We start from the raw sequence: 56467 nt of genomic DNA on the forward strand, positions 1-56467 counted from the left end.
TGAAGGACAATACCCTTGCCCAAGATTATTTTCGATCCAGAAAAATTGCCCGTCGAAGCCCTCGGTGGCGAAGCGGCGCTCGCTGCCGAGCGCCTCACGCCCGACTGGCTGCGCCAGCGTTTTGCCAGTCCCGCCGACTGGCAGCCGGAGCCGCCGGGCGAATCCTGGGCCGAACGCACGGTGATGACGCCGGCCTCGGTGCTGCTGCCGCTGGTGCAGCGCGAGGGTGGCCTGACCATGCTGCTGACGGTGCGCACCGCGCATCTGTCGGCGCACGCGGGGCAGATCAGTTTTCCGGGCGGGCGCGCCGAAAGCTACGACGCGTCGGCCATCGACACGGCGCTGCGCGAGAGCGAGGAAGAAATCGGCCTGCAGCGCCGCCACGTGGACGTGATCGGCACGCTGCCGGATTACATTACCGGCACCGGCTTTCGGGTCACGCCGGTGGTGGGCCTGATCGCGCCGCCGTTCGAGTTGGCCGCCGACGCCAATGAAGTGGCCGAAATTTTTGAAGTGCCGCTGCAGTTCCTGATGGACGGCATGAACCACCAGCGCCTCTCGCTGGAACTGCCCGAGGGAGCGGGGCAGCGCAGCTTCTACGCCATGCCGTATGATCGCTTCTTTATCTGGGGCGCCACCGCCGGCATGCTGCGCAACCTGTTTCACTTCCTGCGTGCCTGAACAGGGCGGGCGTGCCTGGCTGGCCGGCTCGCCAATATGTTTGATTGAATCGGTGCTCTGCGCTATCGTAGCGGGCATTGATGAATTGCTCTGCTGCTTCATTTCAAAAAGTACAAAGGACGTTCGATGACATTTCTCTCCATTCTCTGTGCGCTGCTGATCGAACAGCTCAAGCCGCTGCGGGCGGACAATCTGATTTATGCGGAGATCAAGAGTTTTGCGATGCGCATGGAGGGGTGGTTCAACGCGGGCGACGCCAGCAACGGGCGCATGGGCTGGGTGCTGGTCATGCTGCTGCTGGTGGGGCCGACGGCCCTGATTTCCTGGCTGCTGTACCACTACCAGCTGGTGTTCATCGCGTTTGCGTGGAATGTGCTGATTGTCTATCTGACGCTGGGCTTTCGTCATTACAGCCACTATTTCAGTTCGATCCAGGCGGCGCTGAGCGCCGGCGACGAGGCTGGCGCGCGCGCGCTGCTGTCGGAGTGGGCGCGCATCGACACGGTCGGCATGGAAGCGTCGGAAGTGGCCCGCATCGCCGTGGAAAAGTCGCTGGTGACCACGCACCGCAATGTGTTCGGGGTGTTTTTCTGGTTTTTGATCGTGGGGCCGGCCGGCGCGGTACTGTACCGCGTGTCGGAATACCTGGCGCGGGCCTGGAACGAGCCGGATCACATGCGTAACGAAGCCTTCGGCCAGTTCGCCGCGCGCGCGTTTTACTGGATCGACTGGCTGCCGGTGCGCCTGACGGCGGTGGCGTTCGCGGTGGTGGGCAATTTTGAAGATGCCATTTATGCATGGCGTAACTTCGCCCATCGCTGGAACGACGAAGCGCGCGGGATTATTCTGTCCGCCGGCGGCGGGGCGATGGGCGTGCGTCTGGGCACGCCGAATGAGAACGCATCGAAGGTGTTGCCGCCGGACGCGGCCACCGTCGACAGTACTTACAGCGAAGTGGAAGTGATGCCGGGCGAAGAGCCGAACGCCCGCGCCCTGCAAAGCACGGTCGGATTGGTGTGGCGGGCGTTGCTTTTATGGATGCTGCTGCTGTTGCTGTTGTCGGGCGCGGTTGGTTTGGCTAATATTGGGCAGGCGGCGTAAGCGCAGGGCCGACTTGCTGCGGCACGAAATTGGGGTCCCGCCGAGGGCCGCCTTGGCGCGGGAACGACGAAGCTGGTGGCCGGAACGACGAGGGTGGTGACACGAACGGCGGCGGTGTCACGACACAGGTGCCCGGCGACAGGGTAGTGGCTACGCCCCTTCTAACCACGCTGCATCATTCTGCAAGCTCAACTCTTCTATAAGATATAATACTCACGTTCCACGGCAGCACCTGATTCACCGGCCCGGCGCTTGCGCCATCGTCTCCACGCATCTTCTTGTTCCTACGACCCGCCCTATGGCCGAGTTATCCGAAAGCAAGAAAAAACTCGCCGACGAGTTTTTCATTCTTGGCATCACCAGCGATGGCAGGCAGTTCCGTCCCAGCGACTGGGCTGAGCGGCTGTGCGGCGTCATGTCCTGCTTCCGTCCCGAAGGCTCGGGCGGGCGCAACGCGCACCTGCAGTTTTCGCCCTACGTGCGCCCGACCATGCTCGACGGCGTCAAGGCCGTGGTGGTCAACAACGACCTGCAGAAACTCGAACCGCTGGCCTACCACTTCGTCCTTAATTTCGCCAAGGACAACGACTTGCAGGTTCTCAATGCCTGTTTCCTGCCTTTGCCCGGCGACCCTAAAATTTAAATACGCGTCACCACTGCTTTGAGCAGGATCAAACCGACATCAGAAAGCCCGCGTAAGTTTAAGCCTGTCGCGCGCAACCCTGCGCGCGCGCACATCACAAGCGCTGAGCCGCTCGGGAGGAAACAATGCGCATAGGCGAAATCTGTACTGTCCAAACCATCTACTGCAAGGGCGACGAAACCGTCCAGGCCGCCGCCTTGCTGATGCGTAAGCATCACGTCGGCGACCTGGTCGTCATCGATCAAGCGGAAAACGAACGCATACCGGTCGGCATCATCACCGACCGCGATATCGTCGTCTCCGTCATCGCGCTCGGCCTCGACCCGTCCAGCCTGCTGGTCGGCGACATCATGAGCGCCGACCTGTTGACTGCGTCGGAAGACGACGACGTCTACGAAACGATCGAACGCATGCGTTTTCGCGGCATCCGGCGTGTGCCCGTGGTCAATAACGCGGGCGGCCTGGCCGGCATTGTCAGCGTCGACGACCTGCTCGAATTCCTGGCCGAGGAAATGGGCGAACTTTCACGCATCAGCTCGCACCAGCAATCGCACGAGAAACGCGCGCGCCAGTAGCCAGCCAGCGCGATGGCTGCCCTCTGGTATGATGGCTCGCGCCGGGGTCCGCGTGGGCACGGCAAACCGTGTCCACCCTACCAGAAGACCTCATGAACCAAATTCGCTGGATCTGCGCTGCCGCCTACCTTGTCACGGGCGCCGCGCTCGCCCTGCCGATGCCCAAAGGCGTCGTGCAGGGACCTTCCGTCGAAGGCATCACCGAATACCGCCTGCCGAACGGCCTGAAGGTGCTGCTGTTTCCCGACTCGTCCAAGCCCACCGTCACCGTCAACGTCACTTACCTGGTCGGCTCGCGCCATGAAAACTATGGCGAGACCGGCATGGCCCACCTGCTCGAACACCTGATGTTCAAGGGCGCGCCCAACAACCGCAACATCGCCCAGCAATTCTCGCAGCGCGGCATGCAGTTCAACGGCACCACGGGGCTGGACCGCACCAACTATTACGAAGTGTTCCAGGCCGGCGACGACAACCTGAAATGGGCGCTGCAGATGGAAGCGGACCGCATGGTCCATTCCTACATCGCCAAGAAGGATCTCGACTCCGAAATGACGGTGGTGCGCAACGAGTATGAAAGCGGCGAGAATTCGCCCGGCGAAGTGCTGATGAAGCGCATGCAGAGCCTCGGCTACGACTGGCACAGCTACGGCCGTTCCACCATCGGCAACCGTAGCGACATCGAAAACGTCAGGATCGAGAACCTGCAAGCGTTCTACCGCACCTGGTATCAGCCCGATAACGCGGTGCTGCTGGTGGCCGGCAAATTCGATCCGTCCCGCACGCTCGGCTGGATCGCGCAAAGTTTCGGCGCCATCCCCAAGCCCAAGCGCGCCTTGCCGCAGTTCTGGACCGTGGAGCCCACCCAGGACGGCGAGCGCAGTTTCACCGTGCGGCGCCAGGGCGACGTGCAGATGATCGCGGTCGGCTACAAGGTGCCGCCCGCCCTGCACGACGACAGCGACACCCTCAGCTTCGCCTCCGAAGTGCTGGGCGCGGCCACCACCGGGCGCCTGCACAAGCTGCTGGTCGAAAGCGGCAAGGCCAGCGACGTCTTCGCCTACGCCGAAACCGGCTATGCGCCGGGCATGCTGTACTTCGGCGCCGTGGTGCGCAAGGGCGACCCGATCGAACCGGTGCGCGAGGCCCTCACGGCCGCCGTCGAGGACTTCGCCAAGACAGCGCCGACCGACGCCGAAATCGAGCGCGTGCGCCGCAACTACACCAACAGCATCGAGAAAAGCCTGAACGACCCGCAGCAGGTCGGCGTGGCCTTGTCCGAAGTGATCGCGCTGGGCGACTGGCGCCTGTTTTTTGTCGGGCGCGAACGCATCGCCACCATCACCGCGGCCGACGTGGCCGAGGCGGCGGGGCGCTATCTGCGCCGCGACAACCGGGTGACTGGCCACTTTCTGCCGGACGATGCGCCGCGCCGCGCCGAGATCCCGCCCGCGCCGAGCCTGGCGAGCGTGATGAAGGACTTCAAGCCCAAGGCCGCCAGCCAGAAGTCGGAAGACTTCGATCCGAGCCAGGCCAACATCATGAAGCGCACCACCCTGGCCACCGCGGGCGGTATCAAGCTTGCCCTGCTGCCCAAGAAGAACCGCGGCGAAGCCGTTTTCGTGGACCTGAACCTGCGTTGGGGCGACGAGAAAAATCTGTTCGGCAAGGGCATGCTGCCGGCAATGACGGGTGCCATGCTCACGCGCGGCACCACCAAATATACGCGCGAGCAGCTCTCGGACGCCTTCGACAAACTCAAGATCAGCGGTGGCCTCATGGAGTTCGAGACCACTCGTTCCAATCTGGCCGAGGCGCTGCGCCTGGTCGCGCACGTGCTCAAGGAACCCACCTTTCCCGAAGCCGAATTCGAGCAACTGCGCCAGCAATTTCTGGTCAGCCTGGAGTCTTCCCGCAGCGAGCCGCAATCGGTGGCTGCGCGCGTGCTGAGCGAACACTTCGACCATTATCCGAAGGGCGACATCCGCGCCAGCCGCACGCTCGACGAGCAGATCGCCGACGTCAAGGCGGTGCGCCTGGAAGATGTGAAGGCTTACTACCGCGACTTCTACGGCGCGTCGCACGGCGAACTGGCCATTGTCGGCGACTTCGACGCCGCGCCCGTGGCCCCGCTCGTCGACGAGCTGTTCGGCAAGTGGCACAGTCGCGCCAGCTATGCGCCAGTGCTGCGCACGCACGCGGCCATTGCGCCGATGAACAAGACCGTCAACCTGGCCGATAAGGAAAATGGCGTCGTCATGGCGCGCCTGAACCTCGATCTGCACGTCGACGATCCGGACTATCCGGCGCTGATGCTGGCCAATTACATCTTCGGCGACGGCGGCCTCGAATCGCGCCTGATGAACCGCATCCGCCAGAAGGATGGCTTGTCCTACGGCGGCGGCTCGCAGCTGGGGGCAGGGGACCTTGACCGCGCCGGCAGCCTGACGATCAGCGCCATCGCCGCGCCGCACAACCTGGCCAGGCTCGATGCCGCCATGCGCGAGGAACTGGTGCGCGCCGTCATCAAGGGCTTTACTCCGGGCGAACTGGCGGCGGCCAAATCGGGCCTGCTGCAGCAGCGCGCGCAAAACCGCGCCGACGACAGCATTCTCGCCGGCGGCTGGACTTCATTGCTGTATCAGGGAAAAACCTTCGAATGGAGCGAGCGTTTCGAGCAAAAACTGGCGGCTGTGTCGTTAGAACAACTAAATGCCGCCTTCCGCAAGGCGATCGATCCGGCCAAGCTCAGTGTCGTCATAGCGGGAGATCAAGAGAAAGCCAAGCTCAAGCGGTAAAAGCGGCAATACTTGCTGGCGGGATAGCAACGTTTACGGTATTCTGTTGCTTCGAGGAAGTATTTGCTTCCTCTGTAGAACATACGGAGATGTTGGAACATGGCCAGGGAGAAGCAAAAGGAGTCCTCGTTCGAGGGTAAGGTTGTCCTCGTGACCGGTGCGGCAGGCGGCATCGGCCGCGCGGCCGCAGTGGCGTTCGGACGCGCTGGTGCGTGCGTGGTGGTGGCCGATACGTCGGTCGATGGCGGCCATGCGACGGCGGCGATGATCGTCGAAAACGGCGGCAAGGCGTTGTTCGTGCAGTGTAACGTCACGCGCGCGGCGGAAGTCGAAGCGCTGATCGACAAGACAGTGGCGTATTACGGACGGCTCGATTGCGCGTTCAATAATGCGGGCATCGAGGAAGAGCACCTGCCGCTGGCCGACGCCGACGAAGCGCTGTTCGACCGCATCATGAATGTCAATGTCAAAGGCACGTGGCTGTGCATGAAGTACGAGATTCGCCAGATGCTCAAGCAGGGCAGCGGGTCGATCGTGAACACGGCGTCGGTGGCTGGTCTGGTCGGCGCGCCGACGCAGCCGATCTACGCCGCCAGCAAGCACGCGGTGGTGGGCATGACCAAGACCGCGGCGGCCGAGTATGCGCGCGAGGGGATTCGTATTAATAGTGTGTGCCCGGGTGTGGTCAATACGCCGATGATGGGCCGCGCGCTGGAACGCGAACCGCTGCGCGAGAAAAAGCTGCGCAATGTGCATCCGATGGGCCGCTTCGCCGAGCCGGTGGAGATTGCCAATGCGGCGATGTGGCTGTGTTCGGACCAGAGCTCGTTCGTGACCGGGCACCAGCTTGCTGTCGATGGCGGCTTGACGGCGATTTAAATTCGACGCATGCGCGGCCCGACGTTTGGGGCTGCGCGCTCGCCCATATACCGTCGCATGCCGGCATTGTTCCTTGCAACTGTCGTGCCCCGGGTGCTGCGCCGGCTCCCCCGCTGTCGCCACCGTCGTTTCGCCGCAGGCGGGAGCCAATCCGTGCCCTGGTCGCCAACCAGCAACGCAGTCCGGTCTTCACATACACGCCCACGCCGACTTCTGGCCCCCATGCGGCGCCGCGACGCCACTTTCCGTGCTTTATGATCTTTTGGCGGGCTCGCCAGGCGTTGCCGCCCCGGCTACCGCTTTCCCAAAAACGGACAACGCCGTCCGTCGAGCATTGCCCATTCCTGCACGAGCTTGTTCTTGCGGCCAACCCCCGCTGTAGGCGGGCGCAGCCGTATTTGAAAGCGGCGGCAGGCGAGGAACTTTCGGGTGGTCTGGGCTGTCTATAGCTTAAAGCAGGGGGAAGCGTGAAGGAAAAACCTCAGGTCGAGCCGATGGTGAAACACCATGCCGGGAAAATACTGTCGGACGTGATTGATCACATCAGCGATTATGCGATGTTCATCATGGATCCCGACGGCGTTATCGTCTATTGGAACAAGGCGGCTGAAGTGATGAAGCAATACCGGGCGGACGAAGCCATCGGCAACTTCTTCGGCTTCCTGTACACGGACGAGGGGCGCTCGGCGGGCGAGCCCCTCGCCAATCTTGCATGTGCCGCCGAAGCGGGGACCTTTCAGGAAGAAGGATGGCGCAGAAAAAAGGATGGAAGCCTTTTTTGGGCTCTGGTGGAAATCATTGCCGTCAAAGGCGACGATGGGCATCTCGCCCATTTTTGCAAGGTCACACGCGACCTGACAGGCCAAAAAGAGCTGCAGCAGCAGCTGTCGCACGAAAAGGAAAGGGCCCAAGTGACGCTGGGCGCGATCGCCGAGGCTGTCATTTCAGTCGATGCCGAAGGGAACATCGACTACCTGAACCGTCAAGCCGAACACCTGACCGGCTGGACCGACCCCGATGCCCGTGGCCGCGCGCTGGGCGAGGTATTTCGTGTTTCGGATGAGGAGACGCTGGAGCCCCAGGAACATCGTTTGCTCGCCTTGATCAAGAATGACCGTGTGCTTGCGCCCAACACGCCGGCGGTGCTCACGACCAAAGACGGACGCCGCGTCGCCATCGAGGATACCGCGGCGCCGATTCATCTGCCCAAGGGCGGCATCATTGGCGGCGTCATTGTGTTTCGCGATGTGACCGCATCGCGTCAACTTCTCAAGACAGTGACCTACCAGGCCACGCACGATCCCCTGACGGGCCTGGCCAACCGGCGCCAGTTCGAGAAATGCTTGCAGCGCTCTCTTGACCGAAGCCGGCGGTCTCGGGTGGGCGGTGCTGTCCTGTTCATGGATCTCGACCAGTTCAAGATCGTAAACGATACATGCGGGCATGAGGCGGGCGACGAGCTGCTTCGGCAAATCGCTTCGCTGTATCGCAAGGAAATCCGCGATCGTGACGCCTTGGGCAGGTTGGGCGGCGACGAATTTGCCCTGATCGTCGACCACTGTTCGCGGGACGAAGGGCTGGCCATTGCCAATAAACTACTGGAATCGACCCGTGCTTTTGAATTCGTGCGGGACGAACGTGTGTTCAAGGTCGGCGTCAGTATTGGCCTGGCGACCTTTGACGCGAGCATCAGTGCAACGCAGGAGGTCCTGGCGCTGGCCGACCGTGCCTGCTATGCCGCAAAGGCCAATGGAAAAAACCAGATTTGCATCGACCATCAGGCACAGGCCGACAAAGCGGAGCGCAGCAGCGAAATCGAATGGGTCGCGCGGCTGACGGCAGCGATGAAATCGAACCGGCTTACCCTTCATTGCCAGCCGATAGCGCTGGCCACTGGCAATCGTCCAGGGCTGCGCTATGAGGTGTTGTTGCGCATGCGCGATCCCCACGAAGGCCTGATCCTTCCGGATTGCTTTCTTCCTTCCGCCGAACGATACAAACTCATGCCGGCAGTCGACCGCTGGGTGATTGAGCACGTTCTTCAGTGGCTGGCCGCTCACCTGGAGCACGCCCGGCAGCTTGAGCTGTGCTCGATAAACCTTGCGGCCGACACCTTGTCGGATGAGTCCTTCCTGCCCGACCTGTCAGCGCTCATTGCCCTGTATGGGGCCCGGTCCGGCACCCTTTGTTTCGAAGTCAGCGGCGGCGCGGCCATCGTCGACCTGCAAAAGAGCTTGGCGGCGATGCATGGCTTGCATGCGCTCGGCTGCAAGGTTTCGCTGACCGGCTTCGGCAACGGGGTGGCGTCGTTCAAACACTTGAAGCAATTGCCGTCCGACTTCGTCAAGATCGATGCCTCGATTGTCGGGGCCATCACAACGAGTGTCATCGACGAAAAAATGGTTCAGTCGGTGAACGAAATCGCTCACCTGCTGGGCAAGAAAACCATCGCCGAATGTGTCGAGGACCAAGCTACCATGGAGCTGCTGGCGAGTATAGGCACCGATTACCTGCAGGGTCATTGGATCGCCTGTCCGCAAGAATTCGAGAACCTATATCAGGGCAGGCATTGAGGCCAGCAATCGTGGTGCGGCGTGGCCTTTCCCGTGCCCCTCCTTGCTCGCCAAACCCAGTGCTGTGATGCCTCAGCCAGCCTGACCAACGCTAACGCCTCGATATGCCGGCAGGCACCGCCCTGCCTGCCCGTGCTTCTGACCGGGATGACGTTCGTCGTGACGCGCGAGCGCCGATCGCCTTCGTCCCGCACTCGTCAACTACGCCGTACTCAACTCCGCTACAAAATCATACATATCGCCCCTGAAGTACGACCGGCAAAACTCCACCGCCCGGCCATCGCGCAGGAACGCCAGCCGTTCCACGCACAAGCCCGCATCGCCTTCCTTCGACTGCAGCAGCTTGGCCTGTTCCGCATTGAGCAGCAGCGCCGATAATCGCTGCAGCGCGCGCGTGGGCCGGTTGCCGGCCGCTTCCAGCGCCTCGTACATCGACACCCCCACCACATCGAGCGATGGCAGGCAACTGGCCACAATGGTCGCGTACTCCAGGCACATCGGCAATTCGTCCGCATAGCGGATCCGGTTGAAGCGGTACACCGGCGCACCGGGCGAGAGCCGCAGGCGCAAGGCTTCCTCCGGCGTCACCGTCCCCTCCGACCGCTTGAGCCACACGCTGCGCGGCGTGCGCCCGCGTGCCCGCATGTCTTCCGAAAACGAGGTCAGCTTGGCGAAGTTTTTCTCGATCCGCGTGTTGATGAAGTTGCCCGAGCCGGGCCGCTTGACCAGCAAGCCCTCGCTCACCAGCCCGTCGATCGCCTTGCGCACCGTGATGCGCGAGATCGACAGGTCGAGCGCCAGTTGCCGTTCCGCCGGCAGGGCTTCGTCCGGGCCGAAGATGCGCTGGTCGATCGCTTCGCGCAGGGCGCGCTGCAATTGCTGGTACAAGGGCTGCGAGCTGGTCTGGGCCAGCGTCTGCATGATGTGGACAAGGGAAGTCATACCAATCTGCTTTCTTTCATGAGGGTGGGACCACTTTTCCCGTCGCCTGGCGCAAATTCGCCACATCATGCAGTTGTCGCATTTGCATATAACGATAATACCAAAAAAAGACCGCAGGAATAGCCCTCCCTCTTGCAACAACGTCAAATTCGCCCCGAATGACCAGACCACTTGGCCAAAATCCCAGTCCACCCGTGTGTTATCGAAACAACATATGAAAAAATTCACTTAACTGGTAGTGTTCTGGTATTAAAGAGGAGTATATTGGCGTTAGATTGGTTTTAGACGTGGTGGTACCCGTAGCACATAAAAAGTCGTTGTTAAAAATGAACTGGCTTACTCACGGAGCCAACATCAAGGGGGAAGTAATGAAGCGCAATCAGTCAGTAGTGAATAAGAACGCAGAGCGTCCTGTATCGACCAGCCTGACGCCGGTAGCGTCGGCCGCAGCTATTCTGGTGTTGAGCATCGCGATGTCGGCCCAGGCCCAGGCCCAGGCGCCCGCCACGGCACCAAGCGTGGACCCGGACGTCAAGGGTGAAGTGGTGATCGTCACCGGTATCCGTGCGGCCATGCAGCAGTCGCTGAACCAGAAGCGCAATTCGGACACGATGGTCGAAGTCATTACTGCTGAAGACGTGGGCAAGATGCCCGACAAGAATGTCGCCGATTCCCTGCAGCGCCTGCCGGGCGTGAGCGTGGCCGCCGCCGGCGGCTCGGAAGGCAGCTTCGGCGAGAACGACCGCGTGGCCCTGCGCGGCACCCCGTTCGGCCTGACCCTGACCACCCTGAACAGCCACACCGTCTCGAGCGGCGACTGGTTTGCCGATAACATCATCGGCGGTGGCCGCAGCGTCAGCTTCTCCCTGTTCCCGTCCGAACTGATCGGCCGCGTGACGGTGCATAAAGGTTCGCAGGCCAACCTGCTCGAAGGCGGCGCCGTCGGCGTGGTGGACATCGAAACGCGCAAGCCGCTGGACTTCAAGAAGGGCCTGAGCGCGCAGATGAGTCTGGGCGCCGTGAATTCGCAAAACTCGGGCAAGAACGATGGCCAGTTCAACGGCCTGGTGAACTGGAAAAACCAAGCCGGCAACCTGGCCGTGATGGTCCAGGGCTTCCATGAAAAACGCACCCTGAGCCGCGTCGGCCAGGAAAATGGCATCTGGTACGATCCGGTCGATGCCGGCTCGTCCGTGGACAAGGGCGTGCCCGGTGCGTCGACCGCCATCAAGACCGATCCGGTCAAGGGCGCCAAGGCCAACTACCTGGGCGGTACCGCCTGGTTCGAACAGGAACGCACGCGCAAGGGCGGCCTGATCGACATCCAGTTCAAGCCGACCAGCGACATCACGCTCGACCTGACCGCATTCCGTTCGCACCTGGACGCCCCGAACATCAACCACAACTTCATGCAGTCGCTGGGCCGCTTCCTGGCGCCGAACTGGACGGCCAAGGATTTCCCTGCTGGTAACACCAGCGGCACCGTCAGTAACGGCGTGCTGACCCAGCTGACCGGTACCGTGCCGGCCAACTGCGGCGCGGTCTGCGGCACAATGTCGAGCGCGGTGCAGGAAGAATTCAGCCGCCCGATCGCCGAGAGCCAATCCAAGTTCGTCAACCTGGACGGCAAATGGCGCGTCAACGACAAGCTGACCCTGGCCGGCAAGGTCGGCTCGACCAAAGGCCTGGGCAATACCCAAAGCGGTGCGCTGGGCGTCTGGATGCCGTACACCGGCGGCAGCTACACCATGAACGGGCTCGACAAGGCGGTCACCTACGTGATCCCGGGCGCAGACAAGTTCTCGATCGGCGGCGGTCCTGACGGGACCGGCAATGTGCCTTATACCTACGGTTCGCACGTGACCGCGATCGACAAGGAAGTCTACGGTCAGATCGACGGCACCTACAAACTGGACCTGGCCAGCGTGCAGTCGATCCAGTTCGGCGTGCGCGCTGCGGAGCACAAGCGCGACCTGACCGCCATCGGCATCAACGCCTTGCCAAGCCTGTCCCTGGTCAGCAACCTGCCGATGGGCGGCCTGACCTCGTTCCCGACCGAGTTCAACGACCTCGACGCCAACGGCGCCGGCTGGTGGACGTTCTCGCGCGAAGCGGTCAACAGCTGGCTGAGCACCCATGCCAAGTACGAAGGCCACTTGAAGCAAAACGAATTCAAGATCAAGGAGCCGACCCGTTCGGGCTACGTGATGGCGAACTTCGGCGCCGACGGCTTTTCGGGCAATATCGGCGTGCGCGTGGTGCACACCAAGGAATCGGTCGAGCGCAACGAGATCGCGCCGTCCGGCACGTTCGAGCCGCGCCTGTACACCAACACCTACCTCGACTTCCTGCCAAGTGCGAACTTCCGCATGGACCTGTCGAAGAACCTGGTGGCGCGCTTTTCGACCAGCCGCACCATGGCGCGTCCGGAGCTGGGCCAGATGGCCGGCACCGACCTGCGCGACGTGCAGGGCACCGGCAGCGCCGGCAATCCGAACCTGCGTCCGATCCGCGCCAACAATTTCGACCTTGGCGTGGAATGGTATTTCGCCGAGAAGTCGCTGCTGGCCGCTGGCGCGTTCTACTCGGCGCTGGACGGTTACGTGACCTACGGTTCGGGTACCGCGACCTTCTACAACCAGCTGCAGAAGAAGAACACCGTGTACCAGATCGACACCCCGCTCAACACCACGGCGGAAGTGAAGGGCATGGAGTTCTCGTATCAGCAGGCGCTGCCGGCGGGTTTCGGCGTGAATGCCAACTACACCTACACCCTGGGTAAGGAAACCGGCAAGGCGCCGGGTTCGATGTGCGGCGCGCTGACCTATGCCGACTGCACCCTGATCGGTACCTCGAAGAACGCCTACAACGTCGGCGCCTTCTATGAGCAGAACAAGATCTCGGCGCGCCTGACCTACAGCTGGCGCTCGGGTTTCCTGAACGGCACCAGCCGCAATTCGGCCTCGTACCAGGCGTCGGTCGGTTCGCTGTCGGCGTCGCTGGCTTACCAGATCAACGAGAACTTCAGCGTTACCCTCGATGGCAAGGACTTGAACAATCCGATGGTGCGGTCGGTGATCCACACCGCGGGTGCAATGGATGTGCCAGGTTCGCTGTACAAGAACGGCCGCCAGATCTATCTGGCGCTGCACGGCAAATACTGAGGCTAAGATGGAGGGACTTCGGTCCCGCCGGAAAAGACGGGACGCTTGCGCGTCCCGTTGTTTTTGGTCCGCCCGGCACGACCGCACTGACCGCATGCGGCAATGAAACGATGACGCCGGGGTGATTTATAGCCGGAATCCCGCTTCGCGCTGATGTCTGATCGATAAAACCAGAATGGCGTCCTGGTGCGCATCGTAGGCGTACAGCGCAATGTAGCCACTTTTCCCTTTTGAAATTACCAGCGCATGCAAGCCCACTTCGGCCGGCCTGCCGACGAACGGATGCCGAGCAAGAATATTGATGGCTTCCTCAATCAAATCGAGCGTCTCGGAAGCATTCAGATTGCTCGCGACAAGGAAGTTACTGATACGTTCAAGGTCGGCAATTGCCCCGCTCGAGTAACTTATTTTCGCCACGGCTTGGCCTCTGGTCTGACTGCCTCACTATTGCTAAGGCGCTCGCGCAGATACGTGCGCACATCGTCAGCGTCGTACCCCAGTCCGCTTTCCCGCATCTCGGCCAAGGCTGTCTGCGCATGCGCAACAAACTCCGCTCGCAGCTCAGCCGCATCCGCGGCTTGACTGATTGCCCCAACCATGAACGCATGCGTGCTGATGCCCAATTCCTCGGCTGCCGCGACCGCTCGTTCCTTGAGTTCGGGTGAAAGTTTGAGTGATGTAGTTGGCATGATGAAGACGCTCCAAAAAGAGGGTGTTACTAGGGTAGCACCTTTCTGTGAACGGGGAGGCAACGTGCTGCAGAAACCTCCATAGCCGGAACAGGTACCCAGCTCAGAGTTCGGCAGCATGCGATTAGTTCAACATCAATTGATCCTGTTTCAATTCGGTCAATCCCTGGACGCGTTAACGAAAAAAGGCGGGCCCGGCTTGCGCCGGAACCCGCCCGATCAGACGGCAATGCCGTGAATTACTTCGCTGCCGGAGCCGCTGCCACTGGCGCTGCCGTATCGGCCGGGCGCTTGAGCCACATCGTCCAGTAACGCGCCAGGTCGCCGATGCCATCGTTACCCTTGATGGTTTCGAACGTCTTGATCGCATCGTCCTTGCGGCCAGCCTTGACGTACGCCATGCCCAGCTTGAGCTTGGCTTCTTCCGGACGCTTCAGGCCGCCCTTGGCGATGCCTTTTTCGATGCGCTCGATGCCCTTGTCGAATTCGTCCATGGTCACGTAGGCGTAACCCAGATTCACCAGGCCGGTGCCGTCTTTCATCTTGGCAGCGCTGGCTTCGCCGGTGGCGATGTTCTTCGCGTCGTCGGCCGCGGCCTTGCTGACGCGGTCGCGCAGCGACTTGTGCTTGGCGGCATCGGCGCCGGTGCCCAGGACGTTGGCGGCGAAACCGGCGTCAACCGCCTTCTTCGCTTCGACCGGGAAGCCCGAGCGTACCGCTTCTTCGGCCATGTTGACGTAGGTCTCGGCTTCCAGCTGCTTCAGCACGGTCGATTCCAGACGGTACGCGTCGAGCAGCAGGCGCGAGTTGAAGCTGGTCTTGCCGTACATGCGGTGCAGCAAGTCCGACCACAGGTCCTGGCTCGGATAGGCGGCAATCAGCTTCTCCAGCGCGACCGTGTAGGCCGGCCAGTCTTTTTGCTTGCCGGCGATGGCCACCAGCAGGCGCAGGTCGCCTTCTGCCGGAGGGGTGCCAGCCTTTTCCAGTTCGGCCAGGTGGGTCTGCGCTTCGGTCTTGGCCGTGGCCAGATCGTTATTCAGGTAGTAGGCACGCGACATCGAGGCACGCACGCGCGACGGCGAACCGCCCTCGGCGATGTAGCGCTTCATCCATTCAATCGCCTTCGTATAATTCTTGGCGTTGTTTTGCAGATTGCCCATCGCCAGGATGAATTCCGGCTTGTCGACCGCTGGCGTGCTTGGCGAGTTGATGATCGCTTCGAGCGAGCTCATTGTCATCGCTTCGTTGCCGCTGGCCGAACCGAGCGAGAATTTCATGCGCTCGATGACGTAGTTTTCGTACGGGGTGCGGTTGGCGTAGGCTTCCGCGGCAGTCAGTCTTTCCTGGACTTCAGGGAATTTTTTACCGTCGATCAAGACCTTGACGGCGGCCGGATCCAGCAGCTTGTACAGCTCCGGACGGACGGTTTCAGGTTTGGTCGGAGCGGCACTGGTCGCAGGCGTGGCAGGAGCGGATTGCGCGGTGGCGCTGGTCATCAGGGCGGGTGCGGCGTTCAGGCCGATGGCGGCCAAGATCAGACTGATACGAGCAAGACGAAACTGGGACATGGAAAATCCTTCAATCAAAGACATAAAGACAGCCTGACGCTATAACGCATCAGCCCGCCGAACCGTGGACACGTAGCCTACATGGGCGTCGTCCGGTTGGTGCGAATTTCGGACGAAGCGCATATTGTTACATAAACTTCATTTTTGCACGCTGATTTCCGTGCGGACCGGTTCAGGCGCGCAAAAACGCGCGTCCGCGCGCGTCGAACAGATGGCAGTGCGCGCTCGGCAAATGCACCGCGATACGCTCGCCTGCGCGCAGCATGGCGCCGCCCTGCGGCTGGCGCAGCGCGATCAGGGCCGGGTCGCCTTCCATGCTGGCGTAGACGATGGTCTGGTCGCCCAGGTATTCGACATGGCCGACCACGGCGGCAATCATATTGACTTGCTGCGAACCGGCCGGCAGCACCGTCATGTGTTCGGCGCGGATGCCGAGCGTGACCTTGTCGTCGATCATGGCGTCGCCGCCATCGGCGTCGGCGTCGACCAGCGTGCCGTCGGCCAGGCGCACGCGCACGCCGAGGGCGCCGATATGCGCCACCCCGGCGGCGATGAAGTTCATTTTTGGCGCGCCCAGGAAGCCCGCGACGAACAGGTTGCCCGGATTGTTATACAGCTCGTACGGCGTGCCCACCTGTTCGATGTGCCCGCCGTTGATGACGACGATGCGCTCGCCCAAGGTCATCGCCTCGACCTGGTCGTGGGTCACGTAGATCATGGTGGTCTTGAGTTCCTTGTGCAGGCGGCTCAGCTCCACCCGCATCTGCACGCGCAGGCTGGCGTCCAGGTTCGAGAGCGGTTCATCGAACAAAAACACCTCGGGTTTGCGCACGATGGCGCGCCCGATCGCCACGCGCTGGCGCTGGCCGCCCGAGAGCTCCTTGGGCCGGCGCTGCAGCAGATGGGTGATCTGCAAGATCCCGGCGGCGCGCCCGACCTGCGCTTTCAGTTCTTCGCCCTTGTGGCCGGCCAGCTTGAGCGCGAACGCCATGTTCTCGAACACCGTCATGTGCGGATACAGCGCATACGACTGGAATACCATGGCCAGTCCGCGCTTGGCCGGGGCGATATCGTTGGCCAGCAGGGCGCCGATATGGAGCTCGCCGCCGCTGATTTCCTCCAGCCCGGCGATCATGCGCAGCAAGGTCGACTTGCCGCAGCCGGACGGCCCCACGAAGACCACGAATTCGCCGTCGGCGACGTCGAGGTCGATGCCGTGGATGATGGTCTGCTTGTCGTCGTAGCGCTTGACGACGCCCTTGAGGGTGACGGCGGCCATGCTTAGAGCGCCGTCGACGGCTTGGCGGCCGCAAGTTCGGCCTGCTGGCGTTCGCTGGCACTCATCGGAATGATTTGCGACAGTATCGCCACCGGCACCGCGGCCGCCAGCACCCACAGGAAGAAGTTCTGGTACCCGAGCGCGATCTGGATGTCGCCGCTGACCCATTTGAACAGCGAAAAGCCCAGCTGCATGATCCCGGTCGCGAACGCGTAGTGCGCGGTCTGGTATTTGCCCGGCGCGACCACCTGCATCATGTACAGAATCAGGCCGACGAAGCCGAAGCCGTAGCCAAACATCTCCACGCTGAGCGCCGCGCCGATCAGGGTCAGGTCGGTCGGCCGGGCGGTCGCCAGGAAGTAGAACACCAGGTTGGGCAGGTTCACCGCCAGGATCAGCGCCAGGATGGCGCGCTTGAGGCCGAGCCACGAGGTGAAGTAGCCGCCCGCGATACTGCCGATGACGAAGGCGACGGTGCCCGCGGTGCCGTACACGGCCCCCACTTCGGTGGTGCTCAGTCCCAGCCCGCCCAGCTCGCGCGCCTCGCGCAGGAACAGCGGGCCGATGGTCTGCACCTGCGCTTCGCCCGCGCGGAACAGGATGATGAACAGGACCGATACCCAGATGCCCGGCTTCTTGAAAAAGTCGATGATCACTTCCTTGAGCGTACGTGCAATCGCCTGCGCCGTGATGTCGGCGCTGGCCGGGTTCTTCGCCAGCGGAAGCGCCCAGCCGTTGTACAGGCCGAGCGTGATCATCATCGCCGCCAGGATGCAGAACACGATGGTCCAGGCCGAGGCCACGCCCATGGTTTTTTCGAAGTACCCGGCCAGCAGCAGCAGGCCGCCGGCCGAAATGAAGCGGCCGGCATTGAAGAAGGTGCCGGTCCAGCCGGCGTAGGCCGCCTGTTCCTTCTGCGTCAGGCTGGAGATGTACAAGCCGTCGCAGGCCACGTCGTGGGTGGCCGAGGAGACGGCGACCAGCGTGAGCATGACGACGCAGGCGGCAAACCAGAACGGCATGTGCAGCGCCACCGCCACCAGGCCAAGGCAGACGCCCCCGATCAGCTGGAAGCTGACCACGATGATCTTTTTGCTGCTCGCCAGTTCGAGGAAAGGACTCCACAGCGGCTTGAAGATCCACGCCGACATGATGGCCGCGGTCCAGTGGGCGATGTCGTCGTTGGCCACGCCCATGCTCTTGAACATCTGGCCGGCCACCAGTGCGACCGCGAAGAAGGGCAGGCCCTGCGCGAAGTACAGGCTGGGCACCCAGGTCAGCGGGCTGCGTTCTTTTTTAGTTGTTTTAGTGAGTTCCATCGACATCCTTGGGTGGGTTTTCTTGACAGCGTTACTTGACTGCGCCATCCATGCCGCGCATGAAGAAGCGCTGCGTGAACAGGAAGGCGGCCAGCGTGGGCAGGATCGTCAGCACGGTGCCGGCGGCGATCACGCGGGTACTGCTGCCGAAGGTGCCGCGCAAATACAGCACACCCACCGACAGCGGAAATTCATCGGGCTTGCTCATTACGATCGAGGGCCAGATGTACTCGTTCCAGGCTTCCACCGCAGTCAGGATGCCGACCGTGGCCAGCCACGGCGCAATCAGCGGCAGCATGATCTTGCTGAAGATGATCCACTCCGAGGCGCCATCGACACGGGCGGCATCGATCAGGTCTTGCGGCACTTCTTCAAAAGCCTGCTTGAGCAGCAAAATGGCCACTGCCGTGACCACGTTGGGCAGAATCACGCCGGTGTAGGTGTCCACCAGCGACAGCTTGGTGACGGTGATGAAGTTCACCAGAAAGTTCACTTCCGACGGCAGCACCAGGGTCGCAAGGATCACGCCGAACACCAGTTTGCGGCCGCGAAAGTGCATGCGCGCCAGCGGATAGGCTGCCATCGAACACAGTGCCAGCTTCCAGAACACGGTGCACACGGCGATCAGGACCGAGTTCTTGAAAAAGGCGAGAATCGGAATCGCGCGAAACACCTCCGCGAAGTTTTCCAGCGACGGCGCGCGTGGCCAGAACGTCGGCGGAAAGGCGAACACATTGCCTTCGGTCGAAATCGCCGTGACCAGCGTCCACCAGAACGGGAACACGCACACCACAGCCAGCACGCACAGGATCAGGTAATGGCCGAACGTGGCCAGCGAACGCGCGCGCATCAGCGGTGCTTCGGCTTGAGGTAGCGCAGGCACACCAGCGCGATACCGATACAGATGCTCGACACCACCAGGCTGGCGGCGAGCGCGCGCGGCAGCTTGAGGTGCTTGAGGCCCTGGTCGTAGGCGTAGTACAGGGCGGTAAAGGTCGAATTCATCGGCCCGCCCTGGGTCAGTACGTCCACTTCCTGATAGGCCTTCAGTGCGGCCAGCACCGACAGGATCGTGCACACGGCAATGGTTGGGCGCAGCATCGGCACGGTGATCTTCCAGAACTGCTGCCAGCGGTTGGCGCCGTCGAGCATGGCCGCTTCCTGCATGTCGGCGGGGATGGCCTGCAGCGCCGCCAGGTACATCACCATGTACCAGCCAAGGCCGCGCCACAGGGTGACGAACATGACGGCGAACAGCGCCAGGGTGTCGTCGGTCAGCCAGCCGATGGGCGCGTTCGCCAGGCGCAGCTGCATGAAGACGTAATTGAGCGTGCCCTGTTCGTGGAACATGAAGCCCCACATGATGCCGACCACCGACACCGTGGTCACCACCGGTACGTAGAAGGCGGCGCGGAACCAGCGGATGCCGGGCAGCTGGTTATTGACCAGCACCGCCAGCGCGATCGCGCCGATCTGCACGAACGGCACCATCACCAGAAACAGCAGCGAGTTTTTCAGGCCCGTGACGAACATCTCGTTATCGAAAATGTAGCGGAAGTTGTCCAGGCCGACGAACGACGTCGGCCGGATCAGGGAATAGTCGGTGAACGCGAGGAAGGAGCCGTAGGCCACCGGCCAGAACGAAAACACGGCCAGCAGCACCAGTGCCGGTGCCAGGAACATCCATGCCTGCAGGGTGTGGCGCCGTGTACTCATTAGTGCAGCCTCTGTTTGGACAGCTTCTTGTTCCAGATCGCCACGGCCTGGTCGAGCGCCTGCTGCACGTCCTGCTTGCCGGTGACGCCCGCTTCGACGGCCTTGACCAGCGAGCGCCGGAGTTCGTCGTAATCGTCGATACCGGCCACGTACAAGGTGTGCGAATGCGCCATCGAGCGCGCGCCGGCTTCCACGGCTTTTTCGGCCGCGCCGGCGTTGGCCGGCAGCGCCAGGAAGTAAGGATCGGCGGCCGCCCTGACGGTGGCGGGGAACACGCTGGCCTGTTTGGCAAAGGCCAGCTGGTTGGCGTCGCCGGTCAGGTACAGCGCGAACTTGCCCACCGCTGGAAGCAGCTTCGCGTCCACGCCCTTGGGTATCGCGAAATGAATCAGCCAGCCGCCATCGGCAATGCCGGTGGGGCCGAGCGGGGCCGGTGCCACGCTGGTGATGGCGTAGATATCCTTCGCGTCGTTCTGGATGCGTTTGAGTGCCGTCGGTGGCGCCAGCAGCATGCCCAGGCGCCCGCCCTTGTAGGCGTCGACCACGGCGGGGAAGTTATCTTCGGCGAACAGGTTTTCCTTGAGCAGGCCGCCGGCCTTGTAGGTCGCGGCGAGTTTCTGCACCAGCGCCACGTGCTGCGCCGAATTGAACACCGCCTTGCCATCCTTGATGACGGCCAGGCCCTGCCACATGAACAGGCCATCGATTTTCGACAGCGCCGGGGCGATGCCGGCCTTGCCGGTGCGCGCGGCGATCTGGCGCGCGAAGGCGAGCTGCTCGTCGAAGCTGCGCGGGCCGCGCGTCAGGCCCGCATTTTTGAAGATAGTCTGGTTGTAGGCGATCACGGCGACGTTGCTGTACATCGGGAAGCCGTAGGTCTTGCCCTTGAAGCGCAGGTCTTCCAGGGTACTCGGGATGTAGCTGGCTCTGGATGCGCCGAGCAGGGCGTCGACGGGCGTGAGCAGTTCGTCGCGCGCGTATTCGTCGGCCCAGGGCACGTTCAGGTTGACCAGCGCCGGCGGCGTGCCAGCCACGATGCGCGTGACCAGCTTGGTCTGGATGACATCCCACGGAAAGTCGATCCATTCGATCTTCACGCCCGGATTGGCGGCCTCGTAATTGCGCGCCACCGATTCGAAAAACGGCGTGAACTTGGGCTTCATGCTGAAGGTCCAGAACTCGATTTTGGTCTCGGCGGCGGCCGCCGAAGCCGCCAGCCCCAGTGCCATCAATGCCGTCAGTAGTATCGTTTTCATTGATGGCGCAGTCGCGTCAGTTGGTCTTGGTGACTTTGCTAAGGTGGCGCGGACGGTCCGGGTCCATGCCGCGCGCTTTCGACAATTGCGCCGCCATCACATAGAACGCCTGCACGGCGACGATCGGGTCGAGGTCCGGGGTGGCGGCGGTCGGCAAGGTCAGGTCGCGCTCGGGCACGTCGCCTGGCGCGGCCAGCAGCACGCGCGCGCCGCGGGTGCGCATTTCGGCCGCCAGCGCAATCAGGCCGGCCTGGGTCGGTCCGCGCGTTGCGAAAATGAGCAGCGGATAGCCGTCTTCGATCAAGGCCATCGGGCCATGCTTGATTTCGGCGCCGCTGAACGCTTCCGCCTGCAGGGCCGAGGTTTCCTTGAACTTGAGCGCCGATTCGAGCGCGATCGGAAAACTGATGCCGCGTCCGACCACCATGATGTTGCGGGCCGGCGTGAGCACTTCCAGCGCCGGCGACCAGTCCACCTCGGTGGCGCGGCGCAATGCCTCGGGCAGGGCGGCCAGGCCTTCGGTCAGTTCGGGGTCGTTCTGCCACTGCGCGACAAGGCGCGCACCGGCCACGAGGCTGGTGATGAAGCTCTTGGTGGCGGCCACGCTTTGCTCTTTGCCTGCGCGCAGCGGCATTGCCCATTCGGCGGCGGCGGCCAGGGGCGAATCGATATCGTTGACCAGCGCGATGGTGGTGGCGCCGCCGTCGCGGAAGTAGCGGATCGGTTCGACCACGTCCGGGCTCTGGCCCGATTGCGAAATGGCGATGGTGAGCGTGTCGCGCGTGACCAGCGGCGACTTGTACAAGGTCACCAGCGACATCGGCAGGGAAGCGACGATGCGGCCCATGCGCGCCATGATCAGATAGGCGCAGTAATTGGCGGCGTGGTCGGAACTGCCACGCGCCACCGTCAGCGCGGTGTTGAAGGTGGTGGTCCTCAGCTTGCGGCCCAGTTCCGCGTAGCGTTCGACGTCGTTTTCCAGTTGCAGGGCGACGCAGTCGGCGGCGGACATGGCTTCTTTAAGCATCAGTGAGGTCACACTTTTCTCCTTCGATATAGACAGCTTTGATTTTCAGGTCGCGGTCCAGGACCACCATGTCGGCAAACGTGCCCGGCGCCAGGCGTCCGCGTTCGGTTTCGCCGAGGTAGTCGGCGGCGTAGGTCGAGACCCGGTGCGAGGCGTCTTCCAGCGACAGGCCCAGGCTCACCAGGTTGCGCAGCGCCTGGTCCATGGTCAGGGTGCTGCCGGCCAGGGTGCCGTCGGGCAGGCGCACGCCGCCCATGCATTTCTGCACGCTGTGGCGGCCAAGCTTGTAGTCGCCGTCGGGCATGCCGGTGGCGGCGGTGGAATCGGTAACGCAGTACAGGTGCGGGATCGAACGCAGCGCCACCTTGATCGCGCCCGGGTGCACGTGCAGCAGGTCGGGAATCAGTTCGGCGTACTGCGCATGCGCCAGCGCCGCGCCGACCATGCCCGGCTCGCGGTGATGCAGGCCGCTCATGGCGTTGAACAGGTGCGTGAAACCGGCCGCGCCGTGCTCCAGCGCGGCCACGCCATCTTCGTACGAACCGAGCGTGTGCCCGATCTGTACCCGGATGCCGGCGTTACTGAGTTCCCGCACCAGGTTCAGGTGGCCAGCGATTTCCGGTGCCACGGTAATGAGGCGCATCGGCGCATAGCTGCCCAGCTGCTGCACTTCGGCCAGGGTGGCGGCGCGCGCGTAGTTCGGTTGCGCTCCCAGCTTGCCGGAGTTGATGTACGGGCCTTCCAGGTGCACGCCGAGGATGCGCGCCGCGCCTTGGCGGCGCGCGGCACAGGCGGCGCCGATGGCTTTCAGCGCGGCCGTGATCTCGTGCGGCGGGGCGGTCATGGTGGTGGCCAAGAGGCACGTGGTGCCGTGCTTTGCATGCATGGCGGCGATCACGTGGGGCGCGTCGCCGGCCTCCATGATGTCCTTGCCGCCACCGCCGTGCACGTGCAGGTCGATGAAGCCGGGGATGACGTAGTCGTCGCCGTTGACGGATGGATCGACCGCGCCCCCGCTGATGCTGGTCACGCGTTCGCCGAAGCTGATCGCGCCGTTGATCCAGCCGCTGGTGGTCAGGATATTGCCATTGATTGCATCGCTCATCGGCGCGACTCCGCTACGAATTCATAATAGTCACTGCGGCAGAACGAGTGGGTCAGTTCCACCGCCGCGCCGCTGTCCAGGTAACTCACACGGGTAATGTGCAGCATTGCCGCACCCGGGGCCAGGCCGGCCAGGCGCGCCTGCTCCGCATTGGCGTTGACGGCGCGGATATGCTGCAGCGCGCGCATCGGAATGGCGCCGCGTGCCTCGAGGTAGCCGTACAGCGAATCGGTCACGCCGTGCGGGTCGGGCATGTGGATGGCCGGGATGGTGGTCGTTTCGATCGCCATCACCACGTCGTCGGCGGTGCGCAGGCGGCGCAGGCGCGCCACCGGCATGTTCGGCGACAGGCCAAGCGAGAGCAGTTCCAGCGGGGCGGCCACGCCGATTTCGCGTTCGAGCCAGCGCGAGCCGGCGGTAAAACCGCGCTGGCTCAGTTCTTCCGAAAAGCTGGTCAGGCGCGACAGCGGCTGCTCCAGTTTCGGCGTGATGTAGGTACCGGAGCCGCGCCGGCGCGTCAGCATGCCGCGGTCGCACAGCATGTCGATGGCCTTGCGCGCGGTGACGCGCGAGATGTCGAGCATGTCCGAGAGCATGCGCTCGGACGGCAGCGCTTCGTTGGCGCGCCAGTCGCCGCTGGTGATGCCGGCCGATAGTTTGTTCGCCAGCTGCATGTACAGCGGGGTGACGCTGTCGGCGTCGGGCTTGAAATCGCTAAGCTGCGCAAGCATGGTTAGTGTCCTCTCACATGGAGTTCGATCATGCGCAGCGCGCCGCTGGCGGAGTCGCCCAGGGGAGCGACGCTGCGTGCCAGCAGGTCTGGCGGCAGGTAAGCGCGCAGCGGCGCGCCAAGGCCGCCGCACAGGGCCAGCGGCAGTTGTCCGGATGGGTCGAGCGCGTGCGCCATCAATGCCACTTCGCGCCCGGCGTCGGCCAGGATGGTGCGCGCGGTGTCGTTGTTGTCGGCATGGGCCAGCACCAGCGGGGCGAGCGAGGCAAAGACGGTCTGGGTGGCGCCGCCGATCCAGACCTGGATCGCGTTGCGTTCGCCGCCGCAGGCGTCGATCACCGCTTGCGCGAAGGCGCTGTGCGGCGCGCGGCCGTCGATGACTTTTTCGATGTGGGCGATGGCGCGCAGGCCCATCCAGCCGCCGCCGGCTTCGTCGCCGGTGGGGAAGCCCCAGCCGCCAACTTCGCGCAGGCTGCCGTCGGCCAGCAAAGCCTGGCCCACGCTGCCGGTGCCGATGGCGACGATGGTGCCCGGTTTGCCGCCGTGCGCGCCCATCAGCGTGGTGAAGCCGTCGTTCTCGAGGCGCAGGGCGCCGAAGCCCGGATCGGCTGCCACGAATTGTTCTGCCCACTGCGGATTGTGCACGCCGGCCAGGCCCAGGCCAACAGCGATGCTGGTGTTGGCCGGTGGCGCGATGCCGGCCGCGCCGAAGGCGGAGGCAATCGCCTCGGCGACCGAGTTCCACGCCTGCGCGATGCCCAGCGAGAGGCCCGACGGCCCGCCCTGGCCTTGTGCCAACTGGCTGCCGTCGGCGCGCGCCAGGCGCACCCTGGTACCGGTTCCACCGCCATCGACGCCGATGAGATATTCGATCATGTGTGTTGTTGTCCGGGTTCTGAAATGGGGAAGGTGTGGGCACTATATGATCGCCCAACCACCTTGTCAACAGGTATTTAAGTGGTATTATAAAATACCGAATTGGCATTGGGCGGAGAGCGTCAAAAAATTCGCCAAGTCGCTGTTTTATAAGGACTTTTAAAATGAATCGAATGGTATTAATGCGGTTGTAAATTAGTGCCAATTTGGTATGGCCGCGCAGGCACGTGGACGTAAACGCAACGTGGGCACCATCGGTGCCCACTGCGCTGCAAAACCGTGCCGGCGGCGTCTAGTGGTTCGACGTGCTCGCGCCTTTGCGGTCATAGTGCATCAGTTGCGCGGCGGCGCTGGCGTTCGGCTTGACCCGCACTTCGGCACTGCCCGATCCGCGCACGCTCACGCTGGCCTGTTGCGCCACCAGGTTTTCGCCGTCGACGCTGCCCGAGCCGCTCAGGTCCGCGGTGAGTGCGCCGACGGTACCTTCGATGTCGATCTCGCCGGAACCGGCCACCACCAGGCGTGCCTTGTCGGCGCGCAGCTGCTTGACCGTCAGCTCGCCCGAGCCGTGGACTTCACCGAGGAATTGACCGGTGCCGCCCGGAACGCAGGCTTCGCCCGAGCCGCGCAGCACGGCGCTGCTGCGTTCGACCGTCAGGCCGCACGCTTCGATGTCGCCCGAGCCGTGCGCGTCGACCTGCAAGGCGCGCGCGGCGCCAGCGAGTTTGACGTCGCCCGAGCCTTTCATGGTCAGGTTCAGCTTGCCGGTTTTGAGCTGGTACACATCCACGTCGCCCGAGCCGCTCAGGTGCATTGCGAACTGCTCGCCTTCGACCTGGCTGAGCGACACGTCGGCGCTGCCCGAATTGGCCAGGCTGCGCAGGCCGGGCACCACGATGGTGATGATGGCGCGCTCGTCGTCGTTGAAGCTGATGTTGATGCCGCTGCGCGAACGCGGGCGCACGATCAGGGTGTCGCCCTTGACGATGGTTTCGATACGGTCCAGTTCCTTGCGTTGGCCCGACAGTTCGAGCGCTTGCGTACCCTGGCCGGTAATCACCACTTTATAAGGGCCGGACAGTTCGACCGCATGGAAGGGGGCGACCTTGCGCACGTCGGAGACGGTCTCGGCATGGCTGGCCGCGGCGGCGCAGAGCAGGGTGGCGAAGGTGGCTTGCTTGAGTATGGTTGTCATGGCGTGTCTGCCGCTGGGCGGCGTTGAGTTCGGAACATGAACAATACGGCCAGGTGCGCGGGCGCGCGAGCGAAAATCGACAGATGGTCGAATCGGCGGCTTGAACGGTCGGGATGAGGGAATGGCAGGAAACGGCGAGGCGGGGAGGTCGGAAAACCCGAGGGGGCGTCAGGTTTTCCGGTTTGACAGGTACTGCGCAGGTTACTACGGCGCACGGTCGGGGGCGGACCGTGCGATTGGGGCTCGTACTGTATTAGTTCTTGTACTGTTCCAGCTGGACGGCGAAGGCGGTCTTGTAGTTCTTGACGAACTGGACGGCTTCAGCGCTGACATCGCTGCTGCTGCGCGACTGGTTGATGGTCACGGCTGGCACGCTCAGGCTCGATGCGGCGGCTGCGGAAACCGCGGTGCTGGCGGCAGGTGCGTCGGCGGCAAAGGCGGAACCGGTCAGGACCAGGGCTGCTACGGCGGTAAACAATGTCGATGCGTTCATAATATTTCTCCAGTATTAGGTCAACGTCGCGATTGTCTGCGGCGGTAAGAGCGGTGCTCTTTGAATAAGGTCAGTGTATTGCGTCTGATTGATCCGAAAAAGGTCGATTGACGCAATGCACAATTGCGGAATTCGCAATAATCAAGCTCAGTTCTTGGACATGTCCAACTGATTGGACAGCGTCGGGCGCGCATTCTTGGCCGCTTCCACGGCTTCGGCGCGCACTTCGGCGCGGGTGCGGCTCGATGGGGCCGACAGTTCAGGCACATTCAGGCGGGTGGCGCTGATGCTGCTTGCAGCAGCGCTCACACTCGCATTGGCCACCGGTGCGTCGGCAGCAACAGCGGAACCAGCAACGAACACAGCAACAGCAGCAACGAAAGACAATGATTTCATGGTGTTTCTCCAGTAATTGAGTGAACGTCGCTCGGTTGCGGCGTTGACGAGTTGCCTGTTTGCGTTTGCTCGTCCATGTGAAGCAGTCTATACGTTGCGCTATCCGCAAAAAAGGCGAATAATCGCAATGCAACGTTGCGCTATCGGGGATAATCCACAATCGGGAGGCGGGATGGACAGGCTTCAATCAATGCGCGTGTTCGCCAAAGTCGTGGAGCAGGGCAGCTTTGCCCGCGCGGCGCAGGCGCTCGATATGTCCAATACCGTTGTCACGCGCAATGTCGCCGACCTCGAAGCCCATCTTGGCACGCGCTTGCTCAACCGTACCACGCGCAAACTCTCGCTCACCGAAACCGGCAAGCAGTACCTGGAGCGCGTGCGCCAGATCCTGGCCGATATCGACGACGCCGACGCGGTCGCATCCTCCTCGGCGCGCAAGGCCAGCGGCACGCTGCGCATCTACTGCCATCCCGGCTTCGGCCAGTACCAGCTGGCCCGGCTGCTGCCCCTGTACGCGGCCACCGTGCCGGACGTGGTGCTCGACGTCAGCCTGGCCGATCATTCGGTCGATATCGTCGAGGAGGGATTCGACGTCGGCATTTACATGGGCTTGCAAAAATTCGATTCGAGCCTGATCGCGCGCCGCCTGGCCACCTCCAACGTGGTGCTGTGCGCCTCGCCCGAGTACATTGCCCGGCGAGGCGAGCCGCTCACGCCGGTCGACGTGTCCTCGCACGATTGCCTCAATTTCGCCTTCGAGCAGCTGCGCCACAGCTGGCCCGTGAAATGGGAAAACAAGCAGGTCGACGTGCCGATCACGGCGCGCGTGGTGTCGAATAATATTTCGGTGCTGCGCCAGGCGGCCATTGCCGGCATGGGAATCATGGTGCGCTCCTCGCTCACGCTGGAGGATGACCTGAGCAGCGGGCGCCTGGTGCAACTGCTCAAGGGCCACCACCTGGGCCAGATGTCGCTCTCGCTGGTGTATCCGAGCCGGCGCCTGCTCTCGTACAAGGTGCGCAGTTTCGTCGATTTCATGACGGCCCAGTTTCCGCGTCCGGAAAGCGATCCCTGGCTCGCGCATATGTAAGCACCTTGAGCCGTTTCTTTCTTGCCACACCCGCTGACAATTTGTTCATTGATGTCAATTCCCTGTGCTATATTTCTAGTCGGAATTTAGTGATTCCAGAGTGGCATCTGTAATATGCTTTCTGGCAAATTTTACAAAAACAAGATGTTTTACGGGCACTCGCTGTCCATCTCGAAAGCCCGCTCCGTGCGGGCTTTTTTTCGTCGGCAAACTTTGCTCCGGGTAGCGAAATCGCGCCGGGCAGTGTCATAATGCGACGATGTGAGAACAACCGAGGTTTATTCGCTCCGCTCACGGAACAAAAGGAGGAATAATGATCCGCTATATGGGCACGCGACAGAACGACGACGGTGCCATCGTATATGTGTTTATTATCAACGGTTTGCAGAAGGAAATTCGCGAGCACGCGCTCAAGCAGTATCCCGGCTGTTACGAGATGCTGCCCGCTGCTGCCAAGCAAAAAATCGCTGCGAACCGCAACTGGCTGTCCAAGCTATAGAATCGTTATCAGGAGATTGCAATGAGTAAAGCGCAAGACAGTAAAAAAGAATCGAAAAAAGAGCCGGCCAAGTCGGTAAAAGAGAAAAAGGAACAAAAGAAGGTCAAGAAGGAAGAGCGCGCGCGTCAGTAAGCACGCGGGCCTCGGAGGTCGGATGCGCCTGGCGATCGGTTCGGAACAGGTTTCCCCGGCAGCGGAGCGCTTGCGGGCACTGCTGGCGCGAAGCTGCGCCCTGGCGTTGCTGGCCGCTCCCGCCGCCGCCCAGGCCGCGCCATCGACCTTCGGTCCCGTCATCGGCAGCGCCATCCTGTGCCGCAGCCAGCTCGACAATGCCTACTTCCACGATTATCTGGTGAGTGCCTTCGGCCCGTCGTACAAGCACGAGGGCGGCGCCTACTGGTTCAAGGCCGACGGCACCTTGTGGGGCGCGCCGGTGACCGACATCATGATCAGCGACGATACCAGCGAAGTGGTGTTCGTTGCCGCCGTGGCCGACACCACGCCCGACAAGCTCGAAGAGTCGATCCGCAATGCCGTGGGCGTGCGCCATGTGTCGATGGACAACTCGCAGTATCCCGTGCGCGCGTCCAATCCTGGCAGCAAGATCGTCTACTTCAAGACCAAGTCCAAGATTTACTGCGCCAAATACAAGCCGCTACCCGTCGGCAGCCAGCGGTGATGCACTTCCAGGGAATCCATGTATAAGCAATTCTTCAGCCTGAAGCAATCACCGTTTTCGATCGCCCCCGACCCGCGCTACCTGTACATGAGCGAACGCCACCGCGAAGCGCTGGCGCACCTGCTCTATGGAGTTGGCAGCGGCGGCGGCTTCGTGCTGCTGACCGGCGAGATCGGCGCCGGCAAGACCACCGTGTGCCGCTGCTTCATCGAGCAGATTCCGGCCGATTGCCGCCTGGCTTACATCTTCAATCCCAAGCTGACGGTGGAAGAATTGCTGCTGTCGATCTGCGACGAGTTCCGCATCGACCTGCCGCCAGCGCCGGCCGGGGCCGTGAGCGTGAAGAGCTATGTGGACGCCATCAACCGCTACCTGCTGGCCAGCCACGCGCAGGGCAAGAACAATGTGCTGATCATCGACGAGGCCCAGAACCTGTCGGCCGACGTGCTCGAACAGCTGCGCCTGCTGACCAATCTGGAAACGAGCGAGCGCAAGCTGCTGCAGATCATCCTGATCGGCCAGCCCGAGCTGCGCGCGATGCTGGCCCGGCCCGAACTCGAACAGCTGGCCCAGCGCGTGATCGCGCGCTATCACCTCGGTTCCCTTACCGAAGCGGAGACCGCCAGCTATATCGCGCACCGCCTGGCGGTGGCCGGCGGCGGCTCGTCGCGGCCATTTCCGCGTTCGGTGATGCCGCAGGTATTCCAGCTATCCCAGGGCGTGCCGCGCCGCATCAACCTGCTGTGCGACCGCGCGCTGCTCGGCGCGTACGTCGAAAACAGCCGCGAAGTGACGCGCACTATCCTGCGCCGCGCCGGCAGCGAAGTGTTTTCCGGTGGTGCCAATCCGCCCGCGCCGAAAAAGCGCTGGCCGGCCATCGGGGCCGGGGTGGCCGCCGCAGCCGTGATCAGCGCTGCCGCCGCGTGGCAGATGCGCCCGTCCGCGCCGGCGCTGCAGGCTGCCGCCCCCGTGGCGGTGGCGGCCACCGTGCTCGCGGCGGCGCCGCAGTCGAGGGCGGCGCCGGCGGCAAGCGCGCCACCAGTGGCGAGCACGCCACGGGTCGCGGTCACGCCGCTGGCGCACGCGAGCGAGCAGGAGGCGCTGCGCCCCCTGGCGGCTCTGTGGGGCGTGGCCCTGCCGGCCGGCGCGACGTGCGACGATGTGCTCAAGCTGAACCTGCGCTGCCATCAGAGCAAGGGCGGACTGTACGAATTGCGCCTGCTGGACCGTCCGGCCATCCTCACCCTGCGCGACGGCGCGCAGGTGAGCTATGCGCTGCTGACCGGCATGGACGACACCCACGCGCGCCTGAGCGTCGATGGCAAGGAGCAGAAGATCGACATCGGCGCGCTCGCCACGCGCTCGGACGGCAGCTTCGTGACCCTGTGGACGATGCCGCGCTACTACCGCGACCAGGTCAGCGCCGGGGAGCAGGGCGCCGATGTCGACTGGATCGCCTCGCGCCTGGCCAAGATCAACGGCCTGGTGCCGCCCGCTGCGGACCGGCCGCTGAGCGGCCAGACGGTGGAATTGCTGCGCACCTTCCAGACCCGGCAGAATCTCAAGGCGGACGGCGTGGCCGGTCCGCGCACCTACATGCGCCTGAACCAGCTGACCGGCGTGGCCGAGCCGCGCCTCCTGGCCGCCAGCGCAACGGGGAAACCATAAGATGTCGTATATTCTCGAAGCCCTCAAGAAAGCCCAGGCCGAACGCCAGATCGGCAGCGCGCCGACCATTCACGCCGTGCCGCTCCATGGTGGTGAGCCGGAACGTGACGGCGCCGGCGCCAGGCCGCTCGTGATCGGGCTGGCGCTGCTCGCGCTTGGCGCCGCCGGGGCGGCCGTGTATGCCTGGCGGCAGCCGGCTGCGCCGGCGCCCGTGGTGCAGGCTGCCGCGCCGGCTGCCGCCCCGGTCGCTGCCATTCCGGCTCCCGCACCCGCACCCGTGCCCGCGCCAGCACCCGACGCGGTTGTCATGCCCATGGCGGAAGCGCCACCGCGCAAGAGCGAACCGGTCAAGGTCGCCGTGGCCGAGCCTGTCGCCAAACCCGAGCGGGTCAAGAAGGCTGAACCAGTCAAGCCTGCGCCGACGAAAGATGACGTGGCCAAGGCCGACATAGCACCTCCCGCGCCGGAAGAGAAGCTGCGCACCCTGCGCGAGTTGCCAGAAGCGCTGCAGCACGAGATTCCGCCGATCGCGGTTGGCGGCTACATTTACTCCAAGAATCCGGCTGACCGTCTGTTGCTCATCGATAAGGTGCTGCGCCGCGAAGGCGATGAAGTGGCGCCCGGCTTGGTGCTTGAAAAATTATTGCCCAAGGCGGCCGTCATGAAATACAAGGGCGAACGCTACCGCCATCCGTATTGACGCCTTTGTAGTTTGTATAATGGCGCACTTACTTGTCTCACTCTACGGCGGAAAGGCCGCGCATGCACAATCTACTGGGTGTGATCGGCTGGTCCGGCAGCGGTAAGACGACCTTGCTTGAAGTACTGGTCGGCCAGCTGGCGGCCGATGGCCTGCGCATCAATGTCGTCAAGCACAGCCACCATGACGTGATGCTCGAACCGCCCCACAAGGATAGCGCGCGCCTGCGTCTGGCCGGGGCGGCGCAGGTGATGATCGCCTCGCCGTTTCGCGTGGCGGTCATCCGCGAACTGCGCGGCGAGCCCGAACCGACCCTGGCCGATCAGCTGGCGCTGCTGGGCCCGGCCGACCTGACCCTGGTCGAAGGCTATAAATGGGAAGCCATTCCCAAGCTGGAAGTGCAGCGCCCGTCGCTGGGCCATCCGGCGCTGTATCCGAACGATCCGCATATTGTCGCCGTGGCATCGGATGAGCCCCGGCCGGATGATCTGCCCGGCAACCTTGCCTGGCTCGACCTGAATGCGCCGGCCACGGTACTGGCCTGGCTCAAGCAAAGAATTAATTCGCCGCAAGCCTAAAGTATGGGAGCAGGCTGCCGTTACCATCCGTGATAGCCATCAAAACGGGAGAACTCTCATGGATGTTTCAGGAATCGCCTCACTGGCAACCAGCATGGCCCAGACAGGTATCAAGCAGGAAGTCGGCTATGCCGTCTTGAAAAAAGCGCAACAGATGGAAGGCCAGGTCGCTGCCCAGCTGATCGACGCGCTGCCGAAAAGCCCGCGCTTGCCGTCGAACCTCGGCAACACGATCAATACGACTGCCTGAGCCGCGCCTGTCAGGGCGCTGCCTGCTGAACAGAAATTCGCTGTCCGCGCGGCAGGAGCCTGGCTCCGCCGCGCCGCGGCACGCCGCCCGGCGTCCTCCAGTCGAAGGAGGGGCCGGGTTTTTTACGTTAGAATCGGCTGCGGCATGGGGAAAGTTGTAAGGAACTGAAAAGCGCGCGCGGTAATCGCACGGCCGGCTTTACAATCGCCCCCGAGCTGGCAATTCCGGTTTCACTTCCATATTCTCAAGGAGATTCACGATGAACAAACGTCAAGCCCTGATCGCAGCCGCCCTCGCCGGCATGTACGCGGTATCCTCCGGCGCGGCCGCGCACGAACCCGGATCGATGGCCAAGGTCGACAAGGCCGAGAAAGAGAAGTGCTACGGCATCGCCAAGGCCGGCCAGAACGATTGCGCCAGCGCCAACGGCTCGCATTCGTGCTCGGGCCAGTCGACCGTCGACAAGGCGCCGGAAGAGTGGAAATACGTGGCCAAGGGCACCTGCGAAAAAGCCGGCGGCAAGCTGACCGGCAAGTAAGGGCAAGTAAGGACAAGTAAGCTGTGACGGGCGGGGCCTTACCGGTCGATCTTCCAGCCGGTCCCGCCTCGCCGGGCGCCGGGGTCGGCTTGCGCGCTCCGCATTACCGTCAATTTCTCGAGCAGCGGCCCGCGGTCGGCTGGCTTGAGGTTCATACCGAAAATTTTCTCGACCGCGCGGGCTGGGACTGGCATGTACTGCAGGAACTGCGCCGCGATTATCCCATCAGCCTGCATGGCGTCGGTCTCGGACTGGGCTCGGCGCGCGGCTTTTCATCGTCCCACCTGGAACGCGTGTGTGCGCTGGTCGAGCGGGTCGAGCCCATGCTCGTGTCCGAACACCTGTGCTGGGGCGCCGTGGCCGACCGCCAGCTCAACGACCTCTTGCCCATGCCGCTCAGCCGGGCTGCGCTCGACCTGCTGTGCCAGCGGGTGGAGCAAGTGCAGGACCGGCTGCATCGCCGCATTTTGCTGGAAAATGTCTCCACTTACGTGCGGTTTCGCGACGATGCGATGAGCGAGGCCGAATTCATGGCCGAACTGGCCAGCCGCACCGGCTGCGCGCTGCTGCTCGATGTGAACAATCTCTACGTCAATCAGTGCAACCACGGCGAGGACGCGCTGGCGGCGATCGCGGCCATCGCGCCCGGCAGCGTGGGCGAAATCCACCTGGCCGGCCATCTGGTGACGCCGCAGGCCGTGATCGACCATCATGGCGACGTGGTGGCCGAGCCGGTATGGGCGCTGTACCAGGCGGCGCTGGCGCGCTTCAGGCGCCTGCCGACCCTGATCGAATGGGATACCGACGTGCCCGCGCTCGACGTGCTGCTGGGCCAGGCGCGCCGTGCGCAGCAGATCGCCAGCGCCTACCCGCTGCTGGGCGCCGCCAACCCGTGGCGCGGCCGCCATGCCCAGCCACTGGCATCGGACCATCTGGCCGCAACCCAGCAGCAGTTCGCGGCGGCCCTGTTCGACCATGCCGGGGAGGGCGCCGCGCTGGCGCAATTGAAGGGCGGCGCCAACACGCACCGCTTCGGCCTGTACCGCGGCAACCTGACCGTCACCTGGAACAAGACCTTGTCGGCGGCCTGTCCGGTGCTGCGCCAGCTGGTCGGCGAGGAATTTTTCGGCGGACTGACGCGCGCTTACGGCATGGCCAACCCCTCGCTCGACGCCGACCTGAACCGCTTCGGCGCCGGCTTCGCCCGCTTCCTCGACGGTTTTCCGCACATTGCCGATTATCCTTACCTGCCCGACATGGCGCGCCTGGAATGGGCCTTGCACCGCGCGCATTACGCGCCTGACGCCGACCCCATCGGCGCCGATGCGCTCGCCGTCCTCACGCCCGAGGCCTTCGAGAACGCGCGCTACGCGCTCCATCCCGCCTGCAGCCTGATCGCGTCGCGCTGGGCGGTGGTGCCGCTGTGGCAAGCGCATCAGCCGGGCAGCGGTGTCGATTTCCCTTCAGTTATGGATTGCCCCAGCGCAGCCCTGGTGGCGCGCCCGCGCTGGAAGACGGAACTGGTGGCGCTGAGTCCGGCGCATGCCGGCGCCCTGGCCGCCCTGGCCGGCGGCTATACGATGGGTGAGGCGCTCGACGCCGCGTTCGCCCTCGACGAGCAATTCGATATCGGGGCGCATCTGGCGCAGTGGATCGCGCTCGGCATCCTGTTGGCGCCGCCCGGCTGAGCGAACCGCCGCCGGGCGCAGCCGGCTTGCCGCTGTGCGGAACACACGAATTTTTCCCGCGTCCACGCGCACGCCAGAAGCGTTGCGTTTTACTCAAGCTATAATCATCCTTTATATCGATTTTATTCATGTCCATGAGCGCTGATCAAGCAATCGACGAATACCTGAGCAATGGCAATATCGTTACCACCGCGGTAGGAACCGTGCTGCTTTCCCCGGAAGCGCGGCGGGCGATCTACAAGCGCCTGGTCAATGAGCCGGCGGCACCCTACCACGTCCTGCTGACCCAGATGCTGGCGGAAGAAGTGAAGTTCCGCACCTGGATATCGGAAGAGATCGTGCAGGACGACATGAATTACTACGAAGGCATCTACCAGTGCGCCTTCCTGCTCTACCGTGTCGGCGATGTGCGCGATACCCTGCCACTCTGGGAAGCCAAGTACATCAATATGGATGTGGGAAGTTCGATGGGCGCCGAGTATTTTGTCGGTGCCGGGCTGGAGCAGACCCTGGCATTTCTGGCAAGCTCGCCTGTGCCGCAAGCGGCTGAGATTGCGGAATATCTGCACGGCTGGTTCGACCAGCCGGGCGCCATTACCTGGCAGGAAGCATGGGAGCGGGAACGCGCATCGAATATAGCCTGCGCCTGAGCCGGCCATGCTCGACGTCCCCGCGCACCCGCGTTTCCTCGACTTCAAGGACCAGTCGTTCAGCGGCGACGACATTGCCTTCCTGCTCACCAAACCTTCGATCCGCGGCCTGACCTTCGCCGGCTGCGATATCGGCGACGAGGCCGTGCGCGCCCTGTGCGCGCTGCCCAGGCTGGAACGCCTGTGGCTGGGCGCGAGCGCGGTAACCGATGCCGTGCTGTCCGATATCGCGCGGGTTCCGGCCCTGAACTGGCTGGTGCTCGACCATACCGGCATCACCGGTGCGGGCCTGGCGGCATTTGCCGGTCATGCCGCATTGCGCACCTTGTCGCTGCGCCATACCCGGGCAAATGATGCCTGCATGCAGCACATTGCCCGCATCCCGCAGCTGTCGCACGTGGCCCTGCATGGCAGTGCCGTCACGCCCGAGGGCATTCTTGCGCTGGCGACCCACCCGACCGTGCGTCCCGGCATTGACGACGCATTCGAGCCCGCATTGGCCGATGCATTCCTGCGCGAACAACGCCGCCTCGCCAGCCGTACCCCGCCCGGTTTCGTGCCCGCCGCCGGGGAGGAGCGGGCCGTCCTCGACGTGCTGCACGGCTTTTGGGAGGCGATCAGCGCCTGGGAAACCCAGCTCGCGCTCGATCACAAGGAGACGCCCGGCGTGGAGGATTGGCGCGAGCCGGCCTGCTCGGCCATTTTCGATCGCTTCTGCACGCCCAAGGGCCGCACATTCGGGCGCCCGAACGCACTTAGCTTCAGCACGCCACCCGAATACCAGGGGCAAACCATGCTGGACGTGGAATGGCTGTCGGCACGCAAGGTTTGCGTGTATGCGCGCGACCGCCACGGCAAGCAAAGCCGCTTCCTGCTGTTGAAAAAGGGCAGCGCCTGGCTGCTCGATCACAAGCAGCAATTGTTCGACGGGTGGACGAGGGCGTATTTGTAGCCGCGCGCAGGACGCGCATCGGCGGGCGGTACCAGCGGCGTCCGCGAATGACGCCGCTGGGTTGGTTAATGAAACGCGCGCATGATGCGCGCTTCGCCGGACAGATCGGCGTTTTCCACGTTGGCGGCACGGGTCGCTTCGATCATGCGCCCGAGCTGCTCATCCTCAAACCTGGCTAGTTCTTCGGTGGCCGCGTTCAGTGCCAGCGCCAGCTTGGCCCTGGCACTGCGGTATAACACGCTGGTGTACTGATCCGTGTTCTTCAGCAATTCCTCCGCATTTTCGATCACGAGACGCAGGTCGCCGATCAGTCGTTCTTGGGTTTGCTGGTTTTCTTCAGGGTTATCCATGGTGGCCACCTTGAATCGGTTAATCACGTCTTAGAATATAAACAAAGCAAGAGTTTTCGTGTTTGTCGCGCCGCAAGAAGCGCTGCGGCGCGGCTTGTCTCTGCTCAGCATATTTCTAATATTGCCCGATTACAAGGAGATTGTTCTGCGCTGGCGCAATCAGGCGCCGTCCGTTCCGCTGCTGCGCACGCTGATGCGCACATCGCCGATGCCGACCACCTGGCCATCGCGGATCTTGGCCGTCTTGCGCAATTCTTTCTTGCCGTCGACCGATACCACGCCCGTGGCGACCAGGTTCTTGCCCGCGCCGCCGCTGTCGCACAGGCCCGTCAGTTTCAGTAACTGGTTCAGTTCGACGAACTCGCCTGTCAGGTCAAAAGAGACTTTCTGCATTTACCGCTCGTCCTAAAAAATAATGTAAGAACCGCAGTGTGGCGGCATCGGCGCGGCGCGTCAACGACAAGGTCGGCGTCGGACGCGCCGCCCCGCGATCACAGTCCGGGCCGGGTCATGTCGAGCGGCACAATCCAATCCTGGAACTGTTGTTCCGTAACAAAGCCGAGCGCCAGCGCCGCCTGTTTCAGGGTGGTGCCGTCGTGCTGCGCCTTCTTGGCGATCTGGGCCGCGCGGTCGTAGCCGATGTGCGGCGCCAGCGCCGTCACCAGCATCAGCGAGCGCTCCATCAGCTCACCGATCCGTTCGCGGTTCGGCTCGATCCCGTGCGCGCAGTGCTCGTTGAAGGAGCGCATGCCGTCGGCCAGCAGGCGCGCACTTTGCAGGAAGTTATGGACGATCATCGGCTTGAACACGTTCAGCTCGAAGTTGCCCGAGGCACCGCCCATGGTAATGGCGACATCATTGCCGAATACCTGGCAGCACAGCATGGTGAGCGCCTCGCACTGGGTCGGATTGACCTTGCCCGGCATGATCGAACTGCCCGGCTCGTTTTCGGGAATGCTGATTTCGCCCAGGCCCGAGCGCGGGCCGGACGCCATCCAGCGCACGTCGTTGGCGATTTTTGTCAAGGCCGTGGCCAGGGTTTTCAGGGCGCCGTGGGTGCCCACCAGCGCGTCGTGACCGGCCAGGGCGGCAAACTTGTTGGGCGCGGTCTTAAAGCTGATGCTGGTGCGCGAGCCGATTTCGGCCGCGATGCGCCCCGCGAAATCCGGGTGGGCATTCAGGCCCGTGCCGACCGCCGTGCCGCCGGCGGCCAGTTGCAGCAGGCCGGGCAGGGTGGACTTGATGGCATGCTCCGAGTATTCCAGCTGGGCCACATAGCCCGAGAATTCCTGTCCCAGGGTCAGCGGCGTGGCATCCTGCAGGTGGGTGCGGCCGATCTTGACGATGTCGGCGAAGTCGCGCGCCTTCATTTCCAGCGTGCCGCGCAGGCGCGCCAGGGCTGGCAGGAGCGACTGCACCACGGCCTGGGCCGCCGCCACGTGCATTGCGGTCGGAAAGATATCGTTGGACGACTGGCCCATGTTCACATGGTCGTTCGGGTGCAGCAGGCGGCCTTCGCCGCGCGCGCCGCCCACCAGTTCGGACGCGCGGTTGGCCAGCACCTCGTTCATGTTCATATTGCTTTGCGTGCCGGAACCGGTCTGCCACACCACCAGCGGGAACTCGTCCGGATGGCGCCCGTCGAGGACTTCGTCGGCCGCCTTGACGATGGCATCGGCCTTGTCCGCGGGCAGCAGGCCGAGCGAGCGGTTGACGGCGGCGGCCGCGCGCTTGACCTGGGCCAGCGCGGCCACCAGTTCGGGCGCCATGCGCTCGGTCGAGATGGCGAAGTGCTCCAGCGAGCGCTGCGTCTGCGCGCCCCACAAGCGCTCTGCCGGTACCGCGATCGGGCCAAAACTGTCTTTCTCGATTCTTGTTTCCATTTAGCTACCTGTTTATTTGGGACTGGGGGTTAAAGAGTTTATCGCAGCGTACGTTAATTACGGCAGGGCTACAGATTTCACTGGGTCCGCCGTCATTAGCTGAGCAACATTACCATATATGCACCATTCTGGAATCATCCGGCTGGTCCGGTCCTGCATTACCCCGATCCTCGCCTTGCTGCTGGCCGGCGCGCTCACCTGCGCCCATGCGGCCGAGCTGGGCGAGGTTCAGGTGCGCTCGTACATCGGGCAGCCGCTGGTGGCCGACATCGAACTGACCGCGCTGGCCGAGCCCGGCTCTAGCGTACAGGTACGGCTGGCCGATCCCAATGTGTGGCGCGGCGCCAATGTGCGCATGCATCCGGTGCTGTCGAACCTGACCCTGTCGGTGATGCGGCGCGACGGCCGCCAGTTCCTGCACATCACCTCGGTCAATCCGGTCGAGGGCGATTATGTGCACCTGTTTCTCACGCTTGCCGAAGGCGGCAAGCGCGAAGTGCGCGCGGCCACCTTGTGGCTGAGCCAGGATCCGCAGCCGGCGCCGCCACCGCCGCCGCCGCCGCCAGCTCCCATTCCCGCTCCGGTTCCTGTTCCAGCGCCGGCATCGGTATCCGCGCCCGCGCCAGCGCGAACGGTGCGCGCCGCTCCGGCTGTCGTCGCCCCGGTGGCGCCGCGCCCGGTGCGCGTATTGCAGCTGCCATCGGCACCGGCATCCTGTCCCCAGCAGTTCAGCGATGAACAGATCAAGCTCTGCGCCGCGCTCGACCACAAGAATGGCGTACTGACCGCCCAGATTGTTGAACTGGAAGAAAAGGTCAAGCTGCTGCAATTGGCCATCGAAAACAAGAGCGCGGCGGCGAGCAGTCGCACCGACGCGGCCAGCACGCCGCCGCCCGTCCTCTCGCGTGCCGCCCTGGCCAAAAAGAATGCCGAAGCGGCCAAGAAAGGGGAGGGCTTGCCCTGGATGCTGATCGGCGCTGCCGCGGCCGGCGTGCTGCTCGTGATCGGGCTGGCCGTCTGGTTCCTGCTGCGCCGCCGCAAGCGCAAGGCGGCACTTCCCGCCGAGGCTGCCGAGGCCCCGGCCGTGCCGAAAACGGGCATGTTCGCCAGGCTGGCCGCACGCTTCAAACGCAAGCCCAAGGCAGCTGCGCCGGTGGCACAGGTGGAGCCCGACGCCGGCTGATTTCGTTGCATATACCAAAATGTTGTAAAAAAGACCCGCACGCGCACGAAGTCGTCTACACAAGTTGAAAAACTGCGCTATACTGATTTCCGTGGTCCTGCGGGACTGCACAAACGGGCCCAGGATCTGGCGCAGCCACCAACGATAGCGTGGCGCGGCTAGCAGATAATCGTTGAAGAAACGCCTGTCCCCGGAAGCGGTCCGCCAGCCAACGATGCGCTTGCGGACGCCGGATGCAACCGGCACGAGGCGACACCAGGAGATACCTGGTGATCGCTCTCCAGAATTCTTTCCTCCCCCCAGCGATCAATTTGCCTTCGGGCTATACTCTTCAGTGATCCCATCACTGAAGGCAAGCTCATGACGACGGCAACACACTCAGCACAAGCCCAATACGACTTGTTCCGCCAGCGCGGACTCAAACTCGACATGTCCCGCGGCAAACCAGCGCCCGAACAGCTCGACCTCTCCAACGATCTGCTTGACGCCTTGCCCGGCTTCAGTGCGGCCGACGGTACCGACGCCCGCAATTACGGCCTGGGCGTGGGCCTGCCGGAAGCGCGCGCGCTGTTTGGCGACTTGCTTGCGCTGCCGGCCGCGCAGGTGGTGGTCGACAGCAGCGCCAGCCTGTCGCTGATGCATGACGTGATCGTCTACGCACTGTTGAACGGCGTGCCGGGCGGACAGCCCTGGGTCGGCCAGCAGCCGGTGTTTTTGTGCCCGGTGCCGGGCTACGACCGCCATTTCTCGATCTGCGAAGCGCGCGGCATCAAGATGATCAACGTGCCGCTCAACGACGACGGACCGGACATGGATATCGTCGAGCAGCTGGTGGCGAACGACACCAGCATCAAGGGCATGTGGTGCGTGCCCAAGTACAGCAACCCGTCGGGCACGGTGTATTCGGATGAGGTGGTGCGCCGCCTGGCCGCCATGAAGACGGCCGCGCCGGACTTTCGCCTGATGTGGGACGACGCCTATCGCTTTCATCACCTGACGGACGAGAACGTGCGGATTGCCGAGATCGTCGCCGAATGCGCCAGCGCCGGCAATCCGGACCGGGCGATCGTGTTCGCATCGACGTCGAAGGTGAGCTGGGCTGGGTCGGGCATTGCTGCGCTGGCGTCGTCGCCGGCCAATATCGCCTGGTGGACGCGCCATGCGGGTATCCGCAGCATTGGCCCGGACAAAATCAATCAGCTGCGCCATGTGCGCCTGCTCAAGGATGCGGCCACCGTGGAAGCGCTGATGACGCGCCACGCGGCGCTGCTCAAGCCCAAGTTCGATGCGGTGCTGGCGCAGTTCGGCGCGCACCTGGGCGATGTGGCGGGGGTGTCGTGGACGGTGCCGAAGGGCGGATATTTCATCGATCTGGTGACGCCGCCGGGTGCGGCGAAGAAGACGATTGCGCTGGCGAAGGAAGCGGGGATTACGCTCACGCCGGCTGGCGCTGCGTATCCGTACGGGGTCGATCCCGAGGACAGCCATATCCGGATTGCGCCGAGTTTTCCGTCACTGCCGGAGATTACCCAGGCGGCGGAGGGGATTGCGCTGGCGTTGAAGGTGGCCGTGGCTGGTTGATTAACATTCCCCCCGTCGTCTCTGGCGATGCCAGAGACGACGGGGGGCGGGACGCTCGCGAACGACGAATAAAAAAAGCGCCCTCAGGCGCTTTCATTCACATCCGTTACCAGCTCAGTGCGTCGCGCACATCACATCCGACAACTGCCACGGCTCGGTGATCTCGCGCACGGCGCGGTCATTGGCCATGATCTGCTTGAGCAAATCGATCTTGCGCATGCGCGGAGCGCCATCCAATGCCGGCACGCCGGTCTTGGTTGCCGACGCCTGCAGCGCGCACTGCGTTTCCAGATGCGCCAGGCTGTTCCAGTCGCCTGCTTTTGCCGCAACCGCCATCTTGCCAGTCAGACCAGCAATATTTTCGTACATCGAGAGAACTTCGTTGGAGGTCATGCGCTCACCTGGCCAAAAAATTTATAAGATTACCGCGTGTCCTTCCATAACGTCGCGATGGCGCGGAACTTTAGCCCTTTTTCAAAAAAATCTGAAAATATTTTTAGCGTGCTTAATTGATAAGCTCTTCCAGCCCGCCACTGAGCTCGCCCAGCGGCGGAATCCCGGCAAACAACGCATCGGGCGGCACGCCCAGACCGGTCGCCAGCGCCGCCGTGAAACACGCTGCCAGTTCCGCATCGTTCGGCTGACGCTCTTCGTAGCGCGCGCGCAGCACGGCCAGATGAATGACCGCCGCCATCCGGTACGACGGCGACTCCGGCGTCGGATCGCCAAAGTGGCGCAAGGTCTGGTGAAACAGGTCGGGGAACTTCCAGCGTACCGCCAGTTCCGCCCCGACTTCGCTGAAATCGTAGCCGAACAGCGCTTTTTCGGCCGCGATGCGGCCATTCTCGTACGGCCCGACCGTCTGGTCGAGCTCGCGCGCCTGCTGCGCCACGCCCGCATGCATCACCAGTTGCCCGATCCCGTGCATCATCCCGATCGTGAACGCCAGGTCGGTATTGGCGCCGATCTGCTTGGCGATCCACTTGGCCGCCACCGCCGTGTGCAGGCTGTAGCGCCAGAAGCGCTTCAGGTCGAGCCCCGGCACGGTCTTGAAGCTGCCTACCAGGCCGGAACTGATCACCAGGGTACGCACCGTCACAAAACCGAGCATGCGCACCGCGTCGCCCACGTTGCCGATCCGGCGCGAGACGTGATAGTAGGCCGAGTTGGCCAGCCGCAGCAGCTTGGCGCTGAGCACCGGGTCGAGCGAGAGCTTGCGCGCGATCTCTTCGACCGCCACATCCGGGTCGTCGAAGCTGCTGATCAGTTCTGCCACCACCTTGGGCGCGGAGGGCAGGGCGTTCGGATTTTGCAGCAGGGTCTCGAGGGTCATGGTGTCTCCTGGTTGATGCGGGCTCGGGGCAGCCAGACTATATAGAGAAACATTGGGCAGCGCTACTGGAGCGCCACGGTTCCCGTTTTACGCACTCTGGCCGCCTATTGTGCAGTTTGTCGCATTTGGTGTACGTTTCGCACTGCGCTCGATTAGAGTGCAGGCTGGGAAGTCGCGCCGGTCCTGGCGCCGCCACGAAGAGAGAAAAGACATGACATTATTGAAAGCCCGACGTCTGGCCGCCGCCATCGCGCTCGCCTGTACCGCCTTTGCCGCCCACGCCGAAGCCCCGTACGCGTTCGCCACCACGCCGGGCAAGCTGCCGAAGGATATCGTGCCGGTGCAGTACGCCGCCCACCTGATCCCCGACCTGGCCGCCAATACCTTCCTCGGTTCCGAAACGGTGGAAATCGAAGTGCTTAAAACCACCTCCCTCATCATGCTCAACGCCGTCGACCTACAGATCGACGCGGCCAGCCTGTCGGGCAAGAACATTGGCTCCCTGAAACTGACGCCAAAAATCGACAAGGAACAGGAAACGCTCAGCTTCGCGCTGGCGCAGCCGCTCGAACCTGGCCGCTACAACCTGGCCCTCAAGTTCCACGGCGTGATCAACCGCGAAGCGCGCGGCATGTTCCACATGAAGTACAAGGCTGGCAGCGCGTCGCGCACCATGATCGCCACCAACATGGAGCCGACCGACACGCGCCGCATGCTGCCGACCTGGGACGAACCGGCCTTCCGCGCCGCCTTCAAGCTCACCGTCGACCTGCCGGCCAGCTTCAAGGCCTACTCCAACACCCCGCTCGAACGCCAGGAAAAACTCGACGGCGGCCTGCAGCGCTTTCACTTCGGCGTCACGCCCAAGATGTCGAGCTACCTGGTGGTGCTGGTCGCGGGCGAACTGGAACGGATCAGCGCCAGGCAGGATGGGGTGGAGATCGGCATCGTCACCACCGAAGGCAAGCAGGAATCGGCCGCCTACGCGCTGGCCGCCACCAAGGACCTGCTGCGCTACTACAACAAGTACTTCGGCCAGCCCTACCCGCTGCCCAAGCTGGACCAGATTGCCATCCCCGGCGGCTTCAACGGCGCCATGGAAAACTGGGGCGGCATCGTCTACAACGAATCGACCCTGCTGGTCGATCCTAAAAAGAGCCCCGACAGCGTGCGCCAGAACTCGTTCGGCGTCAACGCCCACGAAGTGGCGCACCAGTGGTTCGGCAACCTGGTGACCATGGGCTGGTGGGACAACCTGTGGCTCAACGAAGGCTTCGCATCGTGGATGGCGACCAAGGCCACCGACCATTTTCATCCGGAGTGGCGGGTGCAGCTGGCCGCCCTGGCCGACCGCGAAAGCGTCATGAACCTGGACGCGCGCAAGACCACGCACCCGATCCAGACCGCGGTGCTGACCGAAGCGCAGGCCGCCGATGCATTCGATGCGATCACCTACGTCAAGGGCCAGGCATTCCTGCGCATGCTGGAGGCTTATCTGGGCGAAGAGCCCTTCCGCAAAGGCATCCGCGCCTACATGGCCAAGCACCAGTATGGCAACACCACCACCGCCGACCTCTGGGCCGCGCTCGAAAAAGCCACCGGCAAACCGGTCGAAAAGCTGGCCTCCGACTGGACCACCCAGCCCGGCTTCCCGCTGCTCAAGGTCGAGCAAAGCTGCGAAAACGGCAAGCGCCGCGTGACACTGTCGCAGGAACAGTTCCGCCTCGACGAGCCGGCCCCTGAAAAACGCCTGTGGAACGTACCGGTGCAAGTGGGCACCGTGGGCGGCAAGGCCAATTACGCCTTGCTCTCGGGCGCCAGCACCACCGTAACGCAGGCGTCGTGCGATGGCACGCTGGTGATCGACCCGGCCAGCGTCGGCTACTTCCGCGTCCAGTACGACAAGGCCGGATTCGACGCGCTGGCAGGGCAGGCCGCCAAGCTGCCCGACACCACCCGACTCAAGCTGCTGGGCGACACCTGGAGCCTGGTACAGGCCGACCGCCTGCAGCTCGACAGCTACGTCAAACTGGTCTCCGCCTATGCCGACGAGCCGCGGCTGGCGGTATGGGACACCATTCTCGCCAATCTGAGCACGCTCGACACCCTGGCCGAAGGCGAACCGGAACGCGCGCTGGTGCGGCGCTATATAACCAGCCTGGCCGCGCCCAGGTTCGCGCGCCTCGGCTGGGACGACAAGCCGGGCGAATCGACCGAAGAGCGCCAGCTGCGCGCCCTGCTGGCCGGCGCGCTGGCCAAGATCGGCGACCCGGCCGTGATCGCCGAAGGGCGCGCCCGCTTCGCGCGCTTCCTGCGTGACCCGGCCAGCGTGTCGCCATCGATGATCGACTTCGTCATGCGCGTTGCCGGCCGCTACGGCGATGCCGCCACCTACGGCGCTCTCGCCACCCGCGCGGCGCAGGCCCAGACCGACGAAGAACGCAACCGCTACGCGCGCTCCATGGCCCTGGCGCGCGACCCGGCGCTGGCCCAGCGTACGCTGAAAATGACGCTCTCGCCCGACCTGCCGGCGCAGCTGACCTCCACCCTGGTACCGGCGGTGGGGCGCGCCGAACACGTCGAACTGGCGTGGGCGTTCGCCACCGCCAACCGCGACGCATTGATGAAGGACCTGGAATCGGTTGACCAGAACCGCTTTTTCCCGAGCGTGGTATCGTCCTCCTCCAAGCCGGCCCACGCGGACATGATGGAAGCCTACGTGAAGCAGAACTTCGGCCCCGATGCCCAGGTCGGAGCGCAACGCGTCGCCAATGGCATCCGCACCCGCGCCGCCCAGAAAACCCGTTTGCTGCCGCAAGTGCGCGCGGCGTTCAAATAAACACAGCATCAAGGAACGACATGAAAACCAACTGGACCCCGATCAAGACTGCCCTCAGCCTCGCCCTGTGCGGCGCCTCGCTGGCCTTTGCCCCGGCCCATGGTGCCGGCCAGGACGCCGCCCCGGCCGCCAAGGCCGTCACCGCCCCCGTGCTCCCGGGGAACGACTTTTTTGCCTACGCCAACGGCGACTGGCTCGCCAAAACCGAGATCCCGGCGGACCGCAGCAGCTGGGGCGCCTTTGCCGCCATGGCCGAAACCAGCAACGCGCGCATCGTCAAGCTGATCGACGAAGTCGCGGCCGACAAGAAGGCCAAGGGCGAGGCGCGCAAGGTCGCCGATTTCTACAGCACCTTCATGGACGAAGCGGCCATCGAAGCGAAAGGCACGGCGCCACTCAAGCCGCTGCTGGCGAAGATCGACGCCATCAAGGACAAGGCGCAGCTGGTGCGGGCGCTGGGCGCCTCGCTGCGGGCCGACGTCGACCCGCTCAACGCCACCAACTTCTTCACCGAAAACCTGTTTGGCCTGTGGGTCGCGCAGGGCCTGAACGAGCCGGCCCGCAACACCCCCTACCTGCTGCAGGGCGGCCTGGGCATGCCGGACCGCGCCTACTATCTGACCGACAGCGCGCGCATGGCCGAGCTGCGCACCAAATACAAGCAGCACATCGGCGCCATGCTCAAGCTGGCCGGCTACCCGGATGCCGACGCGCGCGCGGCCAGGGTATTCGATCTTGAAATGAAGATCGCCCAGTCGCACGCCAGCCGCGAGGACTCGGCTGACGTCCTGAAAGCGAACAACAGCTGGACCCTCAAGGACTTCGCCGCCAACGCGCCCGGCATGGACTGGGCTGCGTTCTTCAAGAGCGCCGGCCTGACCGGCGCGCAGAACTTCATCGTCTGGCATCCGGGTGCGATGAAGGGCGCCGCCGCGCTGGTCGACAGTACCGACATCGCGACCTGGAAGGACTTCCTCGCCTTCCACCAGGTGAACCACTTCGCCCCCGCCTTGCCGAAGGCCTTTGCCGACCAGCGCTTCGAGTTTTCCGGCAAAGCCATGAGCGGTACGCCGCAGCAGTCGCCGCGCTGGAAGCGCGCGCTGGCCGCCACCAACGACGCGCTCGACGAAGCGGTCGGCCGCATGTACGTGGAACGCCACTTCCCGGCCGAGAACAAGGCGCGCGTGCAGAAAATGGTCAGCAACATCATCGCCGCCTTCAGCAAGCGCATCGACCAGCTGGACTGGATGGCCCCGGCCACCCGCGCCCAGGCGCAGGAAAAGCTCAAGACCATGTACGTCGGCGTGGCCTATCCGGACCGCTGGCGCTCGTACGCGGGCCTGAAGGTCGTGCCGGGCGACGCTCTCGGCAACGCCGTGCGCGCCGAACAGTTCCACTACGCGCAGGAGATCGCGCGTCTGAAGCAAAAGGTCGACCGCACCGCCTGGGCGATGCCGCCGCAACTGGTCAACGCGGTCAACCTGCCGCTGCAAAACGCCATGAACTTTCCGGCCGCGATTCTGCAGCCGCCGTTCTTCGATCCCAAGGCGTCCGACGGCGAAAACTACGGCGCCATCGGCTCCATCATCGGCCACGAGATCAGCCACAGCTTCGACGACCAGGGCGCGCAGTTCGACGCCCAGGGACGCCTGCGCGACTGGTGGACCAAGGAAGACATGGCCCACTTCAAAGGTGCCGCCGACAAGCTGGTGGCGCAGTTCAGCGCCTACAAGCCGTTCCCCGACCTGGCCGTCAACGGCCAGCTGACGCTGAGCGAAAACCTGGCCGACCTGGCCGGCGTGGCGGCATCCTACGATGCCTACAAAGCCTCGCTGGGCCAGGCGGCGCCGGCCGACGCGGACAAGCAATTCTTCCTCGGCTATGCGCGTGCCTGGCAGACCAAGGTGCGCGAAGCGGCTGCGCGCCAGCGCATACTGACCGACGGCCACGCGCCGGCCGAATACCGCACCGCCATCGTGCGCAATCTCGAGCCGTGGTACAAGGCGTTCGACGTCAAGCCGGGCCAGGCCCTGTACCTGGCGCCGGCCGAACGCGTCAGGGTATGGTAAGAAGCGTGCCATGAGCCAGGATATCGACGACATCACGCGCCGCACCCTGGCCCACTACGACAGCACCGCCGAGCAGTTCTTCCGCGGCACGGTGGACCATGACGTCAGCCAGAACATCGCCGCGCTGCTGGGCGCCATCGAAGGCGAGGCGCCGTACACCTTGCTCGACCTGGGCTGCGGCCCGGGGCGCGACCTCAAGACCTTCAGCGAGCTTGGCCACCGCGCCATCGGCCTGGACGGTTCGGGCGAATTCGCGGCCATGGCGCGGGCCTACAGCGGCTGCGACGTGTGGCATCAGGACTTCGTGCACCTCGACCTGCCGGCCGGTCTGTTCGACGGCATCTATGCCAACGCCGTGCTGTTCCACGTTCCCAGCCGGGCGCTGCCCGAGGTGCTGCAGAAGCTGTACGCGGCGCTGAAACCGGGCGGCGTGCTGTTCAGTTCCAACCCGCGCGGCAACAACCAGGAAGGCTGGAACGGACCGCGCTACGGCAGCTACTACGATTTCGATACCTGGCAGGAATACATGATCGGGGCCAAGTTTTCCCCGCTGCATCATTACTATCGTCCGGCAGGCTTGCCGCGCGAACAGCAGCCATGGCTGGCGAGTGTCTGGCGCAAGCCGAAAGGCGAGCTTAACGGTTGAGCCGTTCGGTTAGTTAGCGAACGGAACGATGGATCGGATCGTCCTATTCTGAATCCGTCGCACAGTGCAGTGCGCCCCGCAGTTTCACTCACCATATGAGGTACCGAAAATGAACGAGGACCAAGTTAAAGGTAAAGCGAAAGACATCGGCGGCAAGATCCAGGAAGAAGTCGGCAAAGTTGTCGGCAGCAGCGAGCAGCAAGCCAAGGGCTTGTCGAAGCAGGTAGAAGGCAAAGTCCAGGAAAAATTCGGCGACGCCAAGGAAGTGCTCAAGGATCAAGGAAACCGCTGATCCAGCTCAGAAGAGCCCCACAACCGGGGTCAGAGCTCTAATTAGAAATCTTTCTAATCAGAGCTCTGACCCCGGTTCCGTTTACCGCACCAGCTCGATGGTTCTGTGCCGACAAAGAACAAAATTCGGCCCACCGCGACATCCGCGTCAAAAAAATTCTCCTAACCGGGGTTAGACTTCCGAATCGAAACATTTTTGTTGCTAGTCAGAGCTCTGACCCCGGTTAGGAAATAATTTGGCTTATGTGTGGAACCGAACTGATCAATTCTGAGCTCAGCAGTAAGATGGCTTCACTGCATCGCCAACCTGGCAATGAGCACTAAAGGAGCCTTACCATGAACAAAGATCAAGTCAACGGCAAACTGCAAGACATCGGCGGCAAAATTCAGGAAGAAGCTGGCAAACTGGTCGGTAGCACCGAGCAGCAAGCTAAGGGTCTGGAAAACCAGCTCGAAGGCAAAACCCAGGAAAAAATCGGCGACCTCAAAGAAGCCGTCAAGGATGCGACCAACTAATTGGTCCGCTCCATATGAAAACAGCCGCGCACTTCGCGGCTGTTTTTTTGGTCGGTCGCTTTGCGCTGATTACTTCGGCGCGTCGGCCAGGTTCTTCTTGAAGAACGCTTCGATCGTGCCGTACACGTGGCGCTGCCCCGGCCGCGATGAGATCCCGTGCTTGGCGCCCGGGTAGGTCATCAGGTCGAAACGCACGTTGCGATTCACCAGGCCATCGATCAGGCGCGTGGTGTTGGTGAACAGGACGTTATCGTCGGCCATGCCGTGCACCAGCAGCAGCGGCGACTTGAGCCCGTCCAGGTGCGCGAACACGCCGCTGGTCTTGTACGCGTCCGGCTGGCCCTTCGGCGTGCCGCCCACATAACGCTCGGTGTAGTGGGTGTCGTACAGCGCCCAGTCGGTCACCGGCGCGACCGAGACGCCCATCGCGATCTTGTCCGACGCTGCCCCCAGCAGGCGCAAGGTCATGTAGCCACCATAGCTCCAGCCGAACACGCCGATCCGCTTGGCGTCCACGAAACTCTGCTTGCCCAGCCAGTCGATGCCGGTCAGCTGGTCTTGGACTTCGTGCTTGCCCAGCCCATTGTAGATCGCGTCGGTGAAGGCACGCTCGCGCCGGTACGAGCCGCGGTTATCGAGGCGGAATACCACGAAGCCCTGCTGCGCCATGTACTGGTCGAAGTAGTTGCCCCATTTGCGCGAGACGTGCTGCGCGTGCGGCCCGCCGTAGGTCGACAGGTACACCGGATACTTTTTCGCGGTGCTGAAGTCCGAGGGCTTGATCAGCGAGTAGTGCAAGGTCTGGCCATCGTTGGCCTTGATGGTGCCGTACTCGGTGGCCAAATGGTCGGCCTTGTACTTGGCGTACGGGTGCTCCGCATTGAGCTCGTTCTTCTCTAACCAGCCGACCATCGAACCGTCCGGGCGGCGGATCGAAATCTGCGGCGGGGTCGATGGGTCGGAGAAGGTATCGACGAACACTTCGCCGTTGCGCGAGAACGCCGCTTCGTGCCAGCCGTCGCCCTTGGTGATGCGCACCGGCTTGTCGGCGCCGCTGCCATCGAGCGCCAGCGCGTAGGTCTGCTTGTCGATCACCGCGTCGCGGTTCGACGATACGTACACGCGGCCCGCTTTTTCGTCGACCGCCAGCACGTTGTCGATGCCCCATTCGCCGCTCGACACCGGATGCAGCAGTTTGCCATCGAGGTCGTACAGGTACAGGTGATTGCGTCCGCTGCGCTCGGACGCCCACAGGAAGGCATTGCGCTTGGACAGGAAACGCAGGTCGTCGTGGATACTGACCCAGGTTGTCGAGGTTTCGGTGAGCAGGGTGCGCTGCGCCAGGGTGGCGGCATCGACCGAAATCAGGTCGAGGCGCTTCTGGTCGCGCGACTGCAGCTGGTACACCAGCTGTTTGCTGTTGGCGCTCCAGTCGGCGCGCACCAGGTAGATGTCGCGGTTCGGACCCAGGTCGACCTTGCGCTGCGCGCCGGTGGTGGGCGAGACGATCATCAGGTCGACCAGCACGTTGGCGTCGCCCGCTGCCGGGTAGCGCTGCTCGACGACGTCGGTGCGGTCGGCGAAAATCTCGAAGCGGCGCACGACCGGCACCGGCGACTCGTCGTAGCGCTTGTAGGCGATGGCCGAATCGTCCGGTGCCCAGTAGTAGCCGGTGCGCTGGCCCATTTCTTCCTGCGCCACGAATTCGGCTTCGCCGTTGAAGATGGTGCCCGCGCCGTCGGTGGTGAGCTGCTTCTCGGCGCCCGAGACCAGGTCGATCACGTACAGGTTCTGCTTGCGGACAAAAGAGACGTAGCGGCCCTTGGGCGAAATCTTGGGATCGGCCACATTGCCCGAGGCGACCTTGCGTGCCGCCTGCGGCTTGGCCGCGTCGACCAGATACAGGTCGCCCGCGATCGGCACCAGCAGTTGCTTGCCGTCCGGCGACCAGCTGTAATTAAGGATGCCGGTCAGGCTGGCGGTGCGCGCGCGCTCGCGCCTGGCCTGTTCTTCGGGCGAGACGGTCTCGTTCGGAACTAGCAGTTTGGAGTCGACCAGGCGCTTCGAGGTCTTGTCCTTCATGTTGAATTCCCACAGATCGAGCTGGAACTGGTTGTCCTGGCGGCCGCGCAGGTAGGTGACACGGGCGCCGTCGGGCGACACGCGCAGGTTGCGCACGCCCGGTCCCGCCAGCGCCGGGTCGGCGTGGATACGGTCCAGTGTCAGGCGTTCGGCGGATGCGGGAACGCTGGACAATGCGGCGAGAAAGCAGAGAAGAAATCGCATGGATGTCTCGGGTGAGGTGGATGTGGAGAACTCAGGACGATACCAGAGTTCCGCACGCGTGGGCACCCCTCGCCGGCGCCCCGCGTCACGCCTTTGCGCGCGTGCGCGAGAGGTGGTGCAAGGACCACGTCAGCAGCACCGCGGCCACGGTCAGGCCCAGTACCAGCCCGATCCAGAAGCCGGCGGCGGCCATCGGCACCGCCGGCGACCAGGCGAACCAGGACGGCGCCAGGCCCAGTACATACCCGACCGGCATGGCAAAACCCCAGAACGCTAGCAGCTGGATCTGCATCGGCTGGCGCGTGACCTTGTAGCCGCGGATCGCGCTCGAGGTGGCAACCTGGGTGGCGTCGGACAGCTGGAACAGCGCCGCGAACAGCAGCAGGTGCGCGCACAGTTCCTGCACCGCCGGATCGGATGTGTAGGCGCGCGCGATCTCCCAGCGGAACACGGCGATCAGCGCGGCCGAGATGAGCGCAAAGGCGAGCGACATGCCCACGCCCACCCAGGCCACGAAACGCGCGCGCACCGCGTCGCCTTCGCCCAGCGCATGGCCGACGCGGGTAATGAGGCCGATGCCGAAGCTGAGCGGCACCATGAATACCAGCGACGAGAAATTGAGGGCGATCTGGCTGGCCGACACCTGCACCACGCCGAAGCGGGCGATCATCAGGCTGACCGCCCCGAAAGCGCTCACTTCGGCCAGGTAGGTCACGCCGATCGGCAGGCCAAGGCGCAGCATGGCGCCAATCTCGGGCCAGTTGGGCCATTCCCAGTGCGTGAACGGGTAGGTCTGGCGGTAGGCCGGGGCGATGCGGATCCATGCCAGCATGGCGCCCAGCATGAGCCACATGCACACACCGGTGGCCACCGCGCAGCCGACCCCGCCCAGCTTGGGCATGCCCCAGTTCCCGAACACCAGCAGCCAGTTGACGAAGACGTTGAACAGCAGCCCGAGGACGGCGATCACCATCACAGGCTTGGTCTCATTGATGCTGGTGGTGTAGCCGTACAGCGCGCGGTAGCAGGCAAAGGCCGGCATGCCGATGCTGATCGCATGCACGAACATGGCGGCGTTGGCGGCAACGTCGGGCGTGAGGCCGATGTGGTCGAACACGAGGGTCGACAGATTGGCCACCAGGCAGGCCACCAGGCCCACGCCCACGCCTTTCCAGAGCGACTGGCGCACCACGTGCGGAATGCGGCCGTACTGCGCGGCGCCGATATCGTGCGCGACCACGGTGTTAATCGCCATCATGGTACCCATCACGGTCACCAGGATGATCGACCAGACCGACGCGCCGAGCGAGACGGCGGCCAGTTCGCTGGCGCTGACGTGGCCCGTCATCGCCACATCGGCCACGCCCATGCCGACGGTGGCCAGCTGCCCGACCAGCATGGGCCAGGACAGGCGCCACAGGGCGGCGACTTCGGTGCGGACGGGCGTGGGCTTGGCGAGAATGGCGGACATGATGGACACGGTAGGAGCAAACAGGGATTTTACCGGCTAATGGCGGGCAGGGTGGGGCGCGGGTTTGCCGGGGTGCGCGTAAAGACTTGTTACACATCTCACCGCTTGCCCTCTGGCGCTGCGGCCGCGCGGTCGTCACAATCGGTCATTGCACATCAAGGATCGCCCCATGCTGAAGTCTCCCTTTAAAATCGCGCTGCTGCTCGGCGCCACCATCTTTTCTCATGCCGTCGCCAGTGCCGGTGAACTGACCCTGTTCTCGCGCGATGGTTTCGACGGCCGCGAGATGACCCTGCGCGCCCCCACGTCCAACCTGGTCGAAAGCGGATTCAATGATCGGGCGTCGAGCATGATCGTGCGTTCCGGGCGCTGGGAGGTGTGCGAGCACGTCGGCTTCGAGGGCCGCTGCGTGGTCTTCGAGCAGGGCGAGTATCCGACGCTGGAGCGCTTCAACGACCGCATTTCATCGGTGCGCGAAATCATGCCGGAGCGCGGGCATGGCGGCGGGCGCCATCATGGCGGCCGGCGCGGCATGATCTCGCTGTTCGCCGACCGTGGCCTGGAAGGTGATGCCAAGCGCCTGCGGCGCGATGCCGACGATTTCGCCGAGATCGGTTTCAACGACAGCGCGCGCAGCGCCCAGATCATGGAAGGCACCTGGCAGTTGTGCAGCGACGCGGGCTACCGCGGCACCTGCCGCATCTTCGCGCCGGGCCGTTACGAGGACCTGGGACGCGGATTGCGCGGGCACGTCTCGTCGGCGCGCATGGTCGATGCCGAGGGCGGGGGAGGGGCTGGGGGCGGGCAGCGCGATGGCGATGTGGAGCTGTTTTCATCCATCGGCTTTTCCGGCGAGCGCCTGGTGCTGCGCGAAGACACGCGCGACCTGACCGACTTCGGTTTTAACGACCGCGCCGACGCGCTCATCGTGCATCGGGGCGAGTGGGAGTTCTGCAAGCATGCCGATTTCGGCGGACGCTGCGTGACTTTCGGCCCCGGCCGTTACGAGCGTCTGGGGCCGATGGGCAACCTGATTTCATCGGTGCGCCGCATCCGCTAAGAACGCGCTCAGCGCTGTCCGCCGGCGCGCGGCGGCAGGCTTTGAAGGTAAGCATGCAGGGCGCGCATGTCGACCTCGTTCATCTCGCCCAGCGCCGCGAACGGCATTACAGGACTGATGGTGCTGCCGTCGGGCCGGCGCCCGCTGCGCAGCATCGCGATAAAACTGTCGGGCGTGCGGTAGCGGGTCATGGCGCTGTCATAGCCAGGCGTCAGGTTGGCCGGGGCGGGCCAGGTCGACGGCGTGCCGGGAATGCGCCCGCCCGTCAGATTCTCGCCGTGGCAGCCGATGCAGCTGTACGCAACGTAGGCCCCGTGTTCGATCGTCACGGCCGGCACGGGCGCCGGCGCCGGCGCCGCCGCATGGTCGATGGTTTCGGCGGCGTCGCGCACCGCGCCGAAGGCGTACATGACCTTTACCGCCACCGGCAGGCGCACATCTGCCGCCTGCCCGGACACGGGCGCCAGCTGGCGCGCGTAGGCGATGATGGCGCCCATGTCGGCGTCGCCGAGCAGGCTGTAGTCCTCGCTCGGCATGATCAGCAGCGGCCGCCCATCGGGCTTGACGCCATGGCGCAGGGTGTGTACCCAGTCGGGCGTGCGGTAGCGCGTGATGGCGCTGTTGGCGCCGGCCGTGATGTTGGGCGAGACGATGCGCGTCGTTCCGTAATCGATGACGGCGGCGCCGCTGCCATCGCGCCCGTGGCAGGTAGCGCAGCCGCGCGTGTTGAACAGGTAGCGTCCGTGCGCGATGCTGGCCGCGTCCTCGGGCAGGGTAATGTCGGCCACCTTGACCGCGATCCTGCGCGCCATCTTGCGCTCGCCGAGCCAGAGGCCGGCGAGCACCGTCACTGCAGCCGCCAAGCCCAGCGCCAGCATGGCAAGGCCGATCCCTTTCACCCACCCGTTCATGGCGTTTCTCCTTCAAAAATAGGGCTGGCAAGCGTGCGCTGCGTCCGCCGGCCGCGTTGTAGGATGATTAAAACCGATCCTGGAGCGCCATTCGTGGAATACAAGGACTATTACAAGACCCTCGGCATCGACAAAGGCGCTTCCGCGGAGGACGTCAAAAAGGCGTACCGCAAGCTGGTGCGTAAATACCATCCGGACGTGAGCAAGGCGCCCGACGCCGACCACAAGACCAAGGAAGTGAACGAGGCGTACGGCGTGCTGGGCGACGCCGACAAGCGCGCCGCCTACGATGCGCTGGGCCGCACCCGGCGTGCGGGGGAGCCATTTCAGCCGCCGCCCGACTGGGGTTCGGGCTTCGATGGCGGCGCGGCCGGCTCGAACGACTTCTTTTCCGATCTGTTTGCCCATGTCGGCCGCCGCGCCCGCCCCGGCGGGCAAAGCTTCCAGATGCGCGGCGACGATATTCACGCGGCCATCACCATCGACCTGTCCGATGCATACCACGGCTCGACCCGCGCCGTGACGCTGCGCGTGCCCGAGCACGACGCGCAAGGCCGGGTGGTGACGCGCGAGCGCGTCGTCAATGTCAAGATTCCCAAGGGCGTGCTGCCCGGCCAGCAATTGCGCCTGGCGGGCCAGGGCCATCCCGGCAGCGGCGGCGCCGGTCCGGGCGACCTGTTCCTTGAAATCCAGTTTCATCCCGACCCGCGCTACCGGGTCGAAGGGCGCCATGTGTACGCCAGCGTGCCGGTCACCCCGTGGGAAGCCGCGCTCGGCGCCAGCATCGGCGTGCCCACCCCGTCCGGACAGGTCGAGGTGGCCGTGCCGCCCGGCTCGCAAACGGGGCGCAAGCTGCGCCTCAAGGGTCGCGGCATTCCGGGCACTCCGGCGGGCGACCTGTATCTCATTCTCGAGGTCGTCCTGCCGCCGGCAAATACCGACAAGGCACGCGAGCTGTACCGCGCAATGGCACGCGAGCTGGCCTTCAATCCGCGCGCGCAGGCGGGGGCATAGGCCATGGCCGACATCGATATCGTGGGAGTGCTGCTCGACGACGTGGCGCTCGACCTGCACGAGCTGGCGCGCGCCTGTGGCGTCGAGCCCGACTGGGTGGTGCGGCACGTGGGTGACGGCTTGCTTGGCGCCGACGAGATCATGGCGCGCGGCCTGGACGACGATGCGCGTGCGCAATGGCGTTTTCGCAGCGCCGACCTGCAGCGCGCGCGGCGGCTGCTGCGCCTGGAGCGCGATCTCGATGCCAACGAGGAAATCGCCGCGCTTGTGCTCGACCTGGCCGACGAGGTGAGCCGTCTGCGCACGCGCCTGCGGGTGCTCGGCGCGCTGTGAGCGCAGGGCGGGCCGCCTGCTGCATCCGGTGAACATCAGCCGTCTCCTGGCGATTCGATGTAGTGACTATGCTACCGGTCGGCCTGCTTCGTTTGATGCACAACAAGCCTGCTGGGTCGAGGCGGCGCGCACCGTCTGCCGCGCCCGCTTTCACGGTAGCGCGCAAGGCGGGCGACACGTTGGCGCAATGGCTCCTACAATCCTCCTTTAATATTGACGAATACTTAATAGTGCAAAGGAGTTCACATGGAGCAAAACAATGGCCAGGCCCTCAAGGGCAAACGCGTGGCGGTCCTGATGACCGATGGCGTCGAGCAAATCGAGTACACCTCGCCGCGCAGTTTCCTGCAAGAGCACGGCGCCACGGTGACGCTGATCTCGCCCAAGGCCAAGGGTGACAGGGT

The 56467-nt window shown here is 63.8% G+C and carries 54 protein-coding genes (1 of these 54 cut by a window edge); 30 read left to right on the forward strand and 24 right to left on the reverse strand.

The annotated features are described in order from the left end of the window. The first annotated feature begins 15 nt into the window (after positions 1 to 15). The 7 genes from RBA40_RS29090 (at position 16) to RBA40_RS29120 (ending at position 9250) form a co-directional block, all read left to right on the forward strand. A complete protein-coding gene (locus tag RBA40_RS29090; protein ID WP_306652026.1) occupies positions 16 to 681 on the forward strand; it encodes a CoA pyrophosphatase in 666 nt (221 codons plus the stop codon). A gap of 126 nt (positions 682 to 807) precedes the next feature. Further along, positions 808 to 1782, forward strand: coding sequence for a CobD/CbiB family protein (locus RBA40_RS29095; protein WP_306652027.1), 975 nt, complete (start codon positions 808 to 810; stop codon positions 1780 to 1782). Between the two features lie 298 nt (positions 1783 to 2080). Further along, entirely contained in the window at positions 2081 to 2425 is a 345-nt protein-coding gene (locus RBA40_RS29100; RefSeq protein ID WP_099874752.1) for a DUF3579 domain-containing protein, read from the forward strand. Positions 2426 to 2550: 125 nt separating this feature from the next. Beyond that, the gene (locus tag RBA40_RS29105; RefSeq protein ID WP_306652029.1) at positions 2551 to 3000 is read left to right on the forward strand and encodes a CBS domain-containing protein; all 450 of its coding nucleotides are present in this window, start codon (positions 2551 to 2553) and stop codon (positions 2998 to 3000) included. A gap of 92 nt (positions 3001 to 3092) precedes the next feature. Beyond that, positions 3093 to 5798, forward strand: a complete 2706-nt coding sequence (locus RBA40_RS29110) for a M16 family metallopeptidase (RefSeq protein WP_306652030.1) — start codon at positions 3093 to 3095, stop codon at positions 5796 to 5798. Between the two features lie 99 nt (positions 5799 to 5897). Next, on the forward strand, positions 5898 to 6677 hold the full coding sequence (locus RBA40_RS29115) for an SDR family oxidoreductase (protein ID WP_306652032.1): 780 nt from the start codon (positions 5898 to 5900) through the stop codon (positions 6675 to 6677). Positions 6678 to 7144: 467 nt separating this feature from the next. Then, on the forward strand, positions 7145 to 9250 hold the full coding sequence (locus RBA40_RS29120; RefSeq protein ID WP_306652033.1) for an EAL domain-containing protein: 2106 nt from the start codon (positions 7145 to 7147) through the stop codon (positions 9248 to 9250). 201 nt (positions 9251 to 9451) lie between these two features. Here RBA40_RS29120 and RBA40_RS29125 read toward each other — a convergent pair whose 3' ends face one another. Further along, positions 9452 to 10192 (reverse strand): GntR family transcriptional regulator, encoded by a 741-nt coding sequence (locus RBA40_RS29125; protein WP_099874756.1) that lies wholly within the window; start codon positions 10190 to 10192, stop codon positions 9452 to 9454. Between the two features lie 389 nt (positions 10193 to 10581). On the opposite strand from RBA40_RS29125, the gene RBA40_RS29130 reads away from it, so the two are divergent. Then, entirely contained in the window at positions 10582 to 13356 is a 2775-nt protein-coding gene (locus RBA40_RS29130; protein ID WP_306652034.1) for a TonB-dependent receptor, read from the forward strand. 126 nt (positions 13357 to 13482) lie between these two features. On the opposite strand, the gene RBA40_RS29135 is transcribed toward RBA40_RS29130, so the two are convergent. The 15 genes from RBA40_RS29135 to RBA40_RS29205 all read right to left on the reverse strand — a co-directional run bounded on the left by RBA40_RS29135 (position 13483) and on the right by RBA40_RS29205 (position 27005). Then, positions 13483 to 13773: a type II toxin-antitoxin system RelE/ParE family toxin gene (locus RBA40_RS29135; protein WP_306652036.1), complete on the reverse strand. Its 291-nt coding sequence runs from the start codon at positions 13771 to 13773 to the stop codon at positions 13483 to 13485. Then, positions 13761 to 14045, reverse strand: a complete 285-nt coding sequence (locus tag RBA40_RS29140) for a hypothetical protein (protein WP_306652038.1) — start codon at positions 14043 to 14045, stop codon at positions 13761 to 13763. Before RBA40_RS29140 ends, RBA40_RS29135 begins: the two co-directional genes overlap by 13 nt. 239 nt (positions 14046 to 14284) lie before the next feature. Beyond that, positions 14285 to 15613: a tetratricopeptide repeat protein gene (locus RBA40_RS29145; RefSeq protein WP_306652040.1), complete on the reverse strand. Its 1329-nt coding sequence runs from the start codon at positions 15611 to 15613 to the stop codon at positions 14285 to 14287. Positions 15614 to 15785: 172 nt separating this feature from the next. Further along, the gene (locus tag RBA40_RS29150; protein WP_306652041.1) at positions 15786 to 16892 is read right to left on the reverse strand and encodes an ABC transporter ATP-binding protein; all 1107 of its coding nucleotides are present in this window, start codon (positions 16890 to 16892) and stop codon (positions 15786 to 15788) included. 2 nt (positions 16893 to 16894) lie between these two features. Continuing rightward, positions 16895 to 18211 (reverse strand): MFS transporter, encoded by a 1317-nt coding sequence (locus RBA40_RS29155; protein ID WP_306652043.1) that lies wholly within the window; start codon positions 18209 to 18211, stop codon positions 16895 to 16897. 31 nt (positions 18212 to 18242) lie between these two features. Then, positions 18243 to 19061, reverse strand: a complete 819-nt coding sequence (locus tag RBA40_RS29160; protein ID WP_099874761.1) for a carbohydrate ABC transporter permease — start codon at positions 19059 to 19061, stop codon at positions 18243 to 18245. After that, entirely contained in the window at positions 19061 to 19927 is an 867-nt protein-coding gene (locus RBA40_RS29165; protein ID WP_306652045.1) for a carbohydrate ABC transporter permease, read from the reverse strand. Before RBA40_RS29165 ends, RBA40_RS29160 begins: the two co-directional genes overlap by 1 nt. After that, positions 19927 to 21183 carry an ABC transporter substrate-binding protein gene (locus RBA40_RS29170; RefSeq protein ID WP_306652046.1) on the reverse strand — a complete coding sequence of 419 codons (1257 nt, stop codon included), beginning with the start codon at positions 21181 to 21183 and terminating at the stop codon, positions 19927 to 19929. Before RBA40_RS29170 ends, RBA40_RS29165 begins: the two co-directional genes overlap by 1 nt. 16 nt (positions 21184 to 21199) lie before the next feature. Then, positions 21200 to 22210, reverse strand: a complete 1011-nt coding sequence (locus RBA40_RS29175) for an SIS domain-containing protein (protein ID WP_306652105.1) — start codon at positions 22208 to 22210, stop codon at positions 21200 to 21202. Then, positions 22203 to 23315 carry an N-acetylglucosamine-6-phosphate deacetylase gene (gene nagA, locus RBA40_RS29180; protein ID WP_306628043.1) on the reverse strand — a complete coding sequence of 371 codons (1113 nt, stop codon included), beginning with the start codon at positions 23313 to 23315 and terminating at the stop codon, positions 22203 to 22205. The genes RBA40_RS29175 and nagA overlap by 8 nt, the downstream gene beginning before the upstream one ends. After that, on the reverse strand, positions 23312 to 24046 hold the full coding sequence (locus RBA40_RS29185) for a GntR family transcriptional regulator (protein WP_054266873.1): 735 nt from the start codon (positions 24044 to 24046) through the stop codon (positions 23312 to 23314). Before RBA40_RS29185 ends, nagA begins: the two co-directional genes overlap by 4 nt. Positions 24047 to 24048: 2 nt before the next feature. Next, complete coding sequence (locus tag RBA40_RS29190) at positions 24049 to 24921, reverse strand: glucosamine kinase nucleotide-binding domain-containing protein (RefSeq protein ID WP_306652048.1); 873 nt, start codon at positions 24919 to 24921, stop codon at positions 24049 to 24051. A 292-nt stretch (positions 24922 to 25213) separates the two neighbouring features. Further along, on the reverse strand, positions 25214 to 26116 hold the full coding sequence (locus RBA40_RS29195; RefSeq protein WP_306652050.1) for a head GIN domain-containing protein: 903 nt from the start codon (positions 26114 to 26116) through the stop codon (positions 25214 to 25216). Positions 26117 to 26369: 253 nt separating this feature from the next. Beyond that, a complete protein-coding gene (locus tag RBA40_RS29200) occupies positions 26370 to 26609 on the reverse strand; it encodes a hypothetical protein (RefSeq protein ID WP_306652052.1) in 240 nt (79 codons plus the stop codon). A gap of 147 nt (positions 26610 to 26756) precedes the next feature. Then, positions 26757 to 27005: a hypothetical protein gene (locus RBA40_RS29205; RefSeq protein WP_306652053.1), complete on the reverse strand. Its 249-nt coding sequence runs from the start codon at positions 27003 to 27005 to the stop codon at positions 26757 to 26759. Positions 27006 to 27177: 172 nt separating this feature from the next. Between RBA40_RS29205 and RBA40_RS29210 the strand changes: the two genes are divergently transcribed. The 11 genes from RBA40_RS29210 to RBA40_RS29260 all read left to right on the forward strand — a co-directional run bounded on the left by RBA40_RS29210 (position 27178) and on the right by RBA40_RS29260 (position 36297). Further along, positions 27178 to 28095 (forward strand): LysR family transcriptional regulator, encoded by a 918-nt coding sequence (locus RBA40_RS29210; protein WP_306652055.1) that lies wholly within the window; start codon positions 27178 to 27180, stop codon positions 28093 to 28095. Positions 28096 to 28408: 313 nt separating this feature from the next. After that, on the forward strand, positions 28409 to 28594 hold the full coding sequence (locus tag RBA40_RS29215) for a hypothetical protein (RefSeq protein WP_306628050.1): 186 nt from the start codon (positions 28409 to 28411) through the stop codon (positions 28592 to 28594). A gap of 154 nt (positions 28595 to 28748) precedes the next feature. Then, positions 28749 to 29273 (forward strand): hypothetical protein, encoded by a 525-nt coding sequence (locus tag RBA40_RS29220; RefSeq protein WP_306652056.1) that lies wholly within the window; start codon positions 28749 to 28751, stop codon positions 29271 to 29273. 18 nt (positions 29274 to 29291) lie between these two features. After that, positions 29292 to 30941 (forward strand): ExeA family protein, encoded by a 1650-nt coding sequence (locus RBA40_RS29225; protein WP_306652058.1) that lies wholly within the window; start codon positions 29292 to 29294, stop codon positions 30939 to 30941. A gap of 1 nt (position 30942) precedes the next feature. After that, positions 30943 to 31641 (forward strand): general secretion pathway protein GspB, encoded by a 699-nt coding sequence (locus tag RBA40_RS29230; RefSeq protein ID WP_306652060.1) that lies wholly within the window; start codon positions 30943 to 30945, stop codon positions 31639 to 31641. Positions 31642 to 31703: 62 nt separating this feature from the next. Further along, on the forward strand, positions 31704 to 32219 hold the full coding sequence (gene mobB, locus RBA40_RS29235; protein WP_306652062.1) for a molybdopterin-guanine dinucleotide biosynthesis protein B: 516 nt from the start codon (positions 31704 to 31706) through the stop codon (positions 32217 to 32219). Between the two features lie 58 nt (positions 32220 to 32277). Next, the gene (locus RBA40_RS29240) at positions 32278 to 32469 is read left to right on the forward strand and encodes a YjfB family protein (protein ID WP_099874774.1); all 192 of its coding nucleotides are present in this window, start codon (positions 32278 to 32280) and stop codon (positions 32467 to 32469) included. A gap of 259 nt (positions 32470 to 32728) precedes the next feature. Beyond that, positions 32729 to 33007: a BufA1 family periplasmic bufferin-type metallophore gene (locus tag RBA40_RS29245; protein ID WP_099874775.1), complete on the forward strand. Its 279-nt coding sequence runs from the start codon at positions 32729 to 32731 to the stop codon at positions 33005 to 33007. Between the two features lie 23 nt (positions 33008 to 33030). Continuing rightward, complete coding sequence (bufB, locus tag RBA40_RS29250; protein ID WP_306652064.1) at positions 33031 to 34695, forward strand: MNIO family bufferin maturase; 1665 nt, start codon at positions 33031 to 33033, stop codon at positions 34693 to 34695. 128 nt (positions 34696 to 34823) lie between these two features. After that, positions 34824 to 35345, forward strand: coding sequence for a hypothetical protein (locus RBA40_RS29255; protein ID WP_306652065.1), 522 nt, complete (start codon positions 34824 to 34826; stop codon positions 35343 to 35345). Positions 35346 to 35352: 7 nt separating this feature from the next. Further along, positions 35353 to 36297 carry an NTF2 fold immunity protein gene (locus RBA40_RS29260; protein WP_306652067.1) on the forward strand — a complete coding sequence of 315 codons (945 nt, stop codon included), beginning with the start codon at positions 35353 to 35355 and terminating at the stop codon, positions 36295 to 36297. A gap of 65 nt (positions 36298 to 36362) precedes the next feature. Here RBA40_RS29260 and RBA40_RS29265 read toward each other — a convergent pair whose 3' ends face one another. From RBA40_RS29265 to fumC, 3 genes are all read right to left on the reverse strand, one after another. After that, the gene (locus RBA40_RS29265) at positions 36363 to 36647 is read right to left on the reverse strand and encodes a DUF883 family protein (protein ID WP_099882157.1); all 285 of its coding nucleotides are present in this window, start codon (positions 36645 to 36647) and stop codon (positions 36363 to 36365) included. A 159-nt stretch (positions 36648 to 36806) separates the two neighbouring features. Next, positions 36807 to 37040: an RNA-binding S4 domain-containing protein gene (locus RBA40_RS29270; protein WP_306652068.1), complete on the reverse strand. Its 234-nt coding sequence runs from the start codon at positions 37038 to 37040 to the stop codon at positions 36807 to 36809. Between the two features lie 98 nt (positions 37041 to 37138). Continuing rightward, positions 37139 to 38530: a class II fumarate hydratase gene (fumC, locus tag RBA40_RS29275; RefSeq protein WP_306652070.1), complete on the reverse strand. Its 1392-nt coding sequence runs from the start codon at positions 38528 to 38530 to the stop codon at positions 37139 to 37141. Between the two features lie 118 nt (positions 38531 to 38648). Between fumC and RBA40_RS29280 the strand changes: the two genes are divergently transcribed. Both RBA40_RS29280 and RBA40_RS29285 read left to right on the forward strand, forming a co-directional pair. After that, positions 38649 to 39713, forward strand: coding sequence for a FimV/HubP-related protein (locus RBA40_RS29280; RefSeq protein WP_306652072.1), 1065 nt, complete (start codon positions 38649 to 38651; stop codon positions 39711 to 39713). A 360-nt stretch (positions 39714 to 40073) separates the two neighbouring features. After that, positions 40074 to 41294, forward strand: coding sequence for an aspartate aminotransferase type Ic (locus RBA40_RS29285; RefSeq protein WP_306652074.1), 1221 nt, complete (start codon positions 40074 to 40076; stop codon positions 41292 to 41294). Between the two features lie 114 nt (positions 41295 to 41408). On the opposite strand, the gene RBA40_RS29290 is transcribed toward RBA40_RS29285, so the two are convergent. Further along, positions 41409 to 41687, reverse strand: coding sequence for a flagellar protein FliT (locus tag RBA40_RS29290; RefSeq protein WP_306652075.1), 279 nt, complete (start codon positions 41685 to 41687; stop codon positions 41409 to 41411). Positions 41688 to 41799: 112 nt separating this feature from the next. Continuing rightward, the gene (locus RBA40_RS29295) at positions 41800 to 42627 is read right to left on the reverse strand and encodes an HDOD domain-containing protein (protein WP_306652077.1); all 828 of its coding nucleotides are present in this window, start codon (positions 42625 to 42627) and stop codon (positions 41800 to 41802) included. A gap of 211 nt (positions 42628 to 42838) precedes the next feature. On the opposite strand from RBA40_RS29295, the gene RBA40_RS29300 reads away from it, so the two are divergent. The 5 genes from RBA40_RS29300 (at position 42839) to RBA40_RS29320 (ending at position 48988) form a co-directional block, all read left to right on the forward strand. After that, complete coding sequence (locus RBA40_RS29300) at positions 42839 to 45466, forward strand: M1 family metallopeptidase (protein ID WP_306652079.1); 2628 nt, start codon at positions 42839 to 42841, stop codon at positions 45464 to 45466. A gap of 20 nt (positions 45467 to 45486) precedes the next feature. Next, positions 45487 to 47535: a M13 family metallopeptidase gene (locus tag RBA40_RS29305; protein WP_306652081.1), complete on the forward strand. Its 2049-nt coding sequence runs from the start codon at positions 45487 to 45489 to the stop codon at positions 47533 to 47535. A 10-nt stretch (positions 47536 to 47545) separates the two neighbouring features. Continuing rightward, the gene (locus RBA40_RS29310) at positions 47546 to 48181 is read left to right on the forward strand and encodes a class I SAM-dependent methyltransferase (RefSeq protein WP_306652083.1); all 636 of its coding nucleotides are present in this window, start codon (positions 47546 to 47548) and stop codon (positions 48179 to 48181) included. Positions 48182 to 48290: 109 nt separating this feature from the next. After that, on the forward strand, positions 48291 to 48473 hold the full coding sequence (locus tag RBA40_RS29315) for a CsbD family protein (protein WP_099874788.1): 183 nt from the start codon (positions 48291 to 48293) through the stop codon (positions 48471 to 48473). Positions 48474 to 48808: 335 nt separating this feature from the next. Beyond that, the gene (locus tag RBA40_RS29320; RefSeq protein WP_054266900.1) at positions 48809 to 48988 is read left to right on the forward strand and encodes a CsbD family protein; all 180 of its coding nucleotides are present in this window, start codon (positions 48809 to 48811) and stop codon (positions 48986 to 48988) included. 69 nt (positions 48989 to 49057) lie between these two features. On the opposite strand, the gene RBA40_RS29325 is transcribed toward RBA40_RS29320, so the two are convergent. Together RBA40_RS29325 and RBA40_RS29330 are read right to left on the reverse strand one after the other, a co-directional pair. Then, positions 49058 to 51274: a S9 family peptidase gene (locus tag RBA40_RS29325; protein WP_306652085.1), complete on the reverse strand. Its 2217-nt coding sequence runs from the start codon at positions 51272 to 51274 to the stop codon at positions 49058 to 49060. Between the two features lie 85 nt (positions 51275 to 51359). Continuing rightward, positions 51360 to 52745, reverse strand: coding sequence for an MATE family efflux transporter (locus RBA40_RS29330; RefSeq protein WP_306652087.1), 1386 nt, complete (start codon positions 52743 to 52745; stop codon positions 51360 to 51362). 169 nt (positions 52746 to 52914) lie between these two features. Here RBA40_RS29330 and RBA40_RS29335 point away from each other — a divergent pair, with 169 nt between their 5' ends. Continuing rightward, complete coding sequence (locus RBA40_RS29335) at positions 52915 to 53805, forward strand: beta/gamma crystallin family protein (protein WP_306652088.1); 891 nt, start codon at positions 52915 to 52917, stop codon at positions 53803 to 53805. An 8-nt stretch (positions 53806 to 53813) separates the two neighbouring features. Here the strand turns inward: RBA40_RS29335 and RBA40_RS29340 are convergent, their stop codons facing one another. Continuing rightward, the gene (locus tag RBA40_RS29340) at positions 53814 to 54716 is read right to left on the reverse strand and encodes a c-type cytochrome (RefSeq protein ID WP_306652089.1); all 903 of its coding nucleotides are present in this window, start codon (positions 54714 to 54716) and stop codon (positions 53814 to 53816) included. Between the two features lie 93 nt (positions 54717 to 54809). Here RBA40_RS29340 and RBA40_RS29345 point away from each other — a divergent pair, with 93 nt between their 5' ends. The 3 genes from RBA40_RS29345 to RBA40_RS29355 all read left to right on the forward strand — a co-directional run. Continuing rightward, positions 54810 to 55730: a DnaJ C-terminal domain-containing protein gene (locus RBA40_RS29345; RefSeq protein ID WP_306652091.1), complete on the forward strand. Its 921-nt coding sequence runs from the start codon at positions 54810 to 54812 to the stop codon at positions 55728 to 55730. A gap of 3 nt (positions 55731 to 55733) precedes the next feature. Continuing rightward, positions 55734 to 56063 carry a chaperone modulator CbpM gene (locus RBA40_RS29350; RefSeq protein ID WP_306652093.1) on the forward strand — a complete coding sequence of 110 codons (330 nt, stop codon included), beginning with the start codon at positions 55734 to 55736 and terminating at the stop codon, positions 56061 to 56063. 246 nt (positions 56064 to 56309) lie between these two features. Beyond that, positions 56310 to 56467 carry the start of a type 1 glutamine amidotransferase domain-containing protein gene (locus tag RBA40_RS29355; protein WP_306652095.1) on the forward strand. It continues 433 nt past the right edge of the window, so only the first 158 of its 591 coding nucleotides appear in the window; the start codon lies at positions 56310 to 56312; its stop codon lies off the right edge, out of view.

The sequence above is a fragment of the Massilia pseudoviolaceinigra genome (assembly GCF_030846505.1).
GTDB lineage: Bacteria > Pseudomonadota > Gammaproteobacteria > Burkholderiales > Burkholderiaceae_D > Telluria_A > Telluria_A violaceinigra.

What these genes read in the sequence shown, in the direction of transcription:
- RBA40_RS29095 (WP_306652027.1), top strand. Translation starts at nt 808, where the DNA reads ATGACATTTCTCTCCATTCTCTGTGCGCTGCTGATCGAACAGCTCAAG.
- RBA40_RS29100 (WP_099874752.1), top strand. Translation starts at nt 2,081, where the DNA reads ATGGCCGAGTTATCCGAAAGCAAGAAAAAACTCGCCGACGAGTTTTTC.
- RBA40_RS29105 (WP_306652029.1), top strand. Translation starts at nt 2,551, where the DNA reads ATGCGCATAGGCGAAATCTGTACTGTCCAAACCATCTACTGCAAGGGC.
- RBA40_RS29110 (WP_306652030.1), top strand. Translation starts at nt 3,093, where the DNA reads ATGAACCAAATTCGCTGGATCTGCGCTGCCGCCTACCTTGTCACGGGC.
- RBA40_RS29115 (WP_306652032.1), top strand. Translation starts at nt 5,898, where the DNA reads ATGGCCAGGGAGAAGCAAAAGGAGTCCTCGTTCGAGGGTAAGGTTGTC.
- RBA40_RS29125 (WP_099874756.1), bottom strand. Translation starts at nt 10,192, where the DNA reads ATGACTTCCCTTGTCCACATCATGCAGACGCTGGCCCAGACCAGCTCG.
- RBA40_RS29140 (WP_306652038.1), bottom strand. Translation starts at nt 14,045, where the DNA reads ATGCCAACTACATCACTCAAACTTTCACCCGAACTCAAGGAACGAGCG.
- RBA40_RS29145 (WP_306652040.1), bottom strand. Translation starts at nt 15,613, where the DNA reads ATGTCCCAGTTTCGTCTTGCTCGTATCAGTCTGATCTTGGCCGCCATC.
- RBA40_RS29150 (WP_306652041.1), bottom strand. Translation starts at nt 16,892, where the DNA reads ATGGCCGCCGTCACCCTCAAGGGCGTCGTCAAGCGCTACGACGACAAG.
- RBA40_RS29155 (WP_306652043.1), bottom strand. Translation starts at nt 18,211, where the DNA reads ATGGAACTCACTAAAACAACTAAAAAAGAACGCAGCCCGCTGACCTGG.
- RBA40_RS29160 (WP_099874761.1), bottom strand. Translation starts at nt 19,061, where the DNA reads ATGCGCGCGCGTTCGCTGGCCACGTTCGGCCATTACCTGATCCTGTGC.
- RBA40_RS29165 (WP_306652045.1), bottom strand. Translation starts at nt 19,927, where the DNA reads ATGAGTACACGGCGCCACACCCTGCAGGCATGGATGTTCCTGGCACCG.
- RBA40_RS29170 (WP_306652046.1), bottom strand. Translation starts at nt 21,183, where the DNA reads ATGAAAACGATACTACTGACGGCATTGATGGCACTGGGGCTGGCGGCT.
- RBA40_RS29175 (WP_306652105.1), bottom strand. Translation starts at nt 22,210, where the DNA reads ATGCTTAAAGAAGCCATGTCCGCCGCCGACTGCGTCGCCCTGCAACTG.
- nagA (WP_306628043.1), bottom strand. Translation starts at nt 23,315, where the DNA reads ATGAGCGATGCAATCAATGGCAATATCCTGACCACCAGCGGCTGGATC.
- RBA40_RS29185 (WP_054266873.1), bottom strand. Translation starts at nt 24,046, where the DNA reads ATGCTTGCGCAGCTTAGCGATTTCAAGCCCGACGCCGACAGCGTCACC.
- RBA40_RS29190 (WP_306652048.1), bottom strand. Translation starts at nt 24,921, where the DNA reads ATGATCGAATATCTCATCGGCGTCGATGGCGGTGGAACCGGTACCAGG.
- RBA40_RS29195 (WP_306652050.1), bottom strand. Translation starts at nt 26,116, where the DNA reads ATGACAACCATACTCAAGCAAGCCACCTTCGCCACCCTGCTCTGCGCC.
- RBA40_RS29200 (WP_306652052.1), bottom strand. Translation starts at nt 26,609, where the DNA reads ATGAACGCATCGACATTGTTTACCGCCGTAGCAGCCCTGGTCCTGACC.
- RBA40_RS29205 (WP_306652053.1), bottom strand. Translation starts at nt 27,005, where the DNA reads ATGAAATCATTGTCTTTCGTTGCTGCTGTTGCTGTGTTCGTTGCTGGT.
- RBA40_RS29210 (WP_306652055.1), top strand. Translation starts at nt 27,178, where the DNA reads ATGGACAGGCTTCAATCAATGCGCGTGTTCGCCAAAGTCGTGGAGCAG.
- RBA40_RS29215 (WP_306628050.1), top strand. Translation starts at nt 28,409, where the DNA reads ATGATCCGCTATATGGGCACGCGACAGAACGACGACGGTGCCATCGTA.
- RBA40_RS29220 (WP_306652056.1), top strand. Translation starts at nt 28,749, where the DNA reads ATGCGCCTGGCGATCGGTTCGGAACAGGTTTCCCCGGCAGCGGAGCGC.
- RBA40_RS29225 (WP_306652058.1), top strand. Translation starts at nt 29,292, where the DNA reads ATGTATAAGCAATTCTTCAGCCTGAAGCAATCACCGTTTTCGATCGCC.
- RBA40_RS29230 (WP_306652060.1), top strand. Translation starts at nt 30,943, where the DNA reads ATGTCGTATATTCTCGAAGCCCTCAAGAAAGCCCAGGCCGAACGCCAG.
- mobB (WP_306652062.1), top strand. Translation starts at nt 31,704, where the DNA reads ATGCACAATCTACTGGGTGTGATCGGCTGGTCCGGCAGCGGTAAGACG.
- RBA40_RS29240 (WP_099874774.1), top strand. Translation starts at nt 32,278, where the DNA reads ATGGATGTTTCAGGAATCGCCTCACTGGCAACCAGCATGGCCCAGACA.
- RBA40_RS29245 (WP_099874775.1), top strand. Translation starts at nt 32,729, where the DNA reads ATGAACAAACGTCAAGCCCTGATCGCAGCCGCCCTCGCCGGCATGTAC.
- RBA40_RS29255 (WP_306652065.1), top strand. Translation starts at nt 34,824, where the DNA reads ATGTCCATGAGCGCTGATCAAGCAATCGACGAATACCTGAGCAATGGC.
- RBA40_RS29260 (WP_306652067.1), top strand. Translation starts at nt 35,353, where the DNA reads ATGCTCGACGTCCCCGCGCACCCGCGTTTCCTCGACTTCAAGGACCAG.
- RBA40_RS29265 (WP_099882157.1), bottom strand. Translation starts at nt 36,647, where the DNA reads ATGGATAACCCTGAAGAAAACCAGCAAACCCAAGAACGACTGATCGGC.
- RBA40_RS29270 (WP_306652068.1), bottom strand. Translation starts at nt 37,040, where the DNA reads ATGCAGAAAGTCTCTTTTGACCTGACAGGCGAGTTCGTCGAACTGAAC.
- fumC (WP_306652070.1), bottom strand. Translation starts at nt 38,530, where the DNA reads ATGGAAACAAGAATCGAGAAAGACAGTTTTGGCCCGATCGCGGTACCG.
- RBA40_RS29280 (WP_306652072.1), top strand. Translation starts at nt 38,649, where the DNA reads ATGCACCATTCTGGAATCATCCGGCTGGTCCGGTCCTGCATTACCCCG.
- RBA40_RS29285 (WP_306652074.1), top strand. Translation starts at nt 40,074, where the DNA reads ATGACGACGGCAACACACTCAGCACAAGCCCAATACGACTTGTTCCGC.
- RBA40_RS29290 (WP_306652075.1), bottom strand. Translation starts at nt 41,687, where the DNA reads ATGACCTCCAACGAAGTTCTCTCGATGTACGAAAATATTGCTGGTCTG.
- RBA40_RS29295 (WP_306652077.1), bottom strand. Translation starts at nt 42,627, where the DNA reads ATGACCCTCGAGACCCTGCTGCAAAATCCGAACGCCCTGCCCTCCGCG.
- RBA40_RS29300 (WP_306652079.1), top strand. Translation starts at nt 42,839, where the DNA reads ATGACATTATTGAAAGCCCGACGTCTGGCCGCCGCCATCGCGCTCGCC.
- RBA40_RS29305 (WP_306652081.1), top strand. Translation starts at nt 45,487, where the DNA reads ATGAAAACCAACTGGACCCCGATCAAGACTGCCCTCAGCCTCGCCCTG.
- RBA40_RS29310 (WP_306652083.1), top strand. Translation starts at nt 47,546, where the DNA reads ATGAGCCAGGATATCGACGACATCACGCGCCGCACCCTGGCCCACTAC.
- RBA40_RS29315 (WP_099874788.1), top strand. Translation starts at nt 48,291, where the DNA reads ATGAACGAGGACCAAGTTAAAGGTAAAGCGAAAGACATCGGCGGCAAG.
- RBA40_RS29320 (WP_054266900.1), top strand. Translation starts at nt 48,809, where the DNA reads ATGAACAAAGATCAAGTCAACGGCAAACTGCAAGACATCGGCGGCAAA.
- RBA40_RS29325 (WP_306652085.1), bottom strand. Translation starts at nt 51,274, where the DNA reads ATGCGATTTCTTCTCTGCTTTCTCGCCGCATTGTCCAGCGTTCCCGCA.
- RBA40_RS29330 (WP_306652087.1), bottom strand. Translation starts at nt 52,745, where the DNA reads ATGTCCGCCATTCTCGCCAAGCCCACGCCCGTCCGCACCGAAGTCGCC.
- RBA40_RS29335 (WP_306652088.1), top strand. Translation starts at nt 52,915, where the DNA reads ATGCTGAAGTCTCCCTTTAAAATCGCGCTGCTGCTCGGCGCCACCATC.
- RBA40_RS29340 (WP_306652089.1), bottom strand. Translation starts at nt 54,716, where the DNA reads ATGAACGGGTGGGTGAAAGGGATCGGCCTTGCCATGCTGGCGCTGGGC.
- RBA40_RS29350 (WP_306652093.1), top strand. Translation starts at nt 55,734, where the DNA reads ATGGCCGACATCGATATCGTGGGAGTGCTGCTCGACGACGTGGCGCTC.